General features: G+C 69.4%; 57 protein-coding genes (1 of these 57 only partly in view). 33 read left to right on the top strand and 24 right to left on the bottom strand.

The window, feature by feature from the left end:
• A protein-coding gene (locus ACEN2M_RS08300; protein WP_441647646.1) for a hydrolase crosses the window boundary here: on the top strand, positions 1-292 show its final stretch. It extends 524 nt beyond the left edge of the window; only the last 292 of its 816 coding nucleotides appear in the window; its start codon lies beyond the left edge, outside the window; it ends in the stop codon at positions 290-292.
• 30 nt (positions 293-322) lie between these two features.
• Here ACEN2M_RS08300 and ACEN2M_RS08295 read toward each other — a convergent pair whose 3' ends face one another.
• The 3 genes from ACEN2M_RS08295 to ACEN2M_RS08285 form a co-directional block, all read right to left on the bottom strand.
• On the bottom strand, positions 323-658 hold the full coding sequence (locus ACEN2M_RS08295; RefSeq protein ID WP_441647645.1) for a DUF7882 family protein: 336 nt from the start codon (positions 656-658) through the stop codon (positions 323-325).
• A 116-nt stretch (positions 659-774) separates the two neighbouring features.
• Positions 775-1,155, bottom strand: coding sequence for a hypothetical protein (locus tag ACEN2M_RS08290; RefSeq protein WP_441647644.1), 381 nt, complete (start codon positions 1,153-1,155; stop codon positions 775-777).
• A gap of 56 nt (positions 1,156-1,211) precedes the next feature.
• Complete coding sequence (locus tag ACEN2M_RS08285) at positions 1,212-2,120, bottom strand: hypothetical protein (RefSeq protein ID WP_441647643.1); 909 nt, start codon at positions 2,118-2,120, stop codon at positions 1,212-1,214.
• Between the two features lie 401 nt (positions 2,121-2,521).
• Here ACEN2M_RS08285 and ACEN2M_RS08280 point away from each other — a divergent pair, with 401 nt between their 5' ends.
• Positions 2,522-2,992, top strand: a complete 471-nt coding sequence (locus ACEN2M_RS08280) for an SRPBCC domain-containing protein (protein ID WP_441647642.1) — start codon at positions 2,522-2,524, stop codon at positions 2,990-2,992.
• A gap of 45 nt (positions 2,993-3,037) precedes the next feature.
• Positions 3,038-3,517 carry an SRPBCC family protein gene (locus ACEN2M_RS08275; RefSeq protein ID WP_441647641.1) on the top strand — a complete coding sequence of 160 codons (480 nt, stop codon included), beginning with the start codon at positions 3,038-3,040 and terminating at the stop codon, positions 3,515-3,517.
• A gap of 67 nt (positions 3,518-3,584) precedes the next feature.
• Here ACEN2M_RS08275 and ACEN2M_RS08270 read toward each other — a convergent pair whose 3' ends face one another.
• Positions 3,585-4,238, bottom strand: coding sequence for an NUDIX domain-containing protein (locus ACEN2M_RS08270; RefSeq protein ID WP_441647640.1), 654 nt, complete (start codon positions 4,236-4,238; stop codon positions 3,585-3,587).
• Complete coding sequence (locus ACEN2M_RS08265) at positions 4,235-4,609, bottom strand: DUF4406 domain-containing protein (protein WP_441647639.1); 375 nt, start codon at positions 4,607-4,609, stop codon at positions 4,235-4,237. Before ACEN2M_RS08265 ends, ACEN2M_RS08270 begins: the two co-directional genes overlap by 4 nt.
• A 54-nt stretch (positions 4,610-4,663) precedes the next feature.
• Between ACEN2M_RS08265 and ACEN2M_RS08260 the strand changes: the two genes are divergently transcribed.
• Positions 4,664-5,425, top strand: a complete 762-nt coding sequence (locus tag ACEN2M_RS08260) for a DeoR/GlpR family DNA-binding transcription regulator (RefSeq protein WP_441647638.1) — start codon at positions 4,664-4,666, stop codon at positions 5,423-5,425.
• Between the two features lie 111 nt (positions 5,426-5,536).
• On the opposite strand, the gene ACEN2M_RS08255 is transcribed toward ACEN2M_RS08260, so the two are convergent.
• Both ACEN2M_RS08255 and ACEN2M_RS08250 read right to left on the bottom strand, forming a co-directional pair.
• Positions 5,537-6,865 (bottom strand): MFS transporter, encoded by a 1,329-nt coding sequence (locus tag ACEN2M_RS08255; RefSeq protein ID WP_441647637.1) that lies wholly within the window; start codon positions 6,863-6,865, stop codon positions 5,537-5,539.
• Between the two features lie 158 nt (positions 6,866-7,023).
• Positions 7,024-9,318, bottom strand: a complete 2,295-nt coding sequence (locus tag ACEN2M_RS08250) for an MMPL family transporter (protein WP_441647636.1) — start codon at positions 9,316-9,318, stop codon at positions 7,024-7,026.
• Positions 9,319-9,513: 195 nt separating this feature from the next.
• Here ACEN2M_RS08250 and ACEN2M_RS08245 point away from each other — a divergent pair, with 195 nt between their 5' ends.
• Positions 9,514-9,894 (top strand): DUF5655 domain-containing protein, encoded by a 381-nt coding sequence (locus tag ACEN2M_RS08245; RefSeq protein ID WP_441647635.1) that lies wholly within the window; start codon positions 9,514-9,516, stop codon positions 9,892-9,894.
• A gap of 56 nt (positions 9,895-9,950) precedes the next feature.
• Here ACEN2M_RS08245 and aztA read toward each other — a convergent pair whose 3' ends face one another.
• Positions 9,951-10,631, bottom strand: a complete 681-nt coding sequence (gene aztA / locus ACEN2M_RS08240; RefSeq protein WP_441647634.1) for a zinc ABC transporter ATP-binding protein AztA — start codon at positions 10,629-10,631, stop codon at positions 9,951-9,953.
• Positions 10,632-10,680: 49 nt separating this feature from the next.
• Here aztA and aztB point away from each other — a divergent pair, with 49 nt between their 5' ends.
• From aztB to aztD, 4 genes are read left to right on the top strand one after another with little or no spacing between them, the layout of a single operon-like run.
• On the top strand, positions 10,681-11,526 hold the full coding sequence (gene aztB / locus ACEN2M_RS08235; RefSeq protein WP_441647633.1) for a zinc ABC transporter permease AztB: 846 nt from the start codon (positions 10,681-10,683) through the stop codon (positions 11,524-11,526).
• Positions 11,513-12,823 carry an ABC transporter gene (locus tag ACEN2M_RS08230; protein ID WP_441647632.1) on the top strand — a complete coding sequence of 437 codons (1,311 nt, stop codon included), beginning with the start codon at positions 11,513-11,515 and terminating at the stop codon, positions 12,821-12,823. Before aztB ends, ACEN2M_RS08230 begins: the two co-directional genes overlap by 14 nt.
• A gap of 4 nt (positions 12,824-12,827) precedes the next feature.
• Positions 12,828-13,754: a zinc ABC transporter substrate-binding protein AztC gene (aztC, locus tag ACEN2M_RS08225; RefSeq protein WP_441647631.1), complete on the top strand. Its 927-nt coding sequence runs from the start codon at positions 12,828-12,830 to the stop codon at positions 13,752-13,754.
• 30 nt (positions 13,755-13,784) lie between these two features.
• Positions 13,785-15,008 (top strand): zinc metallochaperone AztD, encoded by a 1,224-nt coding sequence (aztD, locus tag ACEN2M_RS08220; RefSeq protein WP_441647630.1) that lies wholly within the window; start codon positions 13,785-13,787, stop codon positions 15,006-15,008.
• Between the two features lie 99 nt (positions 15,009-15,107).
• Here aztD and ACEN2M_RS08215 read toward each other — a convergent pair whose 3' ends face one another.
• The 3 genes from ACEN2M_RS08215 to ACEN2M_RS08205 form a co-directional block, all read right to left on the bottom strand.
• Positions 15,108-15,341 (bottom strand): tautomerase family protein, encoded by a 234-nt coding sequence (locus tag ACEN2M_RS08215; protein ID WP_441647629.1) that lies wholly within the window; start codon positions 15,339-15,341, stop codon positions 15,108-15,110.
• Positions 15,342-15,404: 63 nt separating this feature from the next.
• Positions 15,405-16,136 carry a fumarylacetoacetate hydrolase family protein gene (locus tag ACEN2M_RS08210; protein WP_441647628.1) on the bottom strand — a complete coding sequence of 244 codons (732 nt, stop codon included), beginning with the start codon at positions 16,134-16,136 and terminating at the stop codon, positions 15,405-15,407.
• Between the two features lie 76 nt (positions 16,137-16,212).
• Complete coding sequence (locus ACEN2M_RS08205) at positions 16,213-17,673, bottom strand: glycoside-pentoside-hexuronide (GPH):cation symporter (protein ID WP_441647627.1); 1,461 nt, start codon at positions 17,671-17,673, stop codon at positions 16,213-16,215.
• A 427-nt stretch (positions 17,674-18,100) separates the two neighbouring features.
• On the opposite strand from ACEN2M_RS08205, the gene kduI reads away from it, so the two are divergent.
• Complete coding sequence (gene kduI, locus ACEN2M_RS08200; protein ID WP_441647626.1) at positions 18,101-18,931, top strand: 5-dehydro-4-deoxy-D-glucuronate isomerase; 831 nt, start codon at positions 18,101-18,103, stop codon at positions 18,929-18,931.
• A 4-nt stretch (positions 18,932-18,935) separates the two neighbouring features.
• Here the strand turns inward: kduI and ACEN2M_RS08195 are convergent, their stop codons facing one another.
• From ACEN2M_RS08195 to ACEN2M_RS08185, 3 genes are all read right to left on the bottom strand, one after another.
• A complete protein-coding gene (locus tag ACEN2M_RS08195; RefSeq protein ID WP_441647625.1) occupies positions 18,936-20,150 on the bottom strand; it encodes an LCP family protein in 1,215 nt (404 codons plus the stop codon).
• Positions 20,151-20,359: 209 nt separating this feature from the next.
• Positions 20,360-20,815 (bottom strand): SRPBCC family protein, encoded by a 456-nt coding sequence (locus ACEN2M_RS08190; protein ID WP_441647624.1) that lies wholly within the window; start codon positions 20,813-20,815, stop codon positions 20,360-20,362.
• Between the two features lie 181 nt (positions 20,816-20,996).
• The gene (locus ACEN2M_RS08185; RefSeq protein WP_441647623.1) at positions 20,997-21,491 is read right to left on the bottom strand and encodes a Dps family protein; all 495 of its coding nucleotides are present in this window, start codon (positions 21,489-21,491) and stop codon (positions 20,997-20,999) included.
• Positions 21,492-21,690: 199 nt separating this feature from the next.
• On the opposite strand from ACEN2M_RS08185, the gene glgX reads away from it, so the two are divergent.
• The 12 genes from glgX to ACEN2M_RS08125 all read left to right on the top strand — a co-directional run bounded on the left by glgX (position 21,691) and on the right by ACEN2M_RS08125 (position 36,959).
• Positions 21,691-23,757: a glycogen debranching protein GlgX gene (gene glgX / locus ACEN2M_RS08180; RefSeq protein WP_441647622.1), complete on the top strand. Its 2,067-nt coding sequence runs from the start codon at positions 21,691-21,693 to the stop codon at positions 23,755-23,757.
• 156 nt (positions 23,758-23,913) lie between these two features.
• Positions 23,914-24,423 (top strand): septum formation family protein, encoded by a 510-nt coding sequence (locus ACEN2M_RS08175; RefSeq protein WP_441647621.1) that lies wholly within the window; start codon positions 23,914-23,916, stop codon positions 24,421-24,423.
• A 604-nt stretch (positions 24,424-25,027) separates the two neighbouring features.
• A complete protein-coding gene (locus tag ACEN2M_RS08170; protein WP_441647620.1) occupies positions 25,028-25,117 on the top strand; it encodes a potassium-transporting ATPase subunit F in 90 nt (29 codons plus the stop codon).
• Positions 25,117-26,790, top strand: coding sequence for a potassium-transporting ATPase subunit KdpA (gene kdpA / locus ACEN2M_RS08165; RefSeq protein ID WP_441647619.1), 1,674 nt, complete (start codon positions 25,117-25,119; stop codon positions 26,788-26,790). The genes ACEN2M_RS08170 and kdpA overlap by 1 nt, the downstream gene beginning before the upstream one ends.
• A gap of 3 nt (positions 26,791-26,793) precedes the next feature.
• The gene (gene kdpB / locus ACEN2M_RS08160) at positions 26,794-28,947 is read left to right on the top strand and encodes a potassium-transporting ATPase subunit KdpB (RefSeq protein ID WP_441647618.1); all 2,154 of its coding nucleotides are present in this window, start codon (positions 26,794-26,796) and stop codon (positions 28,945-28,947) included.
• Positions 28,948-28,993: 46 nt separating this feature from the next.
• Complete coding sequence (gene kdpC, locus ACEN2M_RS08155; RefSeq protein WP_441647617.1) at positions 28,994-29,623, top strand: potassium-transporting ATPase subunit KdpC; 630 nt, start codon at positions 28,994-28,996, stop codon at positions 29,621-29,623.
• A 3-nt stretch (positions 29,624-29,626) separates the two neighbouring features.
• Positions 29,627-32,233: an ATP-binding protein gene (locus ACEN2M_RS08150; RefSeq protein WP_441647616.1), complete on the top strand. Its 2,607-nt coding sequence runs from the start codon at positions 29,627-29,629 to the stop codon at positions 32,231-32,233.
• Positions 32,230-32,934: a response regulator gene (locus ACEN2M_RS08145; RefSeq protein ID WP_441647615.1), complete on the top strand. Its 705-nt coding sequence runs from the start codon at positions 32,230-32,232 to the stop codon at positions 32,932-32,934. The genes ACEN2M_RS08150 and ACEN2M_RS08145 overlap by 4 nt, the downstream gene beginning before the upstream one ends.
• A 200-nt stretch (positions 32,935-33,134) precedes the next feature.
• The gene (locus ACEN2M_RS08140; RefSeq protein WP_441647614.1) at positions 33,135-34,376 is read left to right on the top strand and encodes a sensor domain-containing phosphodiesterase; all 1,242 of its coding nucleotides are present in this window, start codon (positions 33,135-33,137) and stop codon (positions 34,374-34,376) included.
• Positions 34,377-34,470: 94 nt separating this feature from the next.
• A complete protein-coding gene (locus ACEN2M_RS08135) occupies positions 34,471-35,361 on the top strand; it encodes a D-hexose-6-phosphate mutarotase (RefSeq protein WP_441647613.1) in 891 nt (296 codons plus the stop codon).
• A gap of 57 nt (positions 35,362-35,418) precedes the next feature.
• The gene (locus tag ACEN2M_RS08130; RefSeq protein WP_441647612.1) at positions 35,419-36,522 is read left to right on the top strand and encodes an SDR family oxidoreductase; all 1,104 of its coding nucleotides are present in this window, start codon (positions 35,419-35,421) and stop codon (positions 36,520-36,522) included.
• A gap of 74 nt (positions 36,523-36,596) precedes the next feature.
• A complete protein-coding gene (locus ACEN2M_RS08125; RefSeq protein WP_441647611.1) occupies positions 36,597-36,959 on the top strand; it encodes an SdpI family protein in 363 nt (120 codons plus the stop codon).
• 7 nt (positions 36,960-36,966) lie between these two features.
• Here ACEN2M_RS08125 and ACEN2M_RS08120 read toward each other — a convergent pair whose 3' ends face one another.
• The 3 genes from ACEN2M_RS08120 to ACEN2M_RS08110 all read right to left on the bottom strand — a co-directional run bounded on the left by ACEN2M_RS08120 (position 36,967) and on the right by ACEN2M_RS08110 (position 39,561).
• Entirely contained in the window at positions 36,967-37,320 is a 354-nt protein-coding gene (locus tag ACEN2M_RS08120; RefSeq protein WP_441647610.1) for a VOC family protein, read from the bottom strand.
• 217 nt (positions 37,321-37,537) lie between these two features.
• A complete protein-coding gene (locus ACEN2M_RS08115) occupies positions 37,538-38,824 on the bottom strand; it encodes an ABC transporter permease (RefSeq protein ID WP_441647609.1) in 1,287 nt (428 codons plus the stop codon).
• On the bottom strand, positions 38,821-39,561 hold the full coding sequence (locus ACEN2M_RS08110) for an ABC transporter ATP-binding protein (protein WP_441647608.1): 741 nt from the start codon (positions 39,559-39,561) through the stop codon (positions 38,821-38,823). Before ACEN2M_RS08110 ends, ACEN2M_RS08115 begins: the two co-directional genes overlap by 4 nt.
• A 412-nt stretch (positions 39,562-39,973) precedes the next feature.
• Here ACEN2M_RS08110 and ACEN2M_RS08105 point away from each other — a divergent pair, with 412 nt between their 5' ends.
• Both ACEN2M_RS08105 and ACEN2M_RS08100 read left to right on the top strand, forming a co-directional pair.
• Positions 39,974-41,170 carry a sensor histidine kinase gene (locus tag ACEN2M_RS08105; RefSeq protein WP_441647607.1) on the top strand — a complete coding sequence of 399 codons (1,197 nt, stop codon included), beginning with the start codon at positions 39,974-39,976 and terminating at the stop codon, positions 41,168-41,170.
• The gene (locus ACEN2M_RS08100; RefSeq protein WP_441647606.1) at positions 41,167-41,838 is read left to right on the top strand and encodes a response regulator; all 672 of its coding nucleotides are present in this window, start codon (positions 41,167-41,169) and stop codon (positions 41,836-41,838) included. The genes ACEN2M_RS08105 and ACEN2M_RS08100 overlap by 4 nt, the downstream gene beginning before the upstream one ends.
• A 222-nt stretch (positions 41,839-42,060) precedes the next feature.
• Here ACEN2M_RS08100 and ACEN2M_RS08095 read toward each other — a convergent pair whose 3' ends face one another.
• Positions 42,061-42,633, bottom strand: coding sequence for a YdeI/OmpD-associated family protein (locus tag ACEN2M_RS08095; protein ID WP_441647605.1), 573 nt, complete (start codon positions 42,631-42,633; stop codon positions 42,061-42,063).
• A gap of 115 nt (positions 42,634-42,748) precedes the next feature.
• Between ACEN2M_RS08095 and ACEN2M_RS08090 the strand changes: the two genes are divergently transcribed.
• Positions 42,749-43,171, top strand: coding sequence for a hypothetical protein (locus ACEN2M_RS08090; RefSeq protein ID WP_441647604.1), 423 nt, complete (start codon positions 42,749-42,751; stop codon positions 43,169-43,171).
• 40 nt (positions 43,172-43,211) lie between these two features.
• On the opposite strand, the gene ACEN2M_RS08085 is transcribed toward ACEN2M_RS08090, so the two are convergent.
• Positions 43,212-43,568, bottom strand: coding sequence for a hypothetical protein (locus ACEN2M_RS08085; protein ID WP_441647603.1), 357 nt, complete (start codon positions 43,566-43,568; stop codon positions 43,212-43,214).
• A gap of 127 nt (positions 43,569-43,695) precedes the next feature.
• Positions 43,696-44,718, bottom strand: a complete 1,023-nt coding sequence (locus ACEN2M_RS08080) for a LacI family DNA-binding transcriptional regulator (RefSeq protein WP_441647602.1) — start codon at positions 44,716-44,718, stop codon at positions 43,696-43,698.
• Between the two features lie 258 nt (positions 44,719-44,976).
• Between ACEN2M_RS08080 and ACEN2M_RS08075 the strand changes: the two genes are divergently transcribed.
• Complete coding sequence (locus ACEN2M_RS08075) at positions 44,977-47,418, top strand: glycoside hydrolase family 31 protein (RefSeq protein ID WP_441647601.1); 2,442 nt, start codon at positions 44,977-44,979, stop codon at positions 47,416-47,418.
• On the opposite strand, the gene ACEN2M_RS08070 is transcribed toward ACEN2M_RS08075, so the two are convergent.
• On the bottom strand, positions 47,384-48,391 hold the full coding sequence (locus ACEN2M_RS08070; protein ID WP_441647600.1) for an arsenic resistance protein: 1,008 nt from the start codon (positions 48,389-48,391) through the stop codon (positions 47,384-47,386). The genes ACEN2M_RS08075 and ACEN2M_RS08070 overlap by 35 nt on opposite strands.
• Positions 48,392-48,475: 84 nt before the next feature.
• On the opposite strand from ACEN2M_RS08070, the gene ACEN2M_RS08065 reads away from it, so the two are divergent.
• Positions 48,476-48,634 carry a hypothetical protein gene (locus ACEN2M_RS08065; RefSeq protein ID WP_441647599.1) on the top strand — a complete coding sequence of 53 codons (159 nt, stop codon included), beginning with the start codon at positions 48,476-48,478 and terminating at the stop codon, positions 48,632-48,634.
• Between the two features lie 71 nt (positions 48,635-48,705).
• Positions 48,706-50,127 carry a GH1 family beta-glucosidase gene (locus ACEN2M_RS08060; protein ID WP_441647598.1) on the top strand — a complete coding sequence of 474 codons (1,422 nt, stop codon included), beginning with the start codon at positions 48,706-48,708 and terminating at the stop codon, positions 50,125-50,127.
• Positions 50,128-50,154: 27 nt separating this feature from the next.
• Here the strand turns inward: ACEN2M_RS08060 and ACEN2M_RS08055 are convergent, their stop codons facing one another.
• The gene (locus ACEN2M_RS08055; RefSeq protein ID WP_441647597.1) at positions 50,155-50,745 is read right to left on the bottom strand and encodes a hypothetical protein; all 591 of its coding nucleotides are present in this window, start codon (positions 50,743-50,745) and stop codon (positions 50,155-50,157) included.
• On the bottom strand, positions 50,742-51,314 hold the full coding sequence (locus tag ACEN2M_RS08050) for an RNA polymerase sigma factor (protein WP_441647596.1): 573 nt from the start codon (positions 51,312-51,314) through the stop codon (positions 50,742-50,744). The genes ACEN2M_RS08055 and ACEN2M_RS08050 overlap by 4 nt, the downstream gene beginning before the upstream one ends.
• A 222-nt stretch (positions 51,315-51,536) precedes the next feature.
• Between ACEN2M_RS08050 and ACEN2M_RS08045 the strand changes: the two genes are divergently transcribed.
• The 4 genes from ACEN2M_RS08045 to ACEN2M_RS08030 are packed head-to-tail and all read left to right on the top strand — an operon-like array spanning position 51,537 to position 53,261.
• Positions 51,537-51,980 (top strand): Asp23/Gls24 family envelope stress response protein, encoded by a 444-nt coding sequence (locus ACEN2M_RS08045; protein WP_441647595.1) that lies wholly within the window; start codon positions 51,537-51,539, stop codon positions 51,978-51,980.
• Positions 51,977-52,333, top strand: coding sequence for a hypothetical protein (locus tag ACEN2M_RS08040; protein WP_441647594.1), 357 nt, complete (start codon positions 51,977-51,979; stop codon positions 52,331-52,333). Before ACEN2M_RS08045 ends, ACEN2M_RS08040 begins: the two co-directional genes overlap by 4 nt.
• A 44-nt stretch (positions 52,334-52,377) precedes the next feature.
• Positions 52,378-53,049 (top strand): hypothetical protein, encoded by a 672-nt coding sequence (locus ACEN2M_RS08035; protein ID WP_441647593.1) that lies wholly within the window; start codon positions 52,378-52,380, stop codon positions 53,047-53,049.
• 38 nt (positions 53,050-53,087) lie between these two features.
• Positions 53,088-53,261 carry a CsbD family protein gene (locus ACEN2M_RS08030; RefSeq protein WP_441647592.1) on the top strand — a complete coding sequence of 58 codons (174 nt, stop codon included), beginning with the start codon at positions 53,088-53,090 and terminating at the stop codon, positions 53,259-53,261.
• A 30-nt stretch (positions 53,262-53,291) separates the two neighbouring features.
• Here the strand turns inward: ACEN2M_RS08030 and ACEN2M_RS08025 are convergent, their stop codons facing one another.
• Positions 53,292-54,698 carry a serine hydrolase domain-containing protein gene (locus ACEN2M_RS08025; RefSeq protein ID WP_441647591.1) on the bottom strand — a complete coding sequence of 469 codons (1,407 nt, stop codon included), beginning with the start codon at positions 54,696-54,698 and terminating at the stop codon, positions 53,292-53,294.
• 207 nt (positions 54,699-54,905) lie between these two features.
• Between ACEN2M_RS08025 and ACEN2M_RS08020 the strand changes: the two genes are divergently transcribed.
• Positions 54,906-55,515 (top strand): hypothetical protein (locus ACEN2M_RS08020; RefSeq protein WP_441647590.1); only part of this gene is annotated, 610 nt, incomplete at its 3' end.

Here is a 55,515-nt window from a genome sequence, read left to right as displayed (position 1 = left end):
AGTCATCCACTGGGAGGCCGGCGCCAGGGGGCGGGGTGTGCTGCTCAGCGGCGACACTGTGTTCGCCAACCCCGACCGCAGCTCGGTGAGCTTCATGCGCAGCTATCCCAACCGCCTGCCGCTGTCTGGCCCGGTGGTGGAACGCATAGCCCGCACGCTGGAGAGGTTCGAGTTCGACAGGCTGTACGGCAACTTCGACACCGTGATCGCGACGGATGCCCGCGCCGTGGTGCGCCGCTCGGCCGACCGGCACTGGGGCTGGGTGCGCGGCGACTTCGACCAGCTCACCTGAGTTTGGCCCCGCCTGGTCATTCGGGCCCGGTCACTCGGGGCGCGGTCTTTCGGGGCGCGGAATCCGCTCGGGCGGTTCGGGGAGAATGCGGAGGCCTGCCGGGGTGTTCGCCACCTGCACGAGCTCGTCGATCCAGGCCCGGTTGAGGGTGGGTTCGCGCTTGCCGGAGAACTCGAAGTCGAGAGGCACCGCGGGGTTCAACCAGATCGAGCTGTGGCCGCTGCCCGACTCCCTTGACCGCTCCCAAGAGAACGCGAAACTCTCGCCGCGTCGCAACTTGGCCACGATCACGACCTTGAGGTGCGCCAAGGTGCGGTCGTCGATCTCCACCGAGATCGCCGGCGACCCGTAGATGAACCTGCCCATCGCAATCCTCGTCTTGGCTGGCGGGCCGCCCAATCGGAAAGTAGCGGCGCGGCCCCGTCTCTCACGACGGAGTGTAGGCCGAGGCAGCCCCGCTGGCTACGATTCCCCCCGAGGCCTCACCTGTCGTAGTCCCGGCCGGCGCCCTCGTCGATTTCGTCGACCGCCCGGTTGAAGTCCGCCGCGTGGAACTCGGCCTCGGCCTCGGTCTCTGCCGACGGTTCTTCCACCGCGAGGATGCGGGCGGGCGGGAAGACCGGCAGGGGAAAGAGCGCGATCTCGCCCGCGAGGGTCTCCTCCGCGACATCCGCCACATCGAGTTCGGTGGCCGGGCCGAGCACCAGGGTGTGAGTGCGGGTGGTGCCGTCGCGTTCGCGAACCTTGATGTCGACCGCCACGCTCGCGTCGCCCTGGGAGTGCGCGGTGACGTAGCCGAGCAGGGCTTCGGCGACGTCGTCGCCGGTGAGGATGGTGCCACCGGCGTAGGTGATGAGCTTCATGCCACCGACGATAACCGCGAGACGGGGCCTTGGGAATGGCCTTGCGGGGCCGGCCGCTACCCGGCGAGGGCCCCGACGGCTGCCGATCCTTCCGGCAGCACCAGCTCGAAGCGCGCCGCCCCGATATGGAGGGTCACGACCGACGCCCCGAGATAGGCCGGCTGCGGCCGCACGCTGATCTCCTCGATCGCGGCCAACGGAATCGTCGTGTGCGAGCGGGACAGATCGGGGGCGGTGCCACGAACCAGCCAGGCTCGCCGGCCGATGAGGTGCAGTTCGCGGTCGGTGCGGCAGAGCACCGCTCCATGCAGGGTCATCGGGTACAGCGAATGCACCACCCGGGTGGTCAGGCCGCCGCGCGGCAGCAGCTGGATGCGGCCATGCGCAGCGAGCAGGCTCGCCCCGAGCTCGTGGCGCATGAGGTCGAAGTACGAGGTGACCAGGCCAACGTCCTCCTTGCCCAGGTCGAGCAGGTCGAGGTCGGCGGGCGAAACGGCCGGGGTGGGAAGCACGACGACCGAGGAGCGCAGCGCGGCCCGCGTGAGTTCACCCAACACATCGATGAGGCGGGTGATCAGGTCTTGCGACGCCCCGTTGTACGGCACGGTCAGGGTTGACCCGGTGCCGGTGAGGATGCTCACCTGCCCGTGGGCCAGGTCGACGGTATCGGTCACCGCGACGATGTCGTCGTAACCCAGGGTGCTCTCGGTGTAGCCGGTGAGCGCCCGGCTCAGCACGATCAGCCTCTCCGGCGCCACAATGATGAGGTGGTCGTAGAGGTCCATCGTGGGCAGCGCGTCGCGACGGCTGATGTTGCGGGGCACTTTGAGCACGAGCCGGCTGGCGGCGAAGTCCACCGGATAGTCCCGGTAGAGGACCGGCATCTCGGTGGCGTCGTGCACACGGTCCACCCAGGGGCCGAAGGCGTCGAACTCCGCCGATCTCGGTACATCCGTCGCACTCACTGGCTGCCTTCCTGGGTCCGCGCCGGTGCGTTCCCATCGCGACAACAGGTGCCGCTGGCATCAGGCTAGACCTTCGCCGGACCCGGCCGTGACACACAGAGGCCGGGTTGCCCGTTCGCCGCACCCAGGCGAATCCGCTTTCGAGACTTGTAACACGACAGCGAGCCGATCCGGCAACGCCGCGCCGGGCCTTTTTCCACGAAGTGCACATGGCTCTCCCCAGCTATTCCACAGCCCAGTCCACAGCCTCAGCGCAGTGTTTCCGCGGTTTTCCACACCCAGTCCACAGGGTTATCCACAGGGTGGGCGGCGAATAAAGATTCGAACATGTGCGCGCTCGCTACGAGCCGTCTCCGGACAGGGCCCTAGGAGGGCGCCCGAGCCGGAGTTACACTCGCCGCATGGAGACGCAGCATTTCTCAATCCAGGTGAAGGCGCCCGCCGCCATCGTGTGGGAGACGATGTTCGACGATTCCACCTACCGGCAGTGGACGAGCGTGTTCAACCCCAACTCGTACTTCGAGGGCAGTTGGTTGCCCGGCAGCGAGATCCGGTTTCTCGGCAGCAATGCAGACGGCGGAATGAACGGTATGTACGGAGTGATCACCGAGAACCGGCCGTACGAATTCGTGCTGATCGAGTATCAGGGCCAGATCCTGAACGATGTCGACGACACCACCAGCCGGGAGGCGCGGCAGTTGATCGGTGCGCGCGAGGCCTATTCCTTTACGGAGACCGACGGCACGACGACAGTGACGATCGACGTGGACACGGCCGACACCTACGCCGAGCTGTTCGGGGAGCTGTGGCCGAAAGGCCTGGCGAAACTCAAGGAGCTCGCCGAGGCGACGGCAGCCCGTTCGGCCGACTGATTCTGTTCGGATCGCCTGCGGCACTACCGGGCTACACTCCCCTGCATGAAAACCCTGCATTTTTCGACACAGATCAATGCCCCCGCCGACATCGTCTGGGCGACAATGCTCGATGCGTCCACCTACGGGCAATGGACCAGCGTGTTCAGTCCTGGCTCCCATTTCAAGGGTTCCTGGCTGAAGGGCAGCGAGATCCGGTTCCTCGGCGACAGCGACGAGCACGAACCGATGGACGGCCTGGTCGGTGTGATCATCGAGCACCGTCCGCACGAGTTCGTCTCGATTGAGTACACCGGCGTGATCATGCACGGCAGCGTAGACACCGAGAGTGACTACGCACGCAGGATCGCGGGCGCGCAGGAGAATTACACCTTCAGCGAGTCCGACGGGGTCACCACTCTCACCGTCGACCTGGACGTGGACGACCAGGAGGCCGAGATGTTTGCCCAGATGTGGCCGAAGGCGCTCGACAAGCTCACCGAGATCGCCGAGGCTGCCGCGCAGGCCCGGCATCCGGCGCCCTGACCGCACTCCGCGGTCAGACGAGGCGGTCAGACGGGGCGGTCAGACGAGACCGGTCAGACGAGGCCGGTCAGACGAGGCCGGTCAGAGCCGCCCACTGCAGCAGGATGACCGTCTTGGCGTCGAGGATGCGGCCGTCGGCGATCATGGCCAGCGCGTGGTCGAACGAAACCTCGAGCACCTCGATGTCCTCGCCTTCCTCGGCCAGCCCGCCTCCGGCCGCGACGCGGTCGGCCGGGCCGTAGCCGGCCACGTAGAAGTGCACCCGCTCGGTGACCGAGCCCGGGCTCATGAACAGGTCGAACACGTGCCGCAGGTCGCCCACCGCCACGCCGAGCTCCTCGCTGGCCTCCCGGCGGATCGCGATCTCGGGGGCGTCGTCGTCGAGCAGGCCGGCCGCGGTTTCGATGAGCATGCCGTCGGCGTGACCGTTGACGTATGCGGGGTAGCGGAACTGGCGGGTGAGCAGCACGGTTCGCCGGGCTGGATCGTAGAGCAAAATGGTGGCGCCGTTGCCGCGGTCGTAGGTCTCGCGTTGTTGCAGGCTCACGCCGCCGTTCCGCGCCCGATAGCTGAAGGTGGTGCGGCGCAGCACGTGCCAGCCGTCGCTGGTCACCTCCACCCGCTGCACCGTGACGGCCGGGTTGCCGCCGAGGCCCATGCCGGCGGTGTTCAGACCGGTGCGCCCGCGACTGTCGGGTACGTCGACACCGGGCACGCTCATTGCTCACCGACGCCCGGGACGTCACCGAGGCTCGTGTAGACCGGGATGCCCCGGCGCTCGGCAATGAGCACGTCCTGGTCGGCACCCTTCGATGCGCCGGGCAGCCGGAGCACCGCGTCGCACCGCTCGAGCAGACGCTCGGCGGTGGGATACATCACGGTGGCGGCCAACGGATGCGCGACATCCGTCACCCCGGCGCTCGCGAGCACCGGCAGCGCCACCCACTCGCCGATCATCGGCAGGTGCCCGGCCTGGAAGAGCGGCCAGGCGGCCTCCTCGAGGCGGTCGAGGTTTCGGCGGAGCAGCACGGGGTCGTCACCGGTACCCGAACGGTAGGGGCCGGCGATCAGGATCATCAGGGAGGCGGTCATGTCCGCTACGCTAGTACAACGTGCACAAACATGCATCAATCGGAAGGAACGCGAATGCTCGCAGCCGAACGTCAGGCCCTCCTGCTGGCCCGCCTGGCCAGGGACGGCAAGGTCGTCGCCAAGGAGATCGCCGCAGAACTGGGCCTCTCCGACGACAGTGTGCGGCGCGACCTGCGCGAGCTCGCCGCGGCGGGCCTCTGCCAACGGGTCTACGGCGGGGCGTTGCCGGTGTCGCCCGCGTTGGCGCAGTACGCCGACCGCACCCTCGTGCAGCCCGACAGCAAAGACCGGGTGGCCACCCGCGCCGCCGAACTGATCGCGCCGGGCAGCACGGTGATCCTCGACGGCGGCACCACGACCCTCGCCGTCGTGCGCGCACTGCCGGCCGCGCTGACCTGCACCGTCATCACGCACAGCCCCACCATCGCCGCCGCCCTCGTGCCGCACGAGGGCGTCGAGGTCTTCCTGCTCGGCGGGCGGCTGTTCAAGCACTCCGCGGTGACCTGCGGTGCCGCCGCGGTGGAGGCAGCCCAGGCGATTTCGGCCGACCTGTTCCTGCTCGGCGTCACCGGGGTGCACGCCACCGCCGGGCTCACCACGGGTGACGTGGAGGAGGCCGCGATGAAGCGGGCCCTGGCCGGCCGGGCCGCCGACACCTACGTGCTGGCCAGCGCCGAGAAGATCGGTGTGGCCTCGCCCTACCGGGTGATGCCGTTCGGCGAGATCGCGGGCATCGTCAGCGACACCGCGGCGGATGACCCGACCCTGGCCGAGCTGCGGGGCGCCGGCGTCAGCATCCTGACTGCCGGCGGCTGACCGCCCGCGGTCCCGCTGCCCCGCCCGCCCTGCCCACCCTGCGGGGTAACTGTTACCGAATCGGACATTTGCACCCGGTACGCAGGGTGCAAATGTCCGCAACGGCAACAGTTAGGGCTGGCCGGGCGCGGGGCTGGGCGGCGCGGCGGTTTCTGGCAGGGTGACCGCTGGCACGCCGACGGTGAGGCGGCGGACGCTGCGGGTGGCGAGCGCCGCGAAGCTGGCGACCACGATCACGGCGGCGCAGCCGAGCAGCACCGGAGTCGTGCCGAAGGCATGCGCGAGCGGACCCACCAGGATCTCCCCCACCGGGATGGCGATGAAGGAGCCGACGGCGTCGTAGGAGTACACCCGGGCGAGCACGGCCGGCGGGATGTTCTGCTGCAGCGACTGGTCCCAGGCCACCCCGAACTGCTCGATCGCCACGCCGCCGATGAGGAAGGCAATCACCAGCAGCGGAACCACCGGCACGAGGGCGAGGCCCACAATGGGCAGGGCGGTGACGATCACCAGACCCACCCCGATGCCGAGCGCGTGTCGGGGCCGCCAGCGCAGCGCGAGCAGCCCGCCCAGCGCGAGGCCCACGGTTTCGGCGGCGATGATCAGACCCCAGCTGGCGCGGCCGAAGCTCTCGTCGGCCACGAGCGGGCCGAGCACCGCGATGGCCCCCACGAACGCCGCATTCACCAGGGCGAACTGGGCCACGACCACCCACACCCAGGTGCGGCTGGAGAACTCCTGCCAGCCCTCGCGCAGCTCTCGCAGCACGCTGCCGGCCGGCTCGGCGGAACCCACACCGGCACCAGCGCCGGCGGTGCGGGTCGCGTGCGGCGTGCGCACAAAAGCGAAGAAGACGCCGGCCAGGGCGAAGGATGCGGCGTTCAGCGCGAGCCCCCAGCCGGGGCCGACTGCGGCGATGAGAAGCGCGCCCAAGCTGGCGCCGAGGATCGCGCCGCCGTTGAGACTGAGCCGGAGGAGCGCGTTGGCCGGCCGCAGTTGAGCCACGGGCACCGTCTGCGGCACGATCGCCGCCGACGCGGGAAAGCTCACCGCGGCGCCGGCACCGTTCAGCACGCTGAGCATGACGAGCAACGGGATGGTGGCGGAGCCGGAGAGCACGAGCGCGGCCACCGCGGCCTGGGTCGCCGCCGCCGCGAGGGAAGTACCGACGAGCAACACGTGCTTGGGCAGCCGGTCGGCGATGACCCCGCCGAACAGCAGCACGGCGACGTTGGCGATGGAGCGGCTCGCCACGACGATGCCCAGATCGACGGCGGACCCCGTGAGGTCGAGCACCGCGAAGGCGAGGGCGATCGGGGCGGCGGCGTTACCCAGGGTGGCGATGGTGCGAGCGGTGAGCAGCCAGCGGAACGGGGCCGAGGCGAACGGTCCAGCGCCGCCAGGGGTGCGATCCCCTGTCGCTTTCCCCCGGGTAGCCATGCCGCAAGTCAACCACGCGGGTCGGGCCAGGGCCGCCCGGCCGCCCGACCCGGGGGCAAGTGTTGCCCGTGCGGACATTTGTGCCCGGCGCACCGGGCGCAATTGTCCGCTTCGGCAACAGTTGCGGCTCTTCGGGCGCGGGCGCGGGCGCGACCGGGCTACTCGCGCAGGCCGAAGCGGGCGTGGATGGGCGCGCTCCAGCGCGGGGACCACCACAGAATGCGCTCGAGGGCTGTCATCACCGCGGGCACGAGCACGATTCGCACCAGCGTCGCATCCAGCAACACCGCCACGGCCAGGGCGGTGCCGATCTGCTTCATCTGCATGAGCTCCCCGGTGGCGAAGCCGGCGAAGACCAGAACGATGATCAGCGCGGCCGAGGTGATGATGCGTCCGGAGCTCTGCAGGCCGGTCTCGATCGCCGTGCGGGTGCCCTCGCCACGGTCGTGATGCTCCTTGATGCGGGCGAGCAGGAACATCTCGTAGTCCATCGCGAGACCGAAGCCGAAGGTGAGCACCAGGGTGAGCACGAGGGCGTCCACGCCCGAGATGGTGTCGGGGTCGAAATCAAGCAGCCCTGACAGGTTGCCCTCCTGGAACCCCCACACCAGCACGCCGGCGGCCGCCCCCAGGGAAATGGCGCTGATCACCAGGGCCGTGAGCGGGATGATCACCGATCCGGTCATCAGGAACAGCAGCACGAACGTGACCAGGGCGATGATCAGCACCGCCCAGGGCGCTCCCCTGGCCAGCGAATCGAGATAGTCGACGGCCTGCGCGTCCACACCGCCGACCCAGCTGTCGAAGGCCGGGCGGTCGGCGCGGATCTCCCGCACCACGTCGTCGCCCTGGTGGGTGTCGACGGTGACCCTGGACACCCAGTAGCCGTTGGTCTCCACCGGAGCGGTGACATCCGTGACGCCGGGCAGGGCGGCGACCTCGGTCGCCCAGGCGGCCGCGGCGGCCTCATCGGCCTCGGCGGCGCTCGACACCAGCTGCACCCTGGGGGCGGTGGCCAACGGGAACTCCTCGTTCAGCGTGGTGATGAAGTCGTATTGGGTCGACGAGCGCGGGATGGCGTCGTCGGCGCTATTGGCCACCGTCATCGACAGCACCGGGCTGCTGAGCAGTAGCAGCACGGCGGTGCCACCGAGAGCGACCAGGATCGGTGCCCGCTGCACCAGCCGGGCCAGCTTGGAGAAGACGCCCTCCTCCGGCGCGATGTCGCCGAATCTGGTCAGCCACGGGCCGACGACCGGGATGCGGGTGAGCAGGCCGGGCTGCACCAGTCGTTCACCGAGGTAGCCGAGCAGGGCCGGCACCAGCACCAGCGCGGTGAGGATGGCGATGAGCACCACGCAGACCGCACCGATCGCGATGGCCTGGATGATCGCCGGTTCGAACACCAGCAGCCCCGCGGTGGCGATCGCGAAGGTGAGCCCGGAGTACAACACTGTGCGCCCGGCCGTGTTGACCGCGCTGCCCACGGCCTGGAGCATCAACTCGTGCCGGCTGTGCCGGTGGTGCGGCAGGGTGGCCAGCTCTCCGGTCTCGAGCGGCGGCAGGTCGGTGAAGGGCTCCCCGTGCGGGCCGGGCGGGGAGCCGGGGCCCTCGCCACCGACCCGCGCCCGGAACTCCTCCCGGAACCGGCTGACCATCAGCAGCCCGTAGTCGATCGACAGACCGAGCCCGATCACGGTGATCACGTTCATCACGGTGATGCCCACGTCGAGCACGTAGGTGAAGGCGTAGAGCATCCCGAGTGCCCCGATGATCGACGCGATCGCGCCCACCAGCGGGATGCCGGCCGCGAGGAAGCCGCCGAAGATGATCAGCATCACCAGGAGCGCGATCGGCAACGCGATCAGCTCCCCTTTCTGCAGGTCGGACTCGGCGACGGCGACGAGCGACTCCACCACCAGGGGCGCGCCGCCCACCTCCACCTGGGCGTTCCGGTCGAGTTGGCCGATCTCGTCGGCGGCCACCTGAAGGCGGCGTTCCACAAAGTTGAGCAGCGGCTCGCTGACGGTGCCGTCGGTGGTCTCCATCAACACGCTCAGCAGCATCCCCTCGCCGTCGGCGGAGAGCAGCTGGGCGGCCGCCGGGTTGGGGCTACCGTCGGGCAGCGGCGGGATGACGAGAGGGTTGATCACCTGGCTGACCCCGTCGACCTGTTCCAGCCGCAGGGTAGCGGATTCCAGGATCGCGGCGAGGTCGGGCGAGCTCAGGTCGGTGGGGTGCACCAGCAGCGAGAGCGATTCGGTCTGCTGGTCGGCCGGGCCTTCGACCAGGTCGGTTGCTTCCTGCGCCTCGCCCTGCACCGACGGCCCCGCACTGGAGAGCCGTTGAAAGAGACTCTCGCCGGTGACGCCCAGAAGCGCCGTGGCCACGCAGGCGCCCAGCGCCACCAGCCAGCACAGCAGGGAGATCAGGCGGTGGCGCGCAACACTCACGCCGAGTTTTCGCAACATGGCGGGTCAGTCCTCTGCTTGTGAACCTCAGCTTGTGAACCTCTGCTTGTGAAGTTCTGCTCGTGAACGCGCGCCCCTCGGCACCGGATGCGCCCGCTCCCCGGTCGTTCCGCGGCCAAACTACTCCCGTCGGCCCGGCCATGCCCGGTCCCGCCAGACAGGTCTACTGTGCAGGGCATGACGGCGCACGGGAATCCCATTCCACTCGAGCAGTACTTCGCGGGGAGCGACCCGCTGGCCCGGTCGCTCTACGACGCCGTCCGGTCGGCCGTCCAGTCGATCGGCGAGACGGAGATCCGCGTCACCACGAGCCAGATCGCGTTCCGCCGGCGCCGCTCGTTCGCGTGGACCTGGCTGCCCGGCCAGTACCTCTCCGGCGTCGTGGCCCCGCTCGTGCTCTCGGTGGACCTGGACAGGTTCGACACCTCACCGCGGTGGAAGGAGGTGGTGGAGCCCACCCTCAACCACTTCATGCACCACCTCGAGCTGCACTCCGAGGCCGACCTGGACGCCGGCGTGCTCGACTGCCTGCGCGAGGCCTGGACCAAGGCTGGCTGAGCGTTCGGGCCGCGTCGGCCGGCCAGGCGCCCGCCACACCGGCCCGTGCCCGGCGCCTAGTCCTCGTCGCGGTCGAGCACCCGGCCCGCCTCCAGACGAATCACCCGGTCGGCGGCCTGAATCACCGCGGCGTCATGGGTGGCGTAAACCACGGCGGCACCCCGTCGAGCCTCAGAGCGGATGGCCAGGTCGATCAGGAGCAGGGCGTCGTCGTCGAGCCCGGCGGCCGGCTCGTCGAGCAGCAGCACCTCCGCCTGCTGGGCCAGACCCTGCGCCACCAGGGCGCGCTGCCGCTGCCCGCCCGACAACTCGCCGAGCGCGCGCCGCTCGAGTCCGGTGAGGCCCAGGGCCGCGATGCTCGCAGCCACGATGGCCCGGTCGTCGCCGGAGAGCGGTCGCCACAGGCCTCGGTGGGCCCAGCGCCCCATGCTCACGGTCTCGGCCACGGTGAGCGGCAGAGTGTCGGGGGCGGCGCTCCGCTGCACCACCAGCGCGATCCGTCCGGCACCCGCCGCGAGCCGCTCGCCACCCTGCCAGGGCTGGCTGCCGGCCAGCACGCCGAGCAGTGTGGACTTGCCCGAGCCGTTCGCCCCGGCCAGCGCGGTCACCCGGCCGGGCGCGGTCGTGGCCGACACGCCGTCGAGGGCGACCGTGCCACCGTGGGTCACGCGGATGGCGCGGAGGCTGATCTGGCCCGGATTTGCAAGGATCCGACGGGTGTCCTGGGTGGTGTGCATGGGTCCACCGTATCAAGAATGAGAATCGTTATCAGTTAGAGTCGCTGTCATGACCTGGCTCACCGACCCGCTCTCGGCGGATTTCATGCTGCGCGCCCTTCTCGGCGGCGTGCTCGTCGCCGCGATCTGCGCCGTCGTGGGCACCTGGGTCGTGGTGCGCGGCATGGCCTTTCTCGGCGAGGCGATGGCGCACGGCATGCTGCCGGGGGTGGCGCTCGCGTCTCTGCTCGGGCTGCCCGTGATCGTGGGCGCGGCCGTGAGCGCCCTGGTGATGAGCCTGGGCGTCGGACTCATCGCCCGCCGCGGCCGGCTCTCGCACGACACAAGCATCGGGCTGCTCTTCGTGGGGATGCTCGCGCTCGGCGTGATCATCGTGTCGCACTCCCGCAGCTTCGCCGTTGACCTCACCGCGATCCTGTTCGGTGACATTCTCGCCATCCAGAACAGCGACCTGACCGGCCTGGCCATCGCCCTCGGCGTCACCCTGGTGCTGGCCGCACTGTTCCACCGGGCCTTCGTGGCGCTGGCCTTCGACCCCAGGGTCGCCCGCACCCTGGGCCTTCGTCCCCGCCTGGCCCAGGTGGTGCTCGTCTGCCTGGTCACCCTGGCCGTGGTCGCGTCGTACGGGGCTGTCGGGTCGCTGCTCGTGGTGGGCCTGCTGCTCGCGCCGGCCGTCGCGGCCGGCCACTGGGTGCGTCGCATCCGGGCGGTCATGCTGCTCGCCGCCCTGCTCGGGGCGACCGCGGTGGCCGCCGGGCTGCTGATCTCCTGGCACGCCGGCACCGCCGCCGGCGCCACCGTCGCCGCCGCAGCGGTGGCCCTCGTCGCCGTGTCTGCCACCCTGCGCACCCTCGTTCCAGTGCTCGACCAGAAAGGCGCCAGTGCCTCCCGCTAAGCCCACCTCCCCCCGCCAAATCCGATCGCGCAGCCTCGGGGCGCCGCTCGCCGTCGCCTCCCTGCTCACCGTCGCCGGCCTGCTCGGCCTGGCCTCGTGCGCGAGCCCCGCGGCAAGCCCGGCGGCCTCGCCCTCGGCGAGCGCCGTGCCGCACGGTTACGTGGCCGGCGCCGCGGAAATGGCCGAACCCCAGCTGCACCTCGCCACCCTCAACGCGGCCGGCAGCCTCGCCCTGCTCGACCTGCTCGGCGGCGGGACCACCCCGGTGACCACCATCGACGAGGTGAGCGGCGTCTCCACCGACGGGCGGTTCGTGTTCGCCGCCTCCGCCGGGCAGGGCGCCGTGACGATCGTGGACAGCGGCGTCTGGACCGTCGACCACGAAGACCACCAGCACTACTACCGTGCCGCACCCGCCGTCGTGGGCACCGTAACCGGCACCGGAGCGGGCATCGTCTCCGGCGGCGGCACGCTCAGCACAGTGCGCTTCGCGGACTCCGGCACCGGCCTGATCCTCGACCACGGCGACCTGGAAAACGGCACGGTCACCGAACTCGGCCGCATCGAGGGCGACCCCGGTGCCGGCGTGCTGGTGCCGTTCGGCGACAGCGTTCTCGAGGGCCGCACGGATGCGCCGGGCAGCGCCGCGCACGGAGCCTCCGCCGTGCGGGTGCTCGACGCGACCGGCGCCCCGCTGGCCGGGGCGACCGCGGACTGCGCCGAGCTCTCCGGCACCATCACCACCCGGGTCGGCGTGGTCTTCGGCTGCGCCGACGGCGCCCTCCTGGCCACCGCCGGCGCCGAGCAGACCATCGACTTCGAACGCATCCCCTACCCCGACGGCGTCATCGCCTCCGACCGGGCCCTGGCCTTCGCCAACCGGGCCGGGCGGCCCACCGTGGCCGCCGTTTCCGGCGACGGCGGCGCCTGGCTGCTCGACACCCGGGAACGCAGTTGGTCGAGACTGGCCACCGACACTCCGTTGCTGCAGGTCACGGCCGTCGACGACTCCGCCGGGCACGTCGTGGCGCTGGCCAGGGACGGCCGGGTGCTCGTGCTCGACGCCGCCACCGGCGGCACCCTCGCCGCGACCGAACCACTGCTGCCCGCGACCCTCGCGGCCGGCGCGGGCAGCGCCCCCGACGGTGTCACCCTCACCGTGGATGCCGGCCGGGCCTACCTGAACGCCCCGCTCGAGGGCCTGGTCTATGAGGTCGACTTCGCCGACAACGCGCGCATCGCCCGGACCTTCCCGATCGACGGCGAGCCGCGCTTCCTCGCCGAGACCGGGCTGTAGAGCCATGCGGCTGATCCGTCCGTTCACGCTCGCCCTCGCCGGAACCCTGTGTCTCGGCACTCTGGCCGGCTGCACTCCCCCGGCAGCCGACCGGCCGCTCATCGTGGTGACCACCAACATCCTGGGCGACGTCGTGCAGAACATCGTGGGCGGCCAGGCCGAGGTGCTCACCCTGATGCGGCCGAACTCCGACCCGCACTCGTTCGAGATCTCGGCGCAGGAGGCCGCCCGGATCCTGAACGCCGACCTGATCGTCTCCAACGGCCTCGGCCTCGAAGAGGGCCTGCAGCACCAGCTCGACGCGGCCGACGCGGCCGGCGTGCCGATGCTCGCAGCCGGCGCGGTGATCGATCCGCTGCCCTATGCCGTCGGCACCGGCACCGGCAGCGACACGGCCGACGCGCATTTCTGGACCGATCCGGCCCGCATGATCGAGGTCGTCGACGCGGTGGCGACGGCCGTGCAGACCGACGTCGCGGGCGCCGATCCCGCCGCAATTCAGGCGCAGGCGGCGGCCTATACGACCGAACTGCGCGCCCTCGACGCCGAGATGACAACGGCCTTTGCCGCCCTCGGGGCCGAGCACCGCAACCTGGTCACCAACCACCACGTGTTCGGCTACCTGGCCGACAGGTTCGACTTCACCGTTGTCGGGGCCGTGATCCCGGGCGGCTCCACCCTGGCCGCCCCCAGCGCCTCCGACCTGCAGGGTCTCGTCGACGCGATCGACGCCGCCGGAGTCAACACCATCTTCGCCGAGTCCTCCCAGCCCGACCGTCTCGTGCAGGTGCTCGCCGACGAAGCCGGCCTCGACGTGGCCGTGGTGGAACTCTTCACCGAATCGCTCAGCGAACCCGGCGCGGGCGCCGGCAGCTACCTCACCATGATGCGCACCAATACCGAGCGCATCGCCACCGGGCTTTCTCCCTGACGAGCAGCCCTTCAACACAGAAAAGAAAACATGAGAAGACAGCACCGCACCACGGCATTCGCGGCAGTGATCGCCGCCTCGGCCCTGCTCCTGACCGCCTGCGCCACCACGGATGCCACCCCGGGCGACGCCGGCTCGGCCACCGATTCACCGAAGGCGCAGCCCCGGGTGGCCCTGACCTACGACGGCGGCGTCTACGTGCTCGACGGCGACACCCTCACCATCGAAGCGGACCTGCCGCTGGCCGGGTTCAACCGGCTGAACACCGCCGGTGACGGCCGGCACGTGCTGGTCACCACCACCGAGGGCTTCCAGGTGCTCGACACCGGCACCTGGACCGACGCCTCCGGCGCCGCCCAGACCGCCGACCCCGTGCTGACCGACCTGGTCTTCGACGCCCCGGCCGCCGGTCACGTGGTCAAGCACGGTGACAAGACCATCCTCTATGCCGACGGCACCGGAGACACCACCATCTTCGAGACCGCCGCCCTGCTGGACGCCACCGACGAGCTGCCGGCCACCGAGGTGGTCCCGGCCGAAGCCGCCCACCACGGCGTCTCGATCGAGCTCGACGACGGCACCCTGCTCACCACCGTCGGCACCCCGGAGGCCCGCACCGGCATCCGCGTGCTGAACGCCGACCGCGAGGAGATCGCCCGCAACGCCGAGTGCCCGTCGGTGCATGGCGAGGGCGCGGCCGCCGACGAGGTGGCCGTCTTCGGCTGCAGCGACGGCGTGCTGGTCTACGACGATGGCGTGATCACCAAGATCGCCGCCCCGGATGCCTATGGCCGCACGGGCAACATGTACGTCTCCGAAACCTCCACCATCGCGGTCGGCGACTACAACTCCGACCCGGACTCCGAGGGCTACCTGCTGAGCGAACTCGTGCTCGTGGACACCGCGGCCAAGACCTCCACGGTGATCGACCTGCCCGCCGGCGTGGAGTACACCTGGCGCGATGTGGCTCGTGGCCCCAACGATGAGGCCCTCATCCTGGCCTCGGACGGGTCGCTCTACGTGCTCGATCCCGAGACCGGCGAGCTGGGCGACTCCTACCCGGTGATCGGCGCCTGGGAGAGCCCGGTGGAGTGGCAGGACGCGCACCCCGCACTCATCGTCGTGGGCGGCACCGCCTACGTGACCGAACCGGCCACCAACTCACTGCACGCCGTCGACCTCGCCACCGGAAAGGTTGTCAGCTCGGTGGAGTTGCCGGCCACCCCGAACGAGATCGCGGTCGTCACCGGCTAACGAGCCCGCGGCGACGGGTCCGCTCAGCCGGTATGGGCCTGGGCAGAGGACTCGTCGCCGGCGGTGCGACCGGGGATGCCTTCGAACGGCTCGGGGGTGCTACGAGGTGGCCTCGGGCACGAAACGGCTGACGACCTCTGCGCGGCTTTCGTCTTCGCTGGCGAAGACTCCACCATTTGCCACGATGTCCGGGGTGATCTCCTCGAAGACGATCCGGACGTCGCCGCGGCGTGCACCCAGGGTCAGAACGGCACTGTTGGTGACGTCTTGGACGAAGGCGCGGCGCTGGTTGATATCGCGGCCCGCCAGCAGTTGAACGGTGATGTTGGGCATGTGTGCTCCTTATTGTTGTCGCCCGCCGAATTGGCGGCCGAGTTGGTTTTTGTCTCGCGCGCCCTAGGCGATGGTGTTGCTCAGGGTGCCGATGCCGGCGAGCGTGATGTCGACCGTGTCGCCCGGCTGCACGGGGAGGTCGGTGCCGGGGGCCCCGGTGAGCACCACGTCGCCGGGCTCGAGGGTGAGCCACTTCGTGACGTAGACGAGTGTGGCAGCGACCGAGGAGGGCAGGTTGAACGAGCCCGAGTTGGCCACCACGGCGCCGTTGATGACCACCTCGGTGGCCACGTTCTCGGGGTCGGCGAGGTCGGTTTCGATCCACGGGCCGAGCGGGGTGTAGTTCTTGCCGCTCTTACCCTGGAAGTTGCGCTGGTCGATCGAACCCTGGTCGACGTTGGTGACGTCGTTGGCCACCGTGTAGCCGAGCACGGCTTCGAAGGCGTTATCGAGCGTGAGGTTCGTCGCCGAGGCGCCGATGACCACAGCGAGCTCGCCCTCGATGTTCACGGTGCCCACGCCGCGCACGGCGTAGATGTCGTCGCCGGTTCCGGCGACGGTGTGCACCGATTTGTGCCAGGCCTGCATGGGCAAGGGGTTGCCCGGCTTGTTGTGGCCGATGCCGACGACAACGCGCGGGTCGACCGCGGCGAGAAGCACGGCGTCGGCGACCGGGATGGACTCGCCCGTGTAGACCAGCGGTGCGGCGAACGGGTCGGCGATGAGGTTCCACTGTCCACCGGCGGCCACAGCGTGGCGCGGGCCGATCGGAGTTTCGAGTCGAGCAATACGCATGAGCTATTTTCCTGACGTTGCCGGGGATAAGACAGGGGGCGCCAGCGGCACCCCCTGTCGGAGAGCGCTTTCTGGATTACTTGGCGGCGAGCGTGGCGAGGGTGCTTTCGCCGATGATGCCGTGTTCCCAACGACCCTCGTTCAGGTCCTTGGCGATCCGGCGGTACTTGTCGTCGCTCACGTTGTAGATGAAGTAGACGATGATGGCAGCGATGGTGAGAGCAACGGCCGGGTAGAGCGTCATCACGGCCTTGATGCCGAGCAGCGTCCCCTCCGACTGGCTGGTGGCCTGGGCGACGTAGCCAGAGACGGCCAGCATGCCGGCACCGACCAGGGCGGCCAGGGACTGCGAGACCTTGCGCGAGAAGCTGAAGGCCGCGTAGGTCATGCCTTCCCTGCGCACGCCGGTGTGCCATTCGCCGTAGTCGATGGTGTCGGAGACGAACGCCCAGGTGATGCCGTTCGGGATCGACAGGGCCACGTAACCGATGGTGACGAGGATCATGAAGGTCCACAGGTTGGTCGGGATGATGAAGTTCAAGCCGTTGGCGACAACCGCGACGGCGAAGCTGACCATGACGGTGCGCTTCTTGCCGAAGCGCACGACCAGCTTCGGGATGAACATGATGCCCACGATGGAGGCCCCGATCATCACGAAGTTGAGCACGGCCATCAGCGCGATGTTGCCGAGGTTGAACTGGGCGAAGAAGATCATCATCATGTTGTTCACGTTCATCGAGGAGATGGTGAACAGGCTCATCAGCACCAGGCCGAGCAGCGGGCGGTTGGTGAGCACGGCGCGGCCGTAGTCCTTGAGGCCCGTCTTCTCCCTATTGGCTTCGCGGTTCACGACAACGTGTTCCTTGGTGCCCTTGTAGCAGATCCAGAAGCAGATGATGCCGAGCACGGCCATGAGGATGGCGGCCCACATGTAGTTCGGTGCGGTGATCCCACCGAGCATCATCATGAACGGGATGAAGGCGATGCCGCAGATCCACTGGGCGCCGAGCGAACCGGCCTGGCGGGAGGTGGCGAGCTGGGCGCGCTCCTTGATGTTGCGGGTCATCACCGAGGCGAGCGAACCGTACGGGCCGTTGGCGAAGGAGAAGGTGGCGCCCCAGATGGCGTACGACACGGCGGCGAAGGCGATCTTCCAGCCCAGTGACACGTCGGGCATGGTGAAGGTGACCACGGTCATCACGCCCAGGATGACGGCGGAGACCATCATGACCGGGCGGAACTTTCCGCGCTTGCCGACCTTACGACCGTCGATGAAGAGCGCCGCGACAGTGTCCATCACGGCGTCGAAGAGCTTGACCAGAACGAAGATCAGCGCCACGACTGCCGGGCCGATGCCCGCGGTGTCGATCCAGAACTTGGTGAGGTAGACCTGGCCGAGGTCGAACATGAACCCGGTGCCGAGGTCACCGACCCCGTAGGCCACCTTCTCCTTCCCGGTCAGGGTTCCGGCAGCCTCGTCGGCTGCGACGACGGGCGCTGCGTCCGGGACGACGTCAATGTTGTCTTGGATACTCATGGGGCACTGTCACGCTTTCGGTTGTGATCATGGGTTCGTGCGGGCGACGTTGCCGTGAGCGGCAGGCCGGAAGGGTTCCAAGCGGCCTCCGGCGTCGCCGGGGCAGCAGGGAGGAGTGGGTCAGCCGAGGCTGATGCGAGCACCGATGGACGGTGGGGAGGGCCGAGTTGCGTGCGTGTTCACTGGTTCCTCCTCGTTGAGCTTCAGTGCCACGCTGGTGTTCCGCTGGGCGGAATGCATGGCCGTGGTACAGACATAGAATAAGTGCGACACGCCCGATGTAAACGGGACTAAAGTCCTATTTTCGCAAATCCGGTTCCGCGACCCGGTTAAATACTGGTATGTTGTTCCGCGACACGGAACGTGCGGTTTGACCGCAGCATCCGCCGGCAGATCACTCACATCTCCAGAGGAAATGAGAAAAACAATGCAGTTGCGTCATTCCACCAATCCCGCCCAAATCCGTAGTTTCGACACCAAGGCCCTGCGGGAGAACTACCTTGTCGAGGACCTCTTCGCCGATGACGAGTTCCGTGCCACCTATACCCACGAAGATCGCATAGTGCTCGGCGGCGCCCGCCCGGTGACCGGCCCGATCACCCTCGGCACCTTCGACCTGCTCCGCACCGACACGTTCTTCGAGAACCGCGAGGCGGGCATCGTCAACGTCGGCGGCGCCGGCACCATCACGGTCGACGGCACCGGCTACGACCTCGAGCCGGGTGCGTGCCTCTATATCGGCCGCGGTGTGACGGATGTGGTCTTCGCGAGCGCCGACGCGGCCGCACCGGCCTCGTTCTATCTGTTCTCCGCCACCGCCCACACGGCGTACCCCACCACGTTGGTGGGCAAGGGCAAGGGCACCGTGCGCGAGCTCGGCGACCCCACCACGTCGAACGAACGCACCATCAACCAGTACATCCACGCCAACGGCGTGCAGAGCTGCCAGGTCGTGATGGGCGTCACCGTGCTCAGCACCGGCAGCATGTGGAACTCCATGCCGGCGCACACCCACGACCGCCGCACGGAGTGCTACCTGTACTTCGACCTCGCCCCGGAGCACCGTGTGATCCACCTGATGGGTGAACCCACCGAGAGCCGCCACCTGGTCGTTGCCAACAACGAGGCCATCATCTCGCCCAGCTGGTCGCTGCACAGCGGCTTCGGCACGGGCAGCTACTCGTTCGTCTGGGCGATGGCCGGCGAGAACAAGGCCTTCGACGACATGGACCACGTGCAGCCGGCCGACCTGAGGTAACCGGTCAGCCGCCGCCCGGCTGGGCGCAGGAGTCATCCTCTGCTGTGCGCCCGGTGAGCCCGGTCAGAAGCTCCGGGGTCGGCGTCGGCGTCGGCGTCGGGGTCGGGGTCGGGGTGTCGGGCGGCACCGCGGCATCCGTGGCGACGGGGTCGGCCGCGGCGGCACCGTCGGGGATGTCAACCGGCGGATCGAGCGCGAGGGGTTCGTCGGTGCTCGGAGCCGGCGGGAGCGAGAACGGTTCGTCCGCGGCGATCTTGGCGAACATCGCATCGGCGAGGTCTCGCACCGGCACGACCTTTCCCGGAAAGGCCGGGTCCTCGGTGCTGCCGGGGTACTGCACGAAGACCAGCTTGTCGAGGTCGATGTCGGCCAGCGCCAGGGCCATCGAGACCATCGTGTCGGTGCGCGCCAGGCTGGTGGAGAGGCTGACGGTGCCTGCCGCGGCGTTGGCCAGGGCGTACAGCCTGGGGAGATCGGCGAGGGTGCCATTTCCCCGCACCGTGCGCAGGAGCGAGGCCAGGTACAGCTGTTGTGACGAGATGCGGGCCAGGTCGCTGCCGTCGCCCACACCGTGCCGGCTGCGGAGGAAGGCCAGGGCGGTCTCGCCCGCCACGATGCTCGTGCCGGCCGGCAGGGACAAGGCGGCCTTCGGGTCGTTCACCGGTTCGGTCAGGCAGATCGGCACGCCGCCGACCGCGTCGCTGAGGCGCACGACCCCGGCGAAGGAGACCAACCCCGCGTAGGGGATCTCCAGTCCGGTGAGTTCTTCCACGGTGCTGACCACGCACGGGAGCCCGCCTCGCCCCATGGCCTCGTTCACCGGCGCCGCCCCCAGTTCGCCGAAGACTTCACCGGTGCCGACATCGGTGCACTCGGGGTGCGACACCACGAGGTCCCGGGGAATGCTCACGACCACCGCATTCGAATGGTCGGCAGATACGTGCACCAGAATGTTCACGTCGTTCAGGGTGGTCTCCCGCACCCCGTAGGCCGCTCCCTGGGCCGAGTCGTTGTCGACGCCGACGATGAGGAGATTGAACCCGTTCTCATAGCTGCCGATGCCCGGCGGCCCCGCGTCACCCTCACCGGCGGCGCCGATGTCGATGGAGCGGGCGGAGACCGTGCTGCTGACCTGCCAGAACGTGAACGCCACCAGAACAGCCCCGCTGACCAGGATCACCGCCAGGCCCAGCGCCACAGCCTTCAGCAGCGTCGTCACGGCGTGTGACTTCTTCAGTCGCCCGTGCCGTGCGACGCCAATCGCCTGCCCTGATTCGGCCACCGGTCGCCCATCCCGTGCTCGATGCTGTTCACGGCACCGCGCGCTGCGGCGCCCGTCGCAGGGAGCATAGCCCGGCGAAGAGATCGAAACCATCTCTCCGCCGGGTACCGGGGCAGGCCGGCAGGGCCGGGCCTCCGGTGGCTGAACTAGATGGTGACGTCTCCGCGCCAGCCGCCGGTCTGGTGGGCGGGGTCTTCGACATAGGTCTTGAACTGCTTGAGGTCCTTACGGATCACGTGGTCGTCGACACCGAACACGGCGCCGACCTTCTCCAGAAAGCCTTCGGCTTCCCAATCCAGCTGAACGGTGACGCGGGACGTCGTGTCGCTCAGACGGTGGAAGGTGACCACGCCGGCGTGCTTCTCGTCGCCGGAAATGCTCTTCCAGGCCACCCGCTCGTCGGGGTGCTGCTCGGTGATCTCAGCATCGAACTCACGTTCGGCTCCGCCGACCTTCACCTTCCAGTGCGTGTGGGTGTCGTCGATCTGGGTGATGCTCTCGACGAAGTCGAGGAAATGCGGAAAAGTCTCGAACTGGGTCCACTGGTTGTACGCCGTTCGCACGGGAACGTCTACGTCGATCGTCTCGATTACCTGGGTCACGGGATGCATCCTCTATTCCTGAAAAGCGTGCGCCATCTCGCCGGAGATGTCTGGCGGACGGGTCACGCACGTGGTGGGCAGACTGGATGGAGCGAAGTGTTGGTCTAGCTATGACGCATCCGAGCGCCCATTCGTCACGGCGGCGGCCGGATTCGTCACGAATCCGGCCGCCGGAGGCGAGCTACGCCTTGCCGACCGGGCGGGTGGAGTCCTTCGCGGTGGCCTTCCGGGGCTTCCGGTCCTCGGCGCTGACCATCCAGATGTACTGCTCGAGCTTCAGAATGAACCCGTTCAAAATATCGGCGCTGGCCGGGTCTTCTTCATCAACGGCCTCGTGAACTTCGCGGATGTTGTCGACTGTTGCGGTCAACAGCGCCGTGACCAGGCCCACGGTTTCGGTGGTGTCGACCTCGCCGGCGGGGAACTTGGGCAGATGGGTGGTCTTGGTGACGGTCTCGGTGCGTCCGTCGGGCAGGGCGTCGAGCGCGCGCATCCGCTCGGCCAGCTCATCGGTGAAGATCCGGGCGTCATCGATGATCTCGTCGAGCTGCAGGTGCAGGTCGCGGAAGTTGGTGCCCACGACGCTCCAGTGCGCCTGCTTGCCCTGAACGTGCAGTTCGATCAGGTCGACGAGGACCGACTGCAGGTTGCTGCCGAGTTCTGCGGATGCCTTCATGGGGATTCCCTTCGTGACCGGCGGGAACGGGTTGGGGCCGAATGGTCAGCCGACGCTCCGCCTGTTTCTGAGAGCACACTAGCAGCGGCCGCCGACAGAATCGCCACTCAGCGCTTTCTCAGTTTTTGCCGGGATTCCGCGGCTATTCTGACCAAACATTCGGTGATTCATCCGAACAATCGCCGATCGAAAGAACCGAATGACTGCCGTCACGCCCCGCTCCCTGCCCTACCCGTTGGGTGCCACCCTCGTTGCGGGTGGCGTTGATATGGCGGTCTATTCCGAGACGGCCGACAGCATCGAGTTCTGCGCGTTCGACGAGACCGGCACAGAAACCCGCACGATTCTGACCGAGCGCACCGGCCACGTCTTTCACGGCATCGTTCCCGGCGCCGGCGTCGGCACCCGGTACGGCCTGCGGGTGCATGGACCCTGGGACCCGGCGAACGGCCTGCGCCACAACGCCCGCAAGCTCCTGCTCGACCCGCACGCCACCGCTGTCGAGGGCGACTATGCCTGGGGTCAGGAGGTTTCCGGACATGACCAGCAGAATCCCCAGGAAATGGACTCGAGCGATTCGGCCGGATCCACCCCACGTTGTGTCATCACCGACCCCGCCTTCGACTGGGCCGACGACTCCGCGCCGTGCACCCCGCTGGCCGACTCGGTGATCTACGAGGTGCACGTGAAGGGCTTCACCCAGACGCACCCTGACGTGCCCGAAGACATCCGCGGCACCTACGCGGGCCTGGCCAGCACGGCGGCCATCAAGCACTTCACCGACCTCGGCGTGACCGCCGTGGAGCTCATCCCGGTGCAGCAGTTCGTGCAGGACAGCCACCTGCAGGACAAGGGCCTGCGCAACTACTGGGGCTACAACACCATCGGCTTCTTCGCCCCGCACGGCGACTACGCCGCCGCCGGCGACGGCGGCGGCCAGGTGGCCGAGTTCAAGCAGATGGTCAAGGCACTGCACGCCGCCGGCCTCGAGGTGATTCTCGACGTGGTCTACAACCACACCGCCGAGGGCAACCACATGGGCCCGACCCTCTCGTTCAAGGGCATCGACAACGAGGCCTACTACCGGCTGGTGGAGGGCGACAGGGGCAACTACTTCGACACCACCGGCACCGGCAACAGCGTGAACGTGAGCCACCCGGCCGCGCTCGGCCTGATCATGGACTCGCTGCGCTACTGGGTCACCGAGATGCACGTCGACGGGTTTCGCTTCGACCTGGCCACCACCCTCACCCGGCAGGGCGGTGACGCCGAGCTGCACAGCGCCTTCCTCACCCTGATCCAGCAGGACCCGGTGCTCGCGCCGGTGAAGATGATCGCCGAGCCGTGGGACACCGCCGGCTACCAGGTCGGTGGTTTCCCGGCCGACTGGTCGGAGTGGAACGGCAAGTTCCGCGACGACGTGCGCGGCTTCTGGCACGGCAACGCGGCCCTGCTCAGCACCCTGTCCCAGCGGGTGCTCGGCAGCCCCGACGTGTACGAGGCCGACCGGCGCTCTCCGCTCTCCAGCGTGAATTTCGTCACCGCACACGACGGTTTCACCCTGGCCGACCTCACCATGTACGACGAGAAGCACAACGAGGCCAACGGCGAAGACAACAACGACGGCGAGAGCGACAACCAATCCACCAACAACGGCATCGAGGGCCCCACCGACGACGCCGAGGTGAACGAGCGCCGAGCCCGGATGCGCCGCAACCTCCTGGCCACCCTGCTGCTCTCCGCCGGTGTGCCCATGATCCTCGGCGGCGACGAGCTCGGTCGCAGCCAGGGCGGCAACAACAACGCCTACTGCCAGGACGACGAGATCTCCTGGTACGACTGGGCGAACACCGACGAGGATCTGCTCGCCTTCACCCGCAGCCTGGTGGCGCTCCGCCGTCAGAACCCGGCGCTCCGCCCCGCCTGGTTCCGGCAGGCGCCGCGCCCCGACACCGACACTCCCATCGGCACCGCTCCCGTCGACACCGTGCGAGTGCTGCGGGCCGATGCCGAGGAGTTCACCGACGCGGACTGGACCGACGACGACGCCCACGCCATCACCTTCGTGCTCGAGCACGCCGGATCGGACGCCTTCGCCCTGCTCCTGAACGCGGCCGCGAACGGGGTCGAGTTCACCATCCCCACCGCCCCGAACGGGGAATGGGAGCTGGCGTCTTCCAGCGACCCAGGTCAGCAGGTCAGCGCACCGGTGAGCACGCTGATCGTGCGGGACGGTTCGTTCACGCTGTTGCGCTCGCGCGTCTAAGGCTGCGGCTTGCGCTGGCGTTTCGGAGTCGGCCAAGATGGGAGCGCCGTCAGCGCCAATTTTTGGGGTTCGAGTGCTGAGGGCATCCGCCGATTATCGTGCGGGGCGCACACCGTTCTGCGTCCTGGACCCCAGCATCCGTTGAAAGGCACCGCCATGTCCCGCACAACTTCACGCCTGCGCACCAGTTTGATCGTGGCCGTCTTCGCCGTGGGGGCGCTCACCCTCTCCGGGTGCAGCGCGATCAGCGGCCTCTTCCCCAAGGAAGCGGCACGCGACGCCGAGACCCAGGAGATCAGCGAGGCGGGCGAGGCCGACGTCTTCACGCTCGCCGTCGGCGACTGCTTCAACGATCAGGAAGCCGATGAGATCGACAGCGTCGAGGCCATCCCGTGCTCCGACGCCCACGACTACGAGGCCTTCTTCGCCTTCGACGTGAGCGAAGACGAGACCTTCCCCGGCGACGAGGCCATCACCCAGGTTGCCGAAGAACGTTGCATGGCGGAATTCGCCACCTTCATCGGCAAGACCTACGAGGAGTCCACCCTGGACTTCAACTACCTCTCCCCCACCGAGGGCAGCTGGGAAAGCGGCGACCACGAGATCCTCTGCCTGGTCATGGGCCCGCAGAAGACCACCGGTTCGCTGGCCGGCACGGCCGTCTAACGAGGTTGCGTTCGACGGCACCGCGTCCGACGGCACCCCGCGGGGGCACACGGTCGGAGACGGTGCCGATTCCGAACGGCGTGCCGATTCCGAACGGCACAGAAAACTCTTAGCCGGCGTGCAGCCCACGTGCAGCCGACAGGGCGTACGGTTGCTCTTGGAGTTCCCCCACTCCACGATTGGCCCCGGTGCCAGCTCCCTTTCCCCCGAAGCGCGAGCGGCACCGGGGCTTTTTCATGCCCGGGCTACGGCGTTGTGGTGCGGGGCGGTTCTCGGTGCGCCGCGGGTACAGCGCCCCGCCGCTCACCGTTAGAGCGCGGGCAGCACGGCGGTGTTCGAGGCGCCGTGGAACGTGACCGCGTCGGTCACCAGGCGCCCAACTCGTGCGCCTGCCCAGACAAGGCGTTAGGGGTTCGTTAGGAAACGGCTGGGCGGCGTCGCGCGGGTGTGTACTCGATTCCGTGCTCGAGCAGAGCACAGGTTGCAGCCGGTGTTCCGGCGGCCTAGGAATGGAGAGAATCGACATGCTCGACCTTGTCTACGTGCTCGGCGTGATCGCCGTGTTCGCACTGATCGGCGCCGCCGCCCGGGGGGTGGCGAAGCTGTGATCGTCTTCGATGTGATCGCCGCGCTGCTCGCCGTAGCGGCGCTGGGCTATCTCGTGCTGGCCCTCGTGAAACCGGAGCGGTTCTAGTGCCGGTCTGGCTGGGCATCCTGCAGGCCCTCACCCTGGTGGCCGTGCTCGCGGCGATCTACCGGCCGCTCGGCGACTACATGGCCACGATCTACACCTCGCACCGCGACCTGCGCATCGAGCGCGGCTTCTACCGCCTGATCGGGGTGGATGCCCGCGGCCAGCAGACCTGGGCGGCGTACCTCCGCAGCGTGCTCGCGTTCTCTCTCGTCGGGGTGCTGTTCGTCTACGCCATCCAGCGCGCCCAGGCCGTGCTGCCCTACTCGCTCGGCTTCGACGCCGTGCCGGAGGGGCTCTCGTTCAACACCGCGGTGTCGTTCGTCACCAACACCAACTGGCAGTCCTACTCCCCCGACGTCACCCTGGGCTACTCGGTGCAGATCCTCGGCCTCGCGGTGCAGAACTTCGTCTCCTCCGCCGTGGGCCTCGCCGTGGCGATCGCCCTGGTGCGCGGCCTGATGCTGCGCCGCTCCGGCACGATCGGCAACTTCTGGGTGGACCTCACCCGCGGCGTGCTGCGCCTGCTGCTGCCGCTGTCGGTTCTCGCCGCCATCGTGCTGCTGGCCGGCGGGGTCATCCAGAACTTCACCGGGTTCACCGATGTGACCACGCTCACCGGAGCCACCCAGTCGATCCCCGGCGGGCCGGCGGCCTCGCAGGAGGCGGTCAAGCTGCTCGGCACCAACGGTGGCGGCTTCTTCAACGCCAACTCGGCGCATCCGTTCGAGAACCCCACCGGCTTCACCAACCTGTTCCAGGTTGTGCTGATGCTGGCGATCCCGTTCAGCCTGCCGCGCACCTTCGGCACCATGGTCGGCGACAAGCGCCAGGGCTACACGATCCTGGCCACCATGGCCACGATCTTCGTGCTCTCCCTCACCGCGCTCACCCTGCTCGAACTGAACGGCGCCGGCACCGCACCCGGGCTGGCCGGGGCTTCGATGGAAGGCAAGGAGACCCGGTTCGGCATCTGGGGCTCTGCCCTGTTCGCCACCACGTCGACCCTCACCTCCACGGGCGCGGTCAACTCGATGCACGACTCGTACACGTCGCTTGGCGGCATGCTGCCGATGCTCAACATGATGCTCGGCGAGGTCGCCCCCGGCGGCACCGGTTCCGGCCTCTACGGCATGCTCATCCTCGCGGTGATCGCGGTATTCGTGGCCGGCCTGCTGGTGGGCCGCACCCCGGAATACCTGGGCAAGAAGATCGGGCCGCGGGAAATCAAGCTGGCCAGCCTGTACATCCTGGTCACCCCCACCCTGGTGCTCGCCGGCACCGCGCTGAGCTTCGCGGTCCCCGCCGTGCGAGCGGATGTGGAGGCCACGTCGATCTGGAACCCCGGCCTGCACGGTCTCTCCGAGGTGCTCTACGCGTTCACCTCCGCGGCCAACAACAACGGTTCGGCCTTCGCCGGCCTCACCGCCAACACCCCGTGGTTCAACACCGCGCTCGGCGTGGCCATGCTGCTCGGCCGGTTCCTGCCCATCGTGTTCGTACTCGCCCTGGCCGGCTCGTTCGCCGCGCAAGACAAGGTGCCGGCCACGGCGGGCACCCTGCCCACCAACCGGCCGCAGTTCGTCGGCCTCCTGATCGGCGTCACGCTCATCATCACCGCACTCACCTATTTCCCCGTACTCGCGCTGGGTCCCCTGGCGGAAGGGCTGCAGTAAGCCATGACCACACTGATAACCACCCCCGACAGCCCGACCGCCCCCGTGAGCCCGAAGCCCGCACCGAAGAAGGCGATCAGCGCCGGCCAGCTCGTGGCCGCGCTGCCCGGAGCGGTGCGGAAGCTCGACCCGCGCCTGATGTGGCGGAACCCGGTGATGTTCATCGTCGAAATCGGCGCCGTGCTCACCACCGCGCTCGCGATCTGCGAACCGTTCCTCGGCGGGCCCGCCGACTCCGGCGGCAGCGCCGTGCCCGGCTCGTTCGCCGTGGGCATCGCGGTGTGGCTCTGGCTCACCGTGATCTTCGCCAACCTGGCCGAGTCCGTGGCCGAGGGCCGCGGCAAGGCGCAGGCCGACAGCCTGCGCCAGACCCGCACGAGCACCAACGCCACCCAGGTGCTGGACTACAACGCGGGCACCAACCCCGGGGCGGAGGGCGCCCCGGTTCGCTCGATCTCGTCGGCCGATCTCACCCTGGGTGACACCGTGATCGTCGTGGCCGGCGAGCTCGTGCCGGGCGACGGTGACATCGTGTGGGGCATCGCCTCCATCGACGAATCCGCCATCACCGGCGAATCCGCGCCGGTGGTGCGGGAATCCGGCGGCGACCGCTCCGCTGTCACCGGCGGTACACGGGTGCTCTCCGACCGGATCGTGGTGCGCATCACGAGCAAACCGGGCGAGACCTTCGTCGACCGCATGATCGCCCTCGTGGAGGGCGCCGCCCGGCAGAAGACCCCGAACGAACTCGCGTTGAACATCCTGCTGGCCAGCCTGTCGATCGTGTTCCTGGTGGTGGTGCTCACCCTCAACCCGATCGCGAGCTACTCCGCCGCCACCGTGAGCCTGCCCGTGTTGATCGCCCTGCTGGTCTGCCTGATCCCCACCACCATCGGCGCACTGCTCTCGGCGATCGGCATTGCCGGCATGGACCGGCTCGTGCAGCGGAACGTGCTGGCCATGTCGGGCCGCGCGGTCGAGGCCGCCGGCGATGTCACCATCCTGCTGCTCGACAAGACCGGCACCATCACCTACGGCAACCGGCAGGCCCGCGAGTTCACGCCACTGACCGGCGTGACCGAGGCCGAGCTGGTGCGAGCGGCGGCGCTCTCGTCGCTGAGCGACCCCACCCCGGAGGGCAAGTCGATCGTCGACCTCGCCGCCGAGCGCGGATTCCACCGACCGGACAGCCTGGCGGGCGACATCGTGCCGTTCACCGCGCAAACCCGCATGAGCGGGATCGACTTCGCCGGCGGGCAGATCCGCAAGGGCGCCGGCTCCGCCGTGCTGGCCTGGGTGGGCGAGGCCGGACCGGTGGCCGACACCGTGCTGGCCGAGCTGACCGCGGAGGTGGAACGGGTTTCCCGGCTGGGCGGCACGCCGCTCGTGGTCGCCACCGGTTCGGCATCCGGCGAGCGCACCGTCCTCGGCGTGGTCTATCTCAAGGACATCGTCAAGGAGGGCATGAAGGAGCGCTTCGCCGAGCTTCGCTCGATGGGCATCCGCACCGTCATGGTCACCGGCGACAACGCCCTCACCGCCACCACCATCGCGGCCGAGGCCGGCGTCGACGACTTCCTCGCCGAGGCCACCCCGGAGGACAAGCTCGCCCTCATTCGCCGGGAACAGGAGGGCGGCAACCTCGTGGCGATGACCGGCGACGGCACCAACGACGCGCCCGCCCTGGCCCAGGCCGACGTGGGCGTGGCGATGAACACCGGCACCTCCGCCGCGAAGGAGGCCGGCAACATGGTCGACCTCGACTCCGACCCCACCAAGCTGATCGACATCGTGCGGATCGGCAAGCAACTGCTGATCACCCGCGGTGCGCTCACCACGTTCTCGATCGCCAACGACATCGCCAAGTACTTCGCGATCATCCCGGCCATGTTCGCCGGGGTGTTCCCGGGCCTCGCCGTGCTGAACATCATGCAGCTGAGCTCCCCGGCATCGGCGATCCTGTCGGCGATCATCTTCAACGCCATCATCATCGTCGTGCTGATCCCGCTGGCCCTCCGCGGCGTGAAATACCGCGCGGCGAGCGCCGCCAGCGTGCTCGGCCGCAACCTGCTGATCTACGGGCTCGGCGGGGTGATCGCCCCGTTCCTGGGCATCAAGCTGATCGACCTCGTCGTGTCGCTGCTGCCGGGATTCTGACCGTGCGCAACTCTTCCTCCCGCCAACCGAAATGGACGTCCCGCTCATGAGCACCACCCGCACCCGCACCGGCACCAGGCAGTACGGGGTGGCCGTGCGCGCCATGCTCGTCTTCACCGTGGTGCTCGGCCTGGCCTACCCGCTGGCCATCACCCTGATCGGCCAGGTGGCGCTGCCCGCCCAGGCCAACGGATCGCTCGCCCGCAGCTCCGGCGAGGTCGTCGGCTCCAACCTGATCGGGCAGTCCTTCACGGATGCCGACGGCGCGGCCAGGCCCGAATGGTTCCAGTCCCGGCCGTCCGCGGCCGGCGCCGGCTACGACGCGGCCGCCTCCAGCGGCAGCAACTGGGGGCCGGAGAACGCCGACCTGATCCAGGCGATCGACGACCGCCAGGCCGCGATCAGCGCGCTGGACGGCGTGCCGGTCGCCGAGATCCCGGCGGACGCGGTCACCGCATCCGCCTCCGGGCTCGACCCCGAGATCAGCCCGGCCTACGCCCGGCTGCAGGTGGACCGGGTCGCCGCGGCCCGCGACCTGCCCGAAGCCGACGTGCGCGCGCTGGTGGACGCGGCCGAACAGGGGCCCGACCTTGGGTATCTCGGCGAACCGACCGTGAATGTGCTCAACTTGAACCTCGCACTCGCACAGCTCGAGTCGGAGCAGGGAAAGGGCTAGCCCATGAAACGCGGTCGTCTGCGCGTGCTGCTCGGCGCCGCCCCCGGCGTGGGCAAGACCTACAGCATGCTCGACGAGGGCCGCCGGCTGCAGGACGAGGGCCGGGACGTGGCCGTCGCGATCGTGGAAACCCACGGTCGCGCGGCCACCGCCCGCATGGTCGAGGGCCTCGAGGTGCTGCCCAGGTCGACCGTGGCGCACCGCGGCATCGAACTGACCGAACTCGACCTGGCCGGGGTCCTCGCCCGGCACCCCGACGTGGCCCTGGTCGACGAACTCGCGCACACGAACGCGCCCGGCTCGCTGCACGCCAAGCGCTACCAAGACGTCGAGGACCTGCTCGCGGCGGGTATCGACGTGATCTCCACCGTCAACATCCAGCACATCGAATCGCTGGGTGACGTGGTGCAGCAGATCACCGGGGTGCCCCAGCGCGAGACGCTGCCGGATGCGGTGCTGCGCGGCGCCGACCAGGTGGAGGTCATCGACCTGGCCCCGCAGGCGCTGCGGGACCGGCTCGCCGAGGGCAACGTCTACCCGGCGGCCCGCATCGACGCGGCACTGTCGAACTACTTTCGGCTGGGCAACCTCACCGCTCTGCGCGAGCTGGCTTTGCTCTGGCTGGCCGACGAGGTCGACACCGCGCTGCAGAGCTACCGGGCCGAACATGGCATCTCCAACAAGTGGGAGGCCCGTGAGCGGGTGGTTGTAGCCCTCACCGGCGGCCCGGAGGGCGAGACCCTCATTCGCCGCGGCGCTCGCATCGCGGCCCGTTCGGCCGGCGGAGAACTCATCGCCGCCCACGTGATCAGCCCGGACGGCTTGGCCACGCCGCATCCGGGCGCCCTGGCCGCGCAGCGCGCGCTGGTGGAGGAACTCGGCGGCAGCTACCACCAGGTCGTCGGCGACGACGTTCCCCGGGCGCTGGTGGAGTTCGCCCGCGCCGCCAACGCCACCCAGCTGGTGATCGGCGTCAGCCGCCGGCCCCGGCTCGCCGCGGCGCTCTCCGGCCCGGGCATCGGCGCCACCATCACCCGCGAGTCCGGCGACATCGACGTGCACATCGTCACCCACTCGGCCGCAGGCGGCACCTTCGCCCTGCCCCGGCTGGGCGGCTCGCTCACCGCGAGACGCCGGCTGGCCGGTTTTGCGCTGGCCCTGGCCGGCGGGCCGCTGCTCACCTGGCTGCTCGTCACCTTCCGCAGCGAGGAGTCGATCACGAGCGACGTGCTCAGCTACCAGCTGCTCGTGGTGGTGGTCGCCCTCGTGGGCGGGGTCTGGCCGGCCCTGTTCGCGGCGCTGCTCTCCGGGCTCACGCTGGACTATTTCCTGGTGCAGCCGCTCTACACGATCACGGTGGCCGAGCCGCTGCACCTGTTCGCGCTCTCGCTCTATCTGGTCAACGCCATGCTGGTGAGCTACGTCGTGGACCAGGCCGCCCGGCGCACCCGCACGGCCCGGCGGGCCGCGGCCGAATCCGAGCTGCTCGCCACCGTGGCCGGCAGCGTGCTGCGCGGCGAGGACGCCGTGCAGGCCCTGGTCACCCGCACCCGGGAGGCATTCGGGCTCAGCCGGGTGCGGCTGCTCGCCGACGGCGTGGTGCTGGTCGAGGCCGGTGGGGCGGATGCGCAGGACGCGGCGGGCGTGGCCGGTGCCGGCGTTGCGGCGGTGGCGGGCACGCCGGTGACCTCGGCCACTCCGGCCACTCCGGCCACTCCGGCCACGACAGTGCCCATCGGCAGCCGGGCCAGCCTGGAACTCTACGGACCCGACCTCGCCGCTTCCGAGCGTCGGCTGCTCAGCGTCATCGCCAGCCAGATCGACGCCGCCCTGGAGCACCGGGATCTCGCCCAGACCGCCAGCGAGATCGGGCCGCTGGCCGAGGCCGACCGTATGCGCAGCGCCCTGCTCGCCGCCGTCGGGCACGACCTGCGCCGGCCGCTCGCCGCCGCGACCACCGCGATCAGCGGGCTGCGCGCCACCGACATCACCCTGGCCGACACCGACCGCACCGAGCTGCTGGCCACGGCCGGCGAGAGCCTCGACACGCTCGCGTCGCTCGTGACCAATCTGCTCGACGTGAGCCGGTTGCAGGCCGGAGCGCTGGCCGTGTCGCTCGGGCCCGTGGACCTGGCCGACGTGGTGCTGCCCGCGCTCGACGAGCTCGGCCTGGGGCCAGACGCCGTGGAACTCGACCTGCCCGCAGACCTCGCCCCGGTGCTCGCCGACCCCGGCCTGCTGCAGCGGGCCGTGGTGAACCTGCTCAGCAACGCCCTGCGCTTCTCCCCGGCCGGCACGCCGACCCGGGTCTCGGCCAGCCGGTTCGCCGACACCGTGCAGCTGCGCATCATGGACCGGGGCCCCGGCATCCCCGCCGATCGGCGCGGCGACGTGTTCGTGCCGTTCCAACGGCTCGGCGACACCGACAACAGCACCGGCCTGGGCCTCGGGCTCGCGCTGTCGAAAGGGTTCGTGGAGGGCATGGGCGGCACCCTCGAGGCCGACGACACCCCCGGCGGCGGCCTCACCATGGTGATCACACTGCCCGCCGTCGGGCCCACCCCGCCCCCGGCCGGCGCATCCCCCCCGAGCGGCGAGGTCACCGAATGAGAATCCTGATCGCCGACGACGACCCGCAGATCCTGCGGGCGCTGCGCATCACGCTCGGCGCCCGCGGCTACGAGATCGTCACCGCCCACGACGGCACCAGTGCCCTGGCGGCCGTGGTGGAGTACCACCCCGACCTGGTGATGCTCGATCTCGGCATGCCCAACCTCGACGGCCTCGCCGTGATCGACTCGGTGCGCGGCTGGAACAGTGTGCCGATCCTGGTGGTGAGCGGCCGCAGCGGTGCCTCCGACAAGGTGGAGGCCCTCGACCGGGGCGCAGACGACTACGTCACCAAGCCGTTCTCGATCGACGAACTGCTGGCCCGCATCCGCGCCCTCACCCGGCGGATGCCCACCAGCGGCGACGAACCCGTCGTCACCTTCGGCGCCATCACCGTGGACCTGCCGGCCAAGAACATCGTGCGGGCCGGCCCCGCCGGGCCGGAACACGTGCGGCTCACCCCCACCGAGTGGCAGATCCTGGAACTGCTGCTGCGCACCCCGGGCAAGCTCGTGACCCGGCAGGCCCTCTACGCCGAGGTCTGGGGGCAACACAAGATGACCGACACCGGTTACCTGCGGCTCTACCTGGCCCAACTGCGCAAGAAGCTCGAGCCGGACCCGGCCCATCCGCGCTACCTGCTCACCGAGGCCGGCATGGGTTACCGCTTCGCACCCGACCCGGCGCCCGCCACTCCCTGACCCGCCCGCGGGCGCCCGGCCGCGCAATCTGCGGGTCAGGGCCGCGCGATCTGCGGGTCAGGGCCGCGCGATCTGCGGGTCAGGCGCCGCTATGCCGGTGGCGCGCCACCCGCATAGCGGCGCCTTGCCCGCGTACCGGCAGTCAGGGTGCGCGTCGCTAGACTCCCAGAAAGACGCGCTTCGGCGCTGATGGGGGATTTGTGGGAACGACAGCGAGCGCGCGCGAGTCCGACGTCCTGTTCGACGAGATTCTCGCGGACGGGCTGATCAGCAGCCGGTTCCAGCCCATCGTGCATCTGGAGTCCGGCGACGCCGTGGCCTACGAGGCCCTCAGCCGCGGCCCCGTCGACACCCCGTTCCACAACCCGGCTGCGCTCTTCGACCGGGCCCACGAGCTTGGCCGCGTCTCCGACCTCGACCTGGCCTGCTGGCGCTCCAGCGTGCGCACAGCCACCGAGCAGGGTTTCACCGCGCCGCACTCGCTCTTCGTCAATGTGGAACCCAGTTCCCTGCGCCGAGCCGACCTCGTGGACGCCCCGCACCCACCTGCCCCCTCCGTGCTCGAGGTCACCGAACGGGCGCTGTTGGCGAACCCGGCCGGACTGTTCTTCGCCATCGACCGGGCCAGGGCGCTGGGCTACCGCATCGCCATCGACGACCTCGGCGCCGAACCGGCATCGCTCGCCCTGTTGCCCCTGCTGGCGCCCGACCTGATCAAACTCGACATGGCGCTCATCCGCGAACGGCCCGACCAGGATGCCGCGCGGGTGATGAGCGCCGTCGCCGCGCACGCCGAACGCACCGGCGCCGTGGTGCTCGCCGAGGGCATCGAAACCGAGGAGCACCGGGTCACCGCCCTCGCGCTCGGGGCCACATACGGGCAGGGTTGGCTTTTCGGCCGGCCGGTCGCCGAGGTGTCCGACGCCGCCGGCCTCGCCGGCATCAGCTTCCCCGACCAGCCCGTGGCCCCCTCGGCACCGAGGGGCACCCCGTACGAGGTGGTGGCGCCGCTCCGCAGCCCGCGTCCGTCCAACCGGGCGCTGCTGGTGCAGATGAGCATCTTCCTCGAGTCCCGCGCGCAGGCCAGCGGAGACTCCGCCGTGGTGCTCTCGACCTTCCAGCACCACACCAACCTCACGCCGGCCACGCGCAGGCGGTACGAGGAACTCGGCGGAACGGCCGGCCTGGTGGCGGTGTACCTCGCCGGCGAGCCCGTGCTCGAGACCGGCAGCCGCATCCGGGTGGGCCAGATCGCCCCGGCCGACCCGCTGCTCGACGAGTGGGACATCGTGGTGCTCACCGCGGATTTCGCCGCCGTTCTGGCCGCCCGCGAGGTCGACCCCCACAACCACGCCGAGGGCTCCTACGAGTTCGTGCTCACCCACGACCGCGACCTCGCCACCGCCGCCGCGCTCACCCTGATCAATCGGTTGCCTGCCTGACCGGCACGAATCCGAGCACACGTGCACCCAACGCCGTGCCCGCCCGGGCGAGCGTTCCTAGGATGGAACCACACCAACGACCACGGAGGTCACCATGTCTGCCGCCATCCCCCGCACGCTCGAACTGCCGTCGTCCGTCGAACTGGGCATGGGCGAGGGCGGGTTGGCCGTGGTCCGGGTTTTCGGCCCGGCCGCCACTGCAGAGGTCTACCTGCGCGGCGCGCACGTCAGCGCCTGGGCACCGGCCGGCGGCACCCCGGTGATCTGGATGAGCGAGCAGAGCGAGTTCGCGCCAGGGATTCCGCTCCGCGGCGGCGTGCCCATCTGCTTCCCCTGGTTCGCCGGGCACCCCACGGATGCCTCCGCCCCCTCCCACGGGTTCGCCCGCCTGGCCGACTGGCAGCTGGTCGAAGCCCGCGAGGCCGGCGACGACGTGGTGCTGGTCTTCCAGCTCACCGACACCGAGGCCACCCGGTCCTCGGCCTGGCCGCACCGGTTCGAGGCGCGGTACACGATCACGGTGGGCGCGGAACTCACGCTCAGCTTGCAGGTGACCAACCGGGACAGCGAGACGGTGACCTTCGAAGAGGCCCTGCACACCTACTTCGCCGTCGCCGACATCCGCCAGACCACGGTCGCCGGCCTCGAGGGCGCCCCCTTCATCGACCGGCTCAGCGGCGCGAAGCCCGCCGAGAGCACCCCGGTGCGTTTCGAGGCCGAAACCGACCGCATCTACCTGAACACCACCGCCACCACCACCGTGACGGATGCCGCCACCGACCGGGCGATCACCGTCAGCACGCAGGGCTCGGCAAGCACCGTGGTGTGGAACCCATGGATCGACAAGGCCGCCGCCATGGCCGACTTCGGTGACGACGAGTACACCGGCATGGTGTGTGTGGAAACCTGCAACATCCGCGACAACGCCATCACCCTGGCGCCGGGAGCCGGCCACGCGATGACCGTGCGCTACTCAGTGGCCTGAAATCCCCGCCCAGGGGCATCCGGAATTCTCCGGCTGGGCGCGACGTTGTGCCACGGGATGCTGATTTCACCCGAAGACCTGCCCACCCTGCCCACCCCGCCCGCCCGCACCGCACTCGTCGCCGGAGCCAGCGGCATCGCCGGCTCGGCCCTCGTGGACCTGCTGACCGAGCAGGGCTGGAGCGTGATCGCTCTCTCCCGCACTCCCGTTGCCGCTCGCCCCGGCGTCAGCCCGGTCAGCGCGGACCTCCGCAGCGTGGAGTCGCTGCGCACCGCCCTGGCCGGCCATCAGCCCACCCACGTGTTCTTCACAGCGTGGCTCCGCCAAGACACCGAGGCCGAGAACATCCGGGTCAACTCCGCCATGGTGCGCGACCTGCTCACCGCGCTGGCCGACGCGCCGGTGCGGCACGTGGCCCTGATGACCGGGCTCAAGCAGTATCTCGGCCCGTTCGAGGCGTACGGTCAGGGCGAGGTGCCCGACACCCCGTTCCACGAGGACGAACCGCGCCTGTCGGTGGAGAACTTCTACTACGCGCAGGAAGACGAGCTCTGGGCCGCCGCCCGCGCGCGCGGGTTCACCTGGTCGGTGCACCGCGCCCACACCGTGATCGGCCACGCCGTCGGCAACGCCATGAACATGGGTTCCACCCTCGCGACCTACGCCGCCATCTGCAAGGAACTGGGCCGCCCGTTCGTCTTCCCAGGCTCCGAGACCCAGTGGAACGGCGTCACCGACATGACCGACGCCGGCCTCCTCGCCGAGCAGATGGTGTGGGCCGCGACCACCCCGGCCGCCGCCGACACCGCCTTCAACATCGTCAACGGCGACACCTTTCGCTGGCGCTGGCTCTGGCCGCGCCTGGCCGCGCACTTCGGCGTCGAGCCTGAGGGCTTCGGCGAGGCCGCGCGCCCACTCGAGGCCCAGATGACGGATGCCCAGCCGGTCTGGGACCGCATCGTGGCCAAGCACGGGCTCGTGGAGGGCGACCTCGGCCGGCTCGCGTCCTGGTGGCACAGCGACGCCGACCTCGGCCGCGCCATGGAGGTCTTCGCCGACATGGGCCGCAGTCGCGCCGCGGGATTCACCGGCTACCGCGACACCGAGCAGGCGTTCCTCGACCTGTTCGAGCGCTACCGCGCCGAGCGTCTCATTCCCTAGCCCGTGGGCCCCGGCCGACCGGACCCGCCGGCCCGGCCCGGCCCGGCGCCGGCCCAGCCCGGTAGCCTGCAGGCATGCTCATTTCGGGAATCGTCCTCATGCTCGCCGGCATCCTGGTTCTGGTGGTCAGTGAGCTCGCTGCCCGCGGACGCCTGGGGATCAACTCGCTGGCGGGCATCCGCACGGGCGCCCTGATGATGTCTGATGAGGCCTGGACCGCGGGCCACCGGGCCGCGCGCATCCCGATGGGCCTGGCCGGGTTGGTCATCTTCATGGCGGGCGCCCTCGCCATCCTGCTCCGTCTCGACGGCGAGGCAACCGGAACCCTGGTGCTCGCGTCCTCGGCCGCGGCCTTGATCCTCGTCCTGATCGGGGCCATGGTGGCGAACCGGGCCGCGAACCTCGCGCTCGTGCACGCCGACGAGAACGACCGCTAAGACCGGGTCAGTCCAGCACCAGCGAATACACGCCGAGCGCGTTCCCGTCGGGGTCGTCGAAGTCGAAGTAGTCCACGGCTCCAGGCACATGCTCGAGGGGACCGAGCTCGATCCCCAACGCGCTGAGTCGCTCGTACTCGGCGGCCGCGTTCTCCACGCCTACCCGCAGGGTGTTCCGGGCGCCCGATCGGGCAACCGGCTCCCCGCTCAGCTGGAGGTCGATCGCGCCCATCGGCACCTCCACCACCCCCGGAGCCGGCGAGATCGCCGGCTCCGACAGTTCGAACACCCGCCGGTACCAGCGTTCGGCCTGCTCCAGGTCTTGCACCGGCATCCCCACGGTCACGCTCGTCAGCTTCATGCCCCCCATCCCAGCCCGTGTCGCGCCGATGCACAAGTGACCGGCGCGGATGCGGCGGGATAGCCGCGCGCGGATGCCCCGGGAAGAGCCGGCATGCGGGCGAGGCGCCGCTCGGCGGGTGGCGTGCCACCCGCATACCGGCGCCTCACCCGCGCTGCTGCCTCACCCGCGCAGCTCCCCTCAGGCGGCAGCTCGCCTCAGGCGCCGGGCGCCGCGGCTACTCGTAGCGGAGCGACTCGATCGGGTCCTGCCGCGCGGCGCGCAGCGCCGGGATGGTGCCGGCCAGGAACGCCAGGCCCATGACCGTGAGCACGATCGTGGCGAGCGCCGCCGGGTCGAAGGCCACCAGGGTGAGTCCGGGCAGGTCGGCGAGCAGGGTGTCGGCCAGCACCGAGTTGGCGCCGAATCCGGCCAGCATGCCCACTCCAACGCCGATGGCGCTGCCCATCAGGCCGATGAAGACGGCCTCCAGGCTGAACAGGCCGAAGATCTTGCCGCCGCCCAGGCCCATGGCCTTCATCAGGCCGATCTCCCTGGTGCGTTCCTGCACGCTCATCAGCAGCGTGTTGACGATGCCGAAGCCGGCGGCCAGCAGCGCGATCACGGCGAACGCGTTGAGCACCAGCACGATGCCGTCGATGACGGCCTTGAACGAACCGATCTGGTCTTCCACCGTGGTGCCTGTGTAGCCCAGGTCGGCCAGATCGGCCTTGAGCGTGGTCAGCTCGGCCTCGGTGCCGGTCGGGTCGAACCGAACAACGGCCTGCGCATAGCTGTCTTTGCTGGTCGCGGACAGGCCCACGCTCTGGGCGTCGTAGAGCGCCTCGGTGAGCACCTCGTTGGCGGTGAACGCGCTGGAGCCCACGAGTCCCTCCTCGGCTACGCCCACGATGGTGGCGGTGATGTCAGACGGCGTGCCGGCGACATCCGTGATGCCGAAGGTGAGGGTGGCGCCCACGGCGTCGGCGTCGTCGCTGAAGCCGAGTGCGTCGACGTAGGAGACCGGGATCGCCACCTCGTTGCTGCCGGCGGCCGGGTCGGGTTCGGCGCCGGCTGCGAGGTCGAGGGCCATGCCGGGGATGAAGCTGCCCACGCTGGCCTCGTACGCGGTGCCGTCGTTCACCTGCACGTAGTCCGGGCTCACCCGCAGCTGCGGTTCCACCGAGAGCACGCCGTCGACGTCGCCGATGGCGGTGAGGTCATCACTGCCCAGGGTCACCACGGTGGTACCTGGAGGGCCCGCCGCGGCGACGGTCGTCGAATCCGGGTTGTATTCCACCGGACCGTCGCCGGTGTCTTCGGCGGCCTTGGTGACGGTGAGCACGTCGTTGGCGCCGATCGAGGCGACAGTCGTGTCGATGTACTGGTTGATGCCGGTGCCGACACCGCTGGTGAGGGTGAGGGTGAACGCGCCGATGAAGATCGACAGCACGGTCAGTGTGGTGCGGGTCTTGCTGCGCAGGCTGTTCTTCACGGCCGAGCGGATCAGGTCGAAGGCGTTCATGCGCGCACCTCCCCGGTGCTCGAGGCCGCGGCCGGGGTCGCGATCGGCTCCCCGTGCAGGCTCTCGGTGATCAGGCCGTCGCGGATGTACACCCGGCGGTCGCAGCGGGCGGCGAGGTCTTCGTCGTGGGTCACGATGATCAGGGTGATGCCGTTCTCCTTCTGCAGCGAGAAGAGAATGTCCTCCACGACCGCGCCGGTGGCGGAGTCGAGGTTGCCGGTGGGTTCGTCGGCGAAGATGACGCTGGGGTTGTTCACCAGTGCCCTGGCGATGACCACCCGCTGCTTCTGGCCGCCGGAGAGATCGGTGGCCTTGTTCTTGGCCTTGTCGGCCAGTTCCAGCTGCGCGAGTGCGGCCATCCCGCGGCGTTTGCGTTCGGCGCCGCCGATGCCGGCGATCTGCAGGGGCAGCGTCACGTTGTCGAGCACGCTCGTGTTGGGGGTGAGGAAGAACTGCTGGAAGACGAACCCGAAGGTCTCGTTGCGGGTCTGGTTGACGACCCGGCCGCTCAGCGCGCTGGCGTCGCGGCCGCTGAGCTCCACCGCACCTGAGCTGGGGTTGTCGAGCAGCGCCAGCAGGTGCATGAGGGTGGATTTGCCCGACCCGCTCTTGCCGACGATGGCGATGGACTCGCCCTGCTGAATGTCGAGGGAGACGCCCCTGAGGGCGTCGAACCGGGTGGCGCCACGGCCGTACGACTTGTGTATGTCGCGGGCGGCGAGAATGGGCACGGTCATGGGTGGGCTCTCCTGAGTGCTGCTGGTCGATACTGGGCCTGGTCGATGCTGGCGGCGCGGATGCGTGGGGCTCCGGATGCGGCAGCCCGGGTTGGCGTGCCGGCCGGACCGACCCACAGCGAGCCGGTCCAACGGCACGACTCCAGTCTGCTCGCGCCCGCCAAGCCGGTCGTCCTCCGGTCGTGGCAACCTGCCCGTACCGCAGACGGTGCTCCGGCGCCGCCGGCGCGGCCTGGAGTACCACCAACGCGGTACGGGCGGCACCCACCGCCGCGGGCTGACGGCGGCGAGCCTGGTTGACAGAATGGACTCAGACCCGATTCCGGGGCGGGAGGACAGCATGCCGAGCCAGCGCGAGAACGCACCGCACCCTCGCCTCTCGGACGAGCGCAGTTTCTCTCCCCTGTCCCGCATGCCCAACTGGCTGCGCGACGTCATCCTGGTGGTCCTGGTGCTCGGCCCGAGTTTCGCGCGCACCGATTTCAGCGGCTCCCTCACGTCGAGTCCCGCGGCCGCGCTGCTGGTGCTCGTCTCGGTGGGTTCGGTGCTGCTGCGGCGGCGCGCGCCGCTTGCGGGCGCATCCGCGGCGGTCATCGCCTGCGTGCTCGGCCTCGCGATCGACGGACCGGTGATCTCGTACCTGATTGCGGTGTTGATCGGGGTTTTCGCTGTGGCGCGCTGGCAGTCCCGGCGCGCCTCCCTGCTCTTCTCCGGTGCCACCGTGCTGCTCCTGGCGGCGGCCACCCTGGCGTTCCTCGACTCGTCGTGGCACGACGCGCGCGCGATGCTGCAACTGGCCGCGTTTGTGGGCTTCGCCACCGCCGCCGGCGACGCCAACCGCTCACACAGCGCCTACATCCGCGGCATCACCGAGCGGGCCCGCCGCGCGGAGGAGACCAAGGAGTCCGAGGCGCTGCGCCGGGTGGCCGAGGAACGTCTGCGCATCGCCCGCGACCTGCACGACCTGCTCGCCCACCAGATCGCGGTGATCAACCTGCACTCGAGCGTGGCGTCGCAGGCGCTGCCCGATCGCCCCGACGACGCCCAGAAGTCGCTGGCCACCATTCGCGAGGCCGCCCGCAGCGTGTTGGGCGAGATCGGCAGCCTGCTCACGGTGTTGCGGGCCACGGATGCCGGCGCCACGGGCCTCTCGACGGCGCCCGTCGCCGGGCTGGCCGACCTCGAGGCGCTGCTGATCGACTTCGAGCGGAGCGGTTTGCAGGTGGACCACCGGCTGGCCGGCACACCGAGGGCCCTGCCCGGCGCCGTGGACATGGTGGCGTATCGGGTGGTGCAGGAGGCGCTCACCAACGCGCATAAACACGGTGCCGACCACTCCGCACTGCTGCACCTGGACTACCAGCCGGCCGGCGTGGAGATCACCGTGACGAACACCGTGGCCGCGCTGCCCCGCCCTGGTTCGGGCGCGGCGGGCACCGCGGCCGTGACCGCGGCCGGTGACGGGCATGGCCTGCTCGGTGCCCGCGAACGGGTGGGTTCGGTGGCCGGCCGCCTCAGCGCGGCCAGGGGTCCGGGGCCGGTCTTCAGGTTCACCGCCTGGCTGCCCACCGAACCCAACCTCGATCCCCAACGAAATGGTGCGTCATGATTTCAGTGGTCCTCGCCGACGACCAGTCCCTGATCCGCACGGCCGTGGCTGAACTCGTCTCGCACGAGGAGGGTTTCACGGTCGCGGGGCAGGCCGGGAACGGGCGTGAGGCCGTGGACCTGGTGCGACGGACCCGCCCGGACATCGTGCTGATGGACATCCGGATGCCGGTGATGGACGGCATCCAGGCCACCGCGGCGATCTGCGCCGACCCGGACCTGGCGGCCACCCGCATCATCGTGCTCACCACCTTCGAGGAGGACGAGTACGTGCTGCAGGCCCTGCGCGCCGGCGCCAGCGGCTTCGTCGGCAAGGGCACCGAGGCGCCCGACCTGATGAACGCCATCCGCACCGTGCACGGCGGCGACGCCCTGCTCTCGCCGCGCGCCACCAAGGCCCTGATCGACCGCTATACGGCGCCCGCGCAGCCGGCCGCGCTGGAGGTGCCCGCCGCCCTGGCGCTGCTCACCGAGCGGGAGCGGGAGATCCTGCTCCTCGTGGCCCGCGGTCACGCCAACGGTGCCATCGCCGACGAACTGGTGATCTCCCCGCACACCGCCAAGACCCACGTGAACCGCATGATGACCAAGCTCGGCGCACACGACCGTGCCCAGCTGGTGATCATCGCCTACGAATCGGGCGTGCTCGTGCCCGGCGCGCAGCCCTAGCCGCATCCCCGCCCTGCCCCGCCCCGCCCTGCCCTGCCCCACCCCGCCCCATGACTGGCCCATTTTCGCTAGTCCAACCGGCCCGCGCACTAGCAAAAGTGGGCCAGTCACCAAACCCAACGACATGGCTGGCCCAGTTTCGCTAGTCCAACCAGCCCGCGCACTAACAAAAGTGGGCCAGTCACCAAACCCAACGACGTGGCGGGGCGGCAGGCAGGGCGGTCAGCGGTAGTGCTGTTCGCCGCGGGCTGCCTTGTCGATCACGTCTCGGATGCGCGCGGCCCGCACCGCGGGAGTCTTGATGTTGTTCAGGCGGAAGTAGATGCGGAAGCGCTCGACCTTGGTGAGGCCGGCGACGAAGGCGGCTGCCACCGGATCGGCGTCCAGCGCGGCCTGCAGGTCCGGCGGCGCCACGGCGTCTCTCTGGCGGTAGGCGGCGTCCCACCGGCCGTCCGCCTTGGCCCGTTCGATCTCGGCGAGCCCGCCTGGCCGCATCCGCCCCTCCTCGATGAGCCGCGCCACGTGCTCCCGGTTGATCTGCGACCAGGGGCTGTTCTTCCGCCGTGGCGAGAATCCGGTGAGGGTGTAATCGTCGTCGAGCCGGTTGGTCTGGCCGTCGATCCAGCCGTAGCAGAGCGCCACGTCCAGCGCCTCGGACCAGGTCATGCCCGCAGCCTTCGAGCTTTTCTTCCGCAGCTTCAGCCGCACGCCACCGTCATCCGGCTCGCCGGAGAGGTACGCCTCCCACTCCTCGACGGTGACGTCGAGGATGACCCGGTCTGCCATGCCCACCATGCGCCCACTTTACTGCTGACTTTGCGGCGGCCCCGGCGTAGCATCGGCCGTGGCGGGCGCCGCAGTCGGCATCGGATGGGCCTGTGCCCGGTCACCCGCGTTGGGATGGTGTCAGATGATGAACACGACCATGCAGATGATGGAAATGCACATGAAGGACATGCCCATGCAGGGCATGGACATGATGCTGATGCAGGAGTGTATCGAGGCCTGCTCTGCCTGTGAGCAGGCCTGCACAATGTGCGCCGACTCGATGCTGGGTGCGGACATGGCGATGGCGCGGAGCCTGTGCGCGACCATGGCCGACATGGCCGGCACGATGATGCGGGCGATGCTGCGGCCGAACGGGATGCCCATGGAGGGCATGATGGCGATGCACATGGCCACCATGACCATGGCGAACGCCAGCGCCGAGGAGTGCATGAAGCACGCCGCCATGAGCGAGGACGCCCGCATGTGCGCCGAAGCGTGCCGTCAGTGCGCGATGTGCTGCCAGAAGATGATGGACGCGATGAAGGGAATGATGCCCGCGAACTGACCCCGGATGCCGGCCAGACCGGCTAAACCGGCCGAACCGGCTAGAGCCGCACGACGCTGATGCGGCTGCGGCCGCTCGCGAGCACGTTGTAGACGGAGTGCAACGCCACCGGTGCGCCGACGCTGAGATCCTGCGTCAGGTCGGCGTGGTTCCACACCCACACCGTCGGGGCGCCGCCGTCGAGCGCGCCGTCAGCCTCGTCGTCACGCTCGAGCAACGCGATTCCGATCCAGCCGTCGGAGGTCGCGCGCAGCACGACGCCGTCGGCCCACTTGCTCGGGGTGGCCTCGGCGACCCGCACGTGGATGGGCCGGGTGGCGTGGCCGGCACCCTGGTTGACGCAGCCGTGGGCACCCGTATGGTTGCACTGCAGAACGTGCAGCGGTTGCGTGATCATGGAGCCTCCTCCGGCATCGGCCGTGTCTTGCCTCGAGTGTAGGTTCGCGATTTTCCGCTGTCACGGGCTGTCGTCACAGAACGAAACACGGGCCGGCGTGCGCTCGAGCAGGCGCGGTCGGGCGCGGTCAGGCCGTGAGGTCCCGCACCGAGCCGCGCTCCACCAGCTGAACATCCATCACCGTCTCGGCGGGCTGCACACTCTCCGAGGTCATGCTCAGCAACAGGAGTTCCACGGCCCGCGTGGCCTTGGCGGTGAGGTCCTGCGTGATGGTGGTCAGCTGCGGCGAGACGTAGGTGGCCAGGTCGAGGTTGTCGAACCCCACGACCGACAGGTCGTGCGGAACGTCCCGGCCGGCCTCACGGACGCCCTCCATGATGCCGGCCGCCAGGAGGTCTGCCGTAGCGAATACCGCGGTCACATCCGGATGCCGGTCGCTGAGCAACCGCCCGGCCTCGATACCGCTGGCGTGCGTGACGTCGGTGGCCACGATGAGGGCGTCGTCGAGGGGGATGCCGGCCTCCCGCAGCGCCTTCCGGTAGCCGTTGTAGCGCTCCTTGACAACGCCGCGCTCGGTGATCCGCGGGCCGACGAAGGCGATCCGGGCGTGGCCCTTCTCGATGAGGTGCCGGGTGGCGAGGTAGCCGCCCTTGCGGTCGTTCAGGCGCACGTTCATGACGTCGGAGTTCTTCTCGTAGCTGTCCACCACGACCAGGGCGGTGTCCAGGGTCGGGCGCATCGCCCGGATCTGGCTGTCCAGGAAGCCGATGAAGACCGCGCCGTCGAGGTTCCAGGAGCGCAGGGCGGCCGTCACCGACGCCGGGTCCGCCGCGGGGATGCTGCGCAGCAACACGTAGTAGCCGTTCTCCCGCAGCATCCGCTCTATGACGCCGATGATGGCCACGTTGTGCGGGCTGACCAGCACATTGCTTTCGGGAGAATCGGGCAGGAGCACACCGACCAGCCGTGACGACCTGGCCACCAGGCTGCGCGCCGTGGCGCTGGGCACGTAGTCGAGCTTCTCGGCGATCGCCCGCACCTTGTCGACCGTGGCCTGGGAGACCTTGCCGTAGCGCCCGTTGATCACGTTCGAGACCGTCATGACGGTGGTGCCGGCTTCCCGGGCGATGTCCTTGAGCGTGACCGCCACAACCCTCGCCTCTCGAGTCGACGCGCCGCGATGCCGGCGCACTTCAGTTTAGGCAATCGGCTACCCCGCCATTCCCACCGGCCTGAGCTATTTGACAAGACCGAATTCCGCCTGCTAACTTCACCAGGTATAACGCTAAACCACCAGCGCTACACCACACGACGGGCAGCTCCTCGAGGCCCGGCCTTGCACTGCAGTCACGACAACCCCGGCCCATCCCCGGCCGGGCCCCTCTTCTTCGATAAGGACCCGTTCACCATGACTCTCAGTTCCACCTCCCCCAGCCTCGCTCCGGCCGCCGTTCGCCCGACGCTGTCTGTTGCGCCCCAGGCTCATCCGGCTGCCGTCGTCACCGGCCCGCACTACAGGTTCACCGTGCTCACCACCCGCCTGATCCGGATGGAGTACAGCGCCGAGGACCGCTTCGAGGATGCTGCCACGCAGCTGGTGCTCTCCCGCGAATTCGAGCTGCCCGCGTTCCGGGTCATCGACCACGGTGACCACCTGCAGATCATCACCGCGCACCTGCAGCTCTCCTATGACAAGCTGCCGTTCACCCCCAGCGGCCTCAGCGTGCAGGTCAGCGGCAACCTGAGCGACCACAAGAGCATGTGGCGCTTCGGTGACGCGGCGACCGACCTGGGCGGCACGGCGCGCACCCTCGATGACATCAACGGGCCGGTTCCGCTGCAGCCGGGTCTCATGTCGCGGAACGGGTTCTCGGTCATCGACGACAGCACCTCCCTGGTCTTCGACGACGCCGGCGGGTTGGACGCGCGCTCCGGCACCGGCACCGACCTGTACTTCTTCGGTTACGGGCGCAGCTATCGGGAGTGCCTGGCTGACTTCTACGCACTCACAGGCCCCACTCCCCTGCTGCCCAGGTTCGCACTGGGCAACTGGTGGAGCCGGTTCCACCGGTACTCGGACGCCGACTACCGGGAGCTGTTCGAACGATTCGACCGGGAAAACCTGCCCTTCTCGGTGGCCGTCGTCGACATGGACTGGCACACCGTCGACATCGACCCCAAGTACGGCAGCGGTTGGACCGGCTACAGCTGGAACACCGAGCTGTTCCCCGACCCCGACGAGTTCATGGCCTGGCTGCACGAGCGCGGCCTGAAACTCACCCTCAACGTGCACCCCGCCGACGGCGTGCAGGCCCACGAAGACGCCTACCCGGCGATGGCCCGGCACCTCGGCGTCGACACCGAGAACGAAGACCCGATCGTCTTCGATATCACCGACCCCGCGTTCCTCTCGGCATACTTCGAGTTTCTGCACCACCCGCTCGAAGAGCGCGGCGTGGACTTCTGGTGGCTGGACTGGCAGTCAGGGCCACACTCCAGGGTGCGTGGACTCGACCCGCTCTGGATGCTCAACCACGTGCACTTCCTCGACAGCGGCCGCGCCGGCGCCCGCCCGATGACGTTCTCCAGGTATGCCGGCCTCGGCAGCCACCGCTACCCGGTCGGCTTCTCCGGCGACACGATCGTGAGCTGGGAGAGCCTGCGCTTCCAGCCGTACTTCACCGCCACCGCGGCGAACGTGGGCTACGGCTGGTGGAGCCACGACATCGGCGGCCACATGGGTGGGGTGAAGGATGACGACCTGGCCGTGCGCTGGACCCAGTTCGGGGTCTTCTCGCCGATCATGCGCCTGCACAGCCAGGGCAACCCGTTCAGCGGCAAGGAGCCGTGGAACTTCCGCGCCGACGCCGCCGCCGTGATGAGCGATCACCTCCGCCTGCGGCACGAGCTGATGCCCTACCTCTATTCCATGAATTACCTGGCGAGCGGGCACGCGCTCCCGCTGGTGCAGCCCGTCTACTACGCCTACCCGGAGGAAGACGGCGCCTACCTGGCACCCAATCAGTACCTCTTCGGCACCCAGATGATGGTGTGCCCGATCACACAATCGATGAACAGCGCCATCGGAGTGGCCAGGGTGAAGGCCTGGCTGCCAGAGGGCGTCTGGATCGACTTCTTCACCGGGCTGCGGTATCACGGCGGCCGCGAGCTGCACCTCTACCGCGGACAAGCGTCGATTCCGGTGCTGGTCAGGGCCGGAGGCATCGTCCCTCTGGTTCCCCGTGACGATGTCGCCAACGCCACCGACACCCCAACGCGCCTGCGGGTGCGGGTCTTCGCGGGTGCCGACGGCGCCTTCGACCTGATGGAGGACGACGGCAGCGGCAGTCTGGTGGTGGAGTCCAGTTGGGCGCGCACCGCCATGCGATTCACCGAGTCCACGAGTACCTTGACGATCGCCCCCACCGCGGGCAACCTGGCGTGCGTGCCCGCGGCGCGGGACTACAGCCTGGACTTCGTCGGGGTCGCGGCCGCCGACACGGTCTCGGTCACCGCCGCGGGTCACCCGGTCGCCTTCACGACCCAGTACTGCACGGAATCCGACACGCTGACCGTGGTGGTGACCGACGTGCCTCGCGGTGCGGGATTGGTCGTGCGGTTCGCCGACGGCCTGGTCATCGCGGCAAACGACGTGGCCAGGCGCTCGCTCCCGCTGCTGACGGATGCCCAGATCGACTACGATCTGAAGTCGAGAATCCAGGACACCATCCGCACGTCCGCGCATCCCGCCATGTTGATCGGCCAGCTGCAGACCATGGGCCTGGCTCCGGACCTGCTCGGTGCGCTGTGCGAACTCATCCTGGCCGACCCCCTGAGCCCGCTGGGCTGACCCCGGCCCGCCCGGCTGCGGGCACCAGCCGGGGCACCAGGCGCACCAGGATGACCATGCCCACCAGCTCGACGAGGGTCTGCGTCACGACGGCCAGCGGCGCCAGCGCGAGCGAAGCCGGCAGGGCGAGGGCCAGCGGCAGCACCACCAGCGAGTTGCGGGTGCTGCCGCTGAAGATCAGCGCGCGAGCTGACGGCACATCGAGGCGGCCGAGGCGGGCGGCGACCACGCCCACCCCGACCATGATGGCCAGAAACGCGGCGTAGAGCGGCACCACGGCCACGAGCGCGGCCGCCTGCGCACCCACCGCGGCGATCTGCGACCCGACGACCGCCGCGAGGGTGACCATCATCAACGGCACGATGAGCGCCTGCATCACCAGCTCCACGGCGCGGCCGCCCCGCCAGCGGCGGGCGATCGCCTGCACCGTCGCCGCGGCCGCCAACGGCAGCACGATGAGCAGCAGGAACGCCTCCACGAACGGTGCCACGTCGATCAGCGCCACCGCGTCGGACCCGGCGAAGAGCCACAGGTAGGCCGGCAGCAACACGATCTGCAGCAGCATCAGCAGCGGGGTCGCCGCCAGCAGGCGGCCGCTGGCGCCACCGGCCAGCCCGGTGAACACGATCACGTAATCCACGCAGGGGGTGAGCAGCACCAGCAGCACCCCCAGCAGCAGGGCCCGGTCCGCGGCGACGAACCGGCTGAGGCCGTAGACCACGGCAGGCACGATGACGAAGTTGACCACGAGCACGGCGCCGAGAAAACGCAGGTCGACCACCGACCGCCCCGCAGCCATCAGCGGCACACCCAGGAAGGTGGCGAAGAGCAGCAACCCGAGCGCCGGCGTGATGGTGAGCGTGAGGGCGGGAGCGGTGCCGGGCGCCACCGCGCCGACCAGGGCGCCCAGCGCGATCGCGATCAGAAACAACGCCACCTGGCGGTGTTCCATCCGTTGCACGATCCCCGTCATGCTCTCACTGTAGGGGCGGGCGGATGCGGCGGCACGGCGATGCAGATTCGGCCGCGCGTCACCGCCGCTGCCTATAGTGGTGTCATGAACTCCGAGAACACGAAGGACCCGAAGACCCCCGACGGCTCCACCGAGATTAGCAGCGACGAGACCGAACGCACCGAGAAGCTCGCGGACGGTTCGCAGAGCAACCAAAGCTCGCCGACCGACGACGACACCGCGTCGGGCGGTTCCGCGGACTGATTCGCCCCGCCCGGCACGGGCGGTGATCCACCACCACAGCACCGAAGACAGAATTGGTTGGCACACGCTCCATGACCGCAGGCACGCCCGACTTCCGCGACAGCGGATTGCAGTTTCCCGATTCCTTCGTCTTCGGCTCCGCGACAGCCGCGTACCAGATCGAGGGCGCCGTCGACGAAGACGGCCGCGGCCCGTCGATCTGGGACACCTTCTCCCACACGCCTGGCGCGGTGGAGAACGGCGACACCGGTGACGTGGCCGACGACCACTACCACCGGCTCGAAGCCGACCTGGATCTCATCCAGGGCCTGGGCCTGGACGCCTACAGGTTCTCGATCGCCTGGCCGCGCATCCAGCCCACCGGGCGCGGACCGGTGAACCCGGCCGGCCTGGCCTTCTACGAGCGTCTCGTCGACGGGCTTCTGGCACGGGGCGTGACCCCCGTGGTCACGCTGTACCACTGGGACCTGCCGCAGGCGCTCGAGGACGAGGGCGGCTGGACCAACCGCGCCACCGCGTACGCCTTCGCGGACTACGCCCGCCTCGTCGGAGCGGCCCTGGGAGATCGAGTGCCGATCTGGACCACCCTCAACGAGCCGTGGTGCTCGGCGTTCCTCGGCCACGGCTCCGGCGAGCACGCTCCCGGCCGCCAAGACAACGCCGCCGCCCTCACCGCGGCGCACCACCTCAACCTGGCCCACGGGCTCGGCGTGAGCGCGCTGCGGGACGTCGTGCCCGAGACCGCGCAGATGTCGGTCACCCACAATCTGCACGTGATCCGCGGCGACGCCGACTCCGTGCGGCGCGTCGAGGCCGTGGGCAACCGGATCTTCACCGGCCCGATGCTGCACGGGGCGTACCCCGCCGACCTGCTCGAGGACACCGCAGGCATCACCGACTGGTCGTTCGTGCTGCCCGGCGACCTCGAGCTCATCCACCAGCCCATCGACGTGCTCGGCATCAACTACTACAACACCACCCTGGTGGGGCCGGCCACCGGCTCGGCCCACGCCGCGGAGTCGGCAGCGGGCGCGGCGTCCCGGGCGTCCGCCTTCCCCGGCACCGACGACATCCCCCGGCTCGACCAGCCCGGTCCGTTCACCGAAATGGACTGGAACATCGAGCCGTCCGGGCTGCTGCAGCTGCTCGAGGCGACCCGCGACGAGTTCCCCGGCCTGCCGTTGATGATCACCGAGAACGGTGCCGCATTCGACGACATCGTTACCGTTGACGAGCACGGCGAGACGCGCGTGCACGACGATGACCGGGTCGACTACCTGCGCCGGCACTTCACGGCCGCGCACCGTGCCATCCAGAACGGTGTCGACCTGCGCGGGTACTTCGTCTGGTCGCTGATGGACAACTTCGAGTGGGCCTACGGCTTCTCGAAGCGGTTCGGCATCGTGCGGGTGGACTACGAGACCCAGCAGCGCACCCTCAAGGACAGCGCCCTCTGGTACCGGGAGTTGATCACGACCCGCCGTCTTCCCTAGCCGGGCCCGGTGCCCGGCGCCCGGCGGCTAGCTCTCCGCCGGCTTGGGGTTCCGGCGCAGGTGCACGTCGGTGATGGTGACGTTCACGGCCACGATGTTCAGCTCGGTGTGGTGCAGCAGCGACGTCGTGATGGCGTCCCGCAGGCGCTGCGCGGTCTGCGGCATCCGCTCGCCCCAGAACACGCTCGCCTCGACGTTCACCGTCACCGGGCTGCCCGGCGTTGCCACGTCGCCCTCCAGCCGGCAGGAGCCGATGAAGGTGCCGGCAACGCCGTCGCCGGCGGCACGGATCAGGCCCCTGACGGCGCCTTCGGTGAGGCTGAGCTCGGCCTTGGGGGATGGGTGCGAGACCGGGATGGAGCGGCCGGCCCTGGCCTCCCGGTGGATGTTGGTGAGGATCCCCGACACCCAGCTGTCATCGCGGTCGGGCTGCTCCGACACGTCATCGTCGAGAATGTGCTGGGCCAACGACCGGAACCTGGTGAGCGCGTCGAAGGCGATGCGGTTTTGCGGCGCCTTGTTGAGGAAATCGTCCGGTGGGGTCTCGCCGCGGTCGATGAAGTCGCTGAGGTGCTCGATGAGGTCGTTGCTGGCGTCGTCGTCGTGAGGGGAAGTCATCGCCATTCCTCCATCTCCTGCATGAGCTTCTGCCTGGCCCGGGCCAGAAGGCCGCGAACCGTCGACGGACGCACGTCCAACTCCTCGGCGATCTCGGCGTAACTGTGCCCGCCGATCTCCCGCAACGTCCAACATTCACGCTGTGCTTCGCTCAGAGTACCGAGTGCACGTGTGAGTCGCTCACGTTGTGACGCGGCTTCTGCCCGTTGGTGGGGAGATTCCGACTCCGGCGCCGGCGCATCCCACTCCCCCAGGGGCATATCCTGCTTGCGCGCGCGGATGCGGTCGATCGCCTTGCGACTGGTGATTCTCATCAGCCAGGCCTTGGTGGCTGCGGGGTCCTGCAGCTCAGGCAGCCGCTCCCAGGCGGTGATGAATGTCTCCTGCACCACGTCGTCGGAGTCGGAGTTCGAGCCCAGGATACGGGTGGCGTACGCGCGCATCAGCGGTCCGTGGCGCCGCACCAGCACCTCGAAGGCCCGCAGGTCGCCATCCGCGGCGCGGGCGGCAAGAATCGCGTCCGTCGCGTCGTCGAGCGACGAGCGTGCGTCTGACCCCGTGGGTGACACCGGAGACCTCTCTCTTCTCAAAGCCGATCTCGGAGCAAGTTGCCGATGTTCGTGACGAACCGTCCGTGAGATGCGTCTGAACAGTATCAATGAGATTCGGCAAGAGAAAATCGCAGACCGGCACTCTCCGGTGCAGCATAGTGACTTTCTCACCTTCCAGCTTTATTGTCACAACAGATCCACGCACACCGTGCGCGGCCGACGAGCACAGGAGCCCGCCTCATGACCAGCATCACCACCACCGGTAGCCCCATCGCCGACTCACACAACGCCGATCTGCCCGGCGCAACGCCGCGCGGCACGACGGTGATCAGCGACGTCGTCGTCGCCAAGATCGCCGGGCTCGCCCTGCGCGACGTGGCCGGCGTGCACGCCGTTGGTGGCGGCGCGGCGCGGGCGCTGGGTGCCATCCGTGAGGCGCTCAGCAGCACCGACCACACCCAGGGAATCAGCGTGCAGGTGAGCGACGCCAAAGTCAGCGTCGCCCTGACCATCGTGGCCGAGTACCCGGTGCCGCTGCAGCAGGTCGCCGACGACGCCCGTGCCGCCATCATCGCAGCCATCGAGACCCTCGCCGGCCTGGAGGTCACCGAGGTCAACGTGTCCATCAACGACGTGCACCTGCCCGACGAGGCCGACGAAGCCGGGGAGGCAGATGCCCGATGACAGGTTCCACGGCGCCCCTCGACCCCCGAGGACACACCCGCATCACCGACCGGGCGATGACCCGGTTGGTGGCCGCCGTGTCCGCCGAGGCGCTCGGTGTGCGCCCCGGCCAGGTCTCCGTCGACATGGCCGAGGCCGGCGGCCGCCTCGACCTCACCGTGCGTGTCCCCAGCCGCGCCCTGCCCGTTGAGCATGGTTACACGGATGCGCCCGACGACACGGTTCCCGACCCGACCGAACGCGCGCAGCACGACATCCGTGGCACAGTCACCGCGCTCACCGGGGCGGAGATCGCCGGTGTGACCGTGCGCCTGACCGGTTCCCGCATCCGCCTACCCGGGCGGTCCGACTGACGCCCGTATTCCTTCCGCACCACACCATAAACGAATGGCAAGCCATGACCCGCACGACTCCTACCCCGGCTCCCGGCACCATCCCGGCGCGCTTGGCCGTCGCGGCGCTGCAGCTGCCCCAGCCGATCGGCCCGCAGACCCGGGCAACCCATGCGCGGTCACTGCGCCATGAGATCCGATCGCCAGGGTCGATCCTTTCCGGCGCCCTCGCTTCGCTCGTCATCGCCGGCTGCCTGTACAGCGGCGCCGAGCTCGTTCTGGAGCTGCTCGGGCAGCAGCCGCTGATCACCGCCCCGAGCGATGTCCTGCGCAGAGTGAGCGAGGTCAACGAGGGTGCTCCGGCCATCCTGTTCGCGGCCGGCCTCGTGGCGGTTGTCGGCACTCTGCTTGTCGGCACGGTGCTCGTGGTGTTGGCGCTGCGGCCCCGAAACCGATCACGCCACCTCGGCTCCGAACGTGCGGCCGCGGATGCGCCGAGGGCCATGGAGATGGACGTAGACCTCGCGGTCAGCCCCGACACGCACGAGGCACGCTCCGCCCTGACGGCCGATGTCGTCGCCAACCGGTTCACCGCTGCCAAGGCCATAGCGCAAGCCATCGCCTATGACTCGTTGCGCCCAGCCCTGGAACCCACCATCGTGATCGACCGTACGGGCCGGGCCTTCGATCTGGAACCCGCCCCTGCCGACCCCCGCGCAGCCCCACAGCCAATCTGACCGACCTGACCCACCCCCAAAGAGAAAGAGAGAACACTATGAGTGCATCAGACAAGGCCGAGAACACCGCTCAGGACCTCAAGGGCAAGGCCAAGGAAGCCCTCGGAAAGGTCACCAACGACGACTCCAAGGTCGCGGAGGGCCGCGCCGACCAGGCCGGTGCCGACGTCAAGAAGGCCGGCGAGAACGTCAAGGACGCCTTCAAGAAGTAGTCTCCTGACCGGTCGTCCGGCCGGTGCCGCCTACCCGGTGGCACCGGCCGGACAGACCGCGGACGTGCGCATCTGCACCGTCGCTTCTCCCGCCGTCCAGGGCAGTTCCAGCGAGGGGGCCTCCCGCCCGTTCGCGGCGGGTGCCTCGGCAGCGATCGCGGCCAGCCGCTGAGCCAGCGCCATCACGAATTCTTCGCCGGCGCTGGAGTCGTTCACCATCACGACCACTGTCAGGCCGGTCTCCGGGTCGGAGAGCGTCGCCGACAGGAAGCCGGGAATGACGCCGGCCCCTCCACGCATCGGCCCCAATTCTTCGGCGCCCACCCCATAGCGCCGCCAGTCCGGGGCGCCGCTTTCTGACACCGTCTTCCACTGCAGCATGGCAGCGTCCGCCGAGAGCAACCTGCCCGTGGCCAGGGCCTGAGACCAGGTCTTCAGGTCGCCAAGGGTGGAGATCGCCCCGCCCGCCACTCCGCTCATGGAATTGGACAACCGGGTCACGTCGAGCGGACGCGTGCAGTCCGGAAGCCCTGCGGAGTCGAGGCCGGAGGCCCAGCCGTGCGGGTGGTCGCCCGGCAGCTCAAGGTCCTGCGGATCGGGATAGTACGTTTCGCCCAGGCCGAGCGGCTCGAACAGATACTTCCGATACAGCTCAGGCCAGTTCTCTCCTGTCGCTTCTTCCAGCGCCATCCCGAGCAGCAGCACACCCGCGTCGGAGCGGCTCCAGACCCGCCCGGGCTGCCCGGCGCTGGTCGACCCGAGGCCGCCGGACACGAGCTCGAGGGTCGGCCACTGCCGGGTGGGATTGTTGATGAACTGGGACTCGAAGTCGGGATTGCCCAGGCCCGCGGTGTTCTGGCAGAGCTGGCGCAGGGTGATGTCCTGCACTCCCGACATGCGCGGGAGGTACTGCGACACCGGGTCGTCCACCCCCACCCGTTGCTCCTCCGCGAGCCGCAGCAGCACTGTGCAGGTCATCGCGGTCGTCAGGGTGCCGATCCGAAACGGCATATCGGCGTCAAGCTCCGCGCCGCCGCCGGGGCGTCCGGTGGCACCGTCGATACTCGCGCCCACGCTTCCCGGGCTCGCGAGCCATTGGCCCGCCCACGGCACCCAGACACCCGCGATCGCGCCGGACGCCCCAGCGAGCTCCATCCCCTCGGCCACCGCCACGTCCAGATCGACCACGGTCTCGGAGGGCAGCGCACCCGCGGCCTGATCCGGACCCGCTGAGAACAGTGCCGTGACCTCGACGCACCCCACCAGGGGCAGCACCAGAACCGAGATCAACAACGACAGCCCGGCGGCCCAGGGCCGGCGCCGCCGCCGGCGCATCCGGCTCACGGCATCCGTCCGGCTCGCGCGGCTCGGCTGGCTCGCAGCATCGGTTCGGTCCGGCGGATGACCACCGAATCGTCGTTCCTGTCGACCTGTCATGGCAACCCGCTGCCCATTCCGTGCCCCGGGCAATCCGCCCCCGCGGGGAATGCCGGATGGGGCCCATTGCGGGGAGTGTACCCAGAACGGGGGTCGGGCGTTGCGTTTCTGCTGGGGCCAATACGCTGCGGCGTCCCACCACAAAAGAGTTATCCCCAACCCGAAGTTTTCTCACACAGAACTTCGACATCGGGATACTCTCCTTGCATGTCCACCATCGCAGCTGTATTCGACCGCGAGATCCCGGGGGGCCCGGGCACCCCAGGCGTCTCGTCCGGCCCGATTCGGGCGCCGGGCACGGCTGGCGACCTGTCGGCGGACGCGTTGGCGGCAGCGGTCACTACCGTGCTCGGGCTGGGTGCGTGCAGTGCCGACTACGACGCCCTGTCGGACGCCGAGGTGCTGGCCGGTCAACGAGACCTGGCCCGGTTGCGGCACCTGGTCGAGACCCGGTCAGTATGGATGGCGAAGACCCTCGCGTTCCGGTCCCGCCCGGAGTTGGGCCAGCAGGGCCTGGCCGCCCAGCAGGGGTTCTTCACACCCGACGCTCTGATCCAGAAGCTGACCGGGGTGACACAGGTCGACGCCCGCAAGCTCGTCGACGTGGGCCGGATGCTCGCCGAGACCGAAGCCGCCCAGGCCGCCGCGGCTGAGGAGGAGGCTGCCCGCCGGCTGCTCGACGAGACGGGTGGACTCGACGGGACGGGTGGACTCGACGAGAGCGCCGACGGTGCCGGTGCCGGTGACGGCGCCGGTGAGGGTGACCGTGGGGACGGCGGCGCCGGTTCGGGTGCGGCGGGCGCAGCCGGCGATCGCG

Source organism: Cryobacterium sp. W22_MBD10_FK3 (genome assembly GCF_052113745.1).
Lineage (GTDB): Bacteria > Actinomycetota > Actinomycetes > Actinomycetales > Microbacteriaceae > Cryobacterium.
The sequence above is the reverse complement of the archived record's forward strand: the minus strand, read 5'-3'. Positions and strand labels throughout refer to the sequence as shown.

Coding starts and splice junctions, on each gene's coding strand:
- ACEN2M_RS08295 (WP_441647645.1), bottom strand. CDS start 658: ATGGGCAGGTTCATCTACGGGTCGCCGGCGATCTCGGTGGAGATCGAC.
- ACEN2M_RS08290 (WP_441647644.1), bottom strand. CDS start 1,155: ATGAAGCTCATCACCTACGCCGGTGGCACCATCCTCACCGGCGACGAC.
- ACEN2M_RS08280 (WP_441647642.1), top strand. CDS start 2,522: ATGGAGACGCAGCATTTCTCAATCCAGGTGAAGGCGCCCGCCGCCATC.
- ACEN2M_RS08275 (WP_441647641.1), top strand. CDS start 3,038: ATGAAAACCCTGCATTTTTCGACACAGATCAATGCCCCCGCCGACATC.
- ACEN2M_RS08270 (WP_441647640.1), bottom strand. CDS start 4,238: ATGAGCGTGCCCGGTGTCGACGTACCCGACAGTCGCGGGCGCACCGGT.
- ACEN2M_RS08265 (WP_441647639.1), bottom strand. CDS start 4,609: ATGACCGCCTCCCTGATGATCCTGATCGCCGGCCCCTACCGTTCGGGT.
- ACEN2M_RS08260 (WP_441647638.1), top strand. CDS start 4,664: ATGCTCGCAGCCGAACGTCAGGCCCTCCTGCTGGCCCGCCTGGCCAGG.
- ACEN2M_RS08255 (WP_441647637.1), bottom strand. CDS start 6,865: ATGGCTACCCGGGGGAAAGCGACAGGGGATCGCACCCCTGGCGGCGCT.
- ACEN2M_RS08245 (WP_441647635.1), top strand. CDS start 9,514: ATGACGGCGCACGGGAATCCCATTCCACTCGAGCAGTACTTCGCGGGG.
- aztA (WP_441647634.1), bottom strand. CDS start 10,631: ATGCACACCACCCAGGACACCCGTCGGATCCTTGCAAATCCGGGCCAG.
- aztB (WP_441647633.1), top strand. CDS start 10,681: ATGACCTGGCTCACCGACCCGCTCTCGGCGGATTTCATGCTGCGCGCC.
- aztC (WP_441647631.1), top strand. CDS start 12,828: ATGCGGCTGATCCGTCCGTTCACGCTCGCCCTCGCCGGAACCCTGTGT.
- aztD (WP_441647630.1), top strand. CDS start 13,785: ATGAGAAGACAGCACCGCACCACGGCATTCGCGGCAGTGATCGCCGCC.
- ACEN2M_RS08215 (WP_441647629.1), bottom strand. CDS start 15,341: ATGCCCAACATCACCGTTCAACTGCTGGCGGGCCGCGATATCAACCAG.
- ACEN2M_RS08210 (WP_441647628.1), bottom strand. CDS start 16,136: ATGCGTATTGCTCGACTCGAAACTCCGATCGGCCCGCGCCACGCTGTG.
- ACEN2M_RS08205 (WP_441647627.1), bottom strand. CDS start 17,673: ATGAGTATCCAAGACAACATTGACGTCGTCCCGGACGCAGCGCCCGTC.
- kduI (WP_441647626.1), top strand. CDS start 18,101: ATGCAGTTGCGTCATTCCACCAATCCCGCCCAAATCCGTAGTTTCGAC.
- ACEN2M_RS08185 (WP_441647623.1), bottom strand. CDS start 21,491: ATGAAGGCATCCGCAGAACTCGGCAGCAACCTGCAGTCGGTCCTCGTC.
- glgX (WP_441647622.1), top strand. CDS start 21,691: ATGACTGCCGTCACGCCCCGCTCCCTGCCCTACCCGTTGGGTGCCACC.
- ACEN2M_RS08175 (WP_441647621.1), top strand. CDS start 23,914: ATGTCCCGCACAACTTCACGCCTGCGCACCAGTTTGATCGTGGCCGTC.
- kdpB (WP_441647618.1), top strand. CDS start 26,794: ATGACCACACTGATAACCACCCCCGACAGCCCGACCGCCCCCGTGAGC.
- kdpC (WP_441647617.1), top strand. CDS start 28,994: ATGAGCACCACCCGCACCCGCACCGGCACCAGGCAGTACGGGGTGGCC.
- ACEN2M_RS08150 (WP_441647616.1), top strand. CDS start 29,627: ATGAAACGCGGTCGTCTGCGCGTGCTGCTCGGCGCCGCCCCCGGCGTG.
- ACEN2M_RS08145 (WP_441647615.1), top strand. CDS start 32,230: ATGAGAATCCTGATCGCCGACGACGACCCGCAGATCCTGCGGGCGCTG.
- ACEN2M_RS08135 (WP_441647613.1), top strand. CDS start 34,471: ATGTCTGCCGCCATCCCCCGCACGCTCGAACTGCCGTCGTCCGTCGAA.
- ACEN2M_RS08130 (WP_441647612.1), top strand. CDS start 35,419: ATGCTGATTTCACCCGAAGACCTGCCCACCCTGCCCACCCCGCCCGCC.
- ACEN2M_RS08125 (WP_441647611.1), top strand. CDS start 36,597: ATGCTCATTTCGGGAATCGTCCTCATGCTCGCCGGCATCCTGGTTCTG.
- ACEN2M_RS08120 (WP_441647610.1), bottom strand. CDS start 37,320: ATGAAGCTGACGAGCGTGACCGTGGGGATGCCGGTGCAAGACCTGGAG.
- ACEN2M_RS08115 (WP_441647609.1), bottom strand. CDS start 38,824: ATGAACGCCTTCGACCTGATCCGCTCGGCCGTGAAGAACAGCCTGCGC.
- ACEN2M_RS08110 (WP_441647608.1), bottom strand. CDS start 39,561: ATGACCGTGCCCATTCTCGCCGCCCGCGACATACACAAGTCGTACGGC.
- ACEN2M_RS08105 (WP_441647607.1), top strand. CDS start 39,974: ATGCCCAACTGGCTGCGCGACGTCATCCTGGTGGTCCTGGTGCTCGGC.
- ACEN2M_RS08100 (WP_441647606.1), top strand. CDS start 41,167: ATGATTTCAGTGGTCCTCGCCGACGACCAGTCCCTGATCCGCACGGCC.
- ACEN2M_RS08095 (WP_441647605.1), bottom strand. CDS start 42,633: ATGGTGGGCATGGCAGACCGGGTCATCCTCGACGTCACCGTCGAGGAG.
- ACEN2M_RS08090 (WP_441647604.1), top strand. CDS start 42,749: ATGATGAACACGACCATGCAGATGATGGAAATGCACATGAAGGACATG.
- ACEN2M_RS08085 (WP_441647603.1), bottom strand. CDS start 43,568: ATGATCACGCAACCGCTGCACGTTCTGCAGTGCAACCATACGGGTGCC.
- ACEN2M_RS08075 (WP_441647601.1), top strand. CDS start 44,977: ATGACTCTCAGTTCCACCTCCCCCAGCCTCGCTCCGGCCGCCGTTCGC.
- ACEN2M_RS08070 (WP_441647600.1), bottom strand. CDS start 48,391: ATGACGGGGATCGTGCAACGGATGGAACACCGCCAGGTGGCGTTGTTT.
- ACEN2M_RS08065 (WP_441647599.1), top strand. CDS start 48,476: ATGAACTCCGAGAACACGAAGGACCCGAAGACCCCCGACGGCTCCACC.
- ACEN2M_RS08060 (WP_441647598.1), top strand. CDS start 48,706: ATGACCGCAGGCACGCCCGACTTCCGCGACAGCGGATTGCAGTTTCCC.
- ACEN2M_RS08055 (WP_441647597.1), bottom strand. CDS start 50,745: ATGACTTCCCCTCACGACGACGACGCCAGCAACGACCTCATCGAGCAC.
- ACEN2M_RS08045 (WP_441647595.1), top strand. CDS start 51,537: ATGACCAGCATCACCACCACCGGTAGCCCCATCGCCGACTCACACAAC.
- ACEN2M_RS08040 (WP_441647594.1), top strand. CDS start 51,977: ATGACAGGTTCCACGGCGCCCCTCGACCCCCGAGGACACACCCGCATC.
- ACEN2M_RS08035 (WP_441647593.1), top strand. CDS start 52,378: ATGACCCGCACGACTCCTACCCCGGCTCCCGGCACCATCCCGGCGCGC.
- ACEN2M_RS08030 (WP_441647592.1), top strand. CDS start 53,088: ATGAGTGCATCAGACAAGGCCGAGAACACCGCTCAGGACCTCAAGGGC.
- ACEN2M_RS08025 (WP_441647591.1), bottom strand. CDS start 54,698: ATGACAGGTCGACAGGAACGACGATTCGGTGGTCATCCGCCGGACCGA.